The organism is Hyphomicrobium zavarzinii ATCC 27496, from assembly GCF_000383415.1.
GTDB lineage: Bacteria > Pseudomonadota > Alphaproteobacteria > Rhizobiales > Hyphomicrobiaceae > Hyphomicrobium_C > Hyphomicrobium_C zavarzinii.
Map to the genome: position 1 here is coordinate 264,802 of NZ_KB911259.1, position 55,441 is coordinate 320,242.

Genomic DNA, 55,441 nt, shown 5'->3' on the forward strand with positions numbered 1-55,441 from the left:
CCAGCATACTCGTCAGGGTCAGTCTCAACATCATCGGGAAGATCCTCTCGCTAGGAAAGCGCTTCGAGGGACGCCAACGCGCAAGCCATCCGGGAGGTTCCTGGCGGGGGCCATCACCCAGATTGCGCCCGCTGGCATCCGCCGCGCTTACCCCCTATTTCTCGACGCGGAAGATCGAAAAGGCAAGATGCTGCCACGCGGCGCTCACCCGCACCCAGCACAATCCCACAACAGAGGCGCGAGCTTAATACCGACGGAATTTTACCGATGGTGCGCCGCCTGCCGTGACACGCCGCTAGGCAATGCGGAGGTGATTACGCCGCTCAGAGACGTGTTAGCTTGTCGAGCAGACCGGCCAGAGTTTCGTAGCCCGAGCCTGCGCGATTGGCCTCACCCGTCTCTTCCATGCTGGACATGGCTTTCCGCGTCTCGCCGATGAAGTCGATGCGGTCGTCGGCGTTGAGCGCGGCAGTCGATCCATCGAGGCCGATCCGCAGCCGGCCATCGGGATGGTCGAACCGGAACAGCTCGTCCAGCGAGATTTTGCCCTGGCGGAAAAGTTCCTTGCCCGCCTCCGCGATCTCTCCCCTGGTCATGTCGGAGAAATCATAATCGCCAGCCCCGGCTAGGACGTCGGCAAAAGCGCCGGGACGGTCGTCGCCGCCGGCCGCAGCGGCGCGGCTCGAACTCGCCTGCATCAGAGGAGGGGTAATAAAACCGACTTTCATAGGCCTGCCCGCGCTCGAAATTTCTATGACCCGGGGAGTAGCGCACCAGAGACTTGCGCCAGCGTTGCGCGATCCGCGTCCGCGAGGCTCCGCCATCACCGATCTGCGGTCTCTGCCCGCCCACCGGGGGCGCAGTAGCCGCGAGCGCAGAGCAGGGCCTCCGCCTCGCGAAGAACGAGCGGCTCCGTCACCAGGGCGCGGCTCGGATGGCGTTGTCCGGAATAATCCTCGAACGACGTGTCGACGACCACGAGCTTGAAGATGCCAATGGCGGGAGCGCCGGATTTATAAGTGAGAAAGGCCGTGCACGTGGCGCTCGGGATGTAGGCAGGGGTAAAAGACGCGCGCTCGGCATCGCGCACGATCTCCCGCTCGCAATCGGGCACAGCGGCGCCCAGAACATCGTCGCGGCCGAGAATGGCCATGCGCCCATCCATGAGCCGGGCCGGGATGCCTCGGCCATCGAGCAGACCATCGAGATACGCCGACCGCGATCCGGGCGACAACGAAAGAGACTTCCAAGCCAGCGGCCACTGCCAGAAATAGAGCGCCGGCAACGCCAGCACGGTGAGGCCCGCCAATCCCGCGATCTTGAGCGCGCGCGACGGCATCCAGCCAAACAAACCCGGCGCTCGCGGAGACCACGGTACCGATGGCCGCTGGGCGTTCGGATGATTGCTGAAGGCGCGCCAACGGCTCTCGACGGCCAAGCGCAAATCACCGGGTGAAACACTCAACAGCTCGGGATGCAGTACGATCTGGATTGCATCCCCCTTCGTCACGAACAGGGAGTTCCAACTGCGCCCGCGCCGAACCCATGAGCCGACGTCGATGTTCGCAGTGTAGAACCGCTTCGAAACCACCAGAGCCGTCGCGTCGCGAAACCGCCCCGCTCCAGACCTGAGCCAGTCGATGCCTGAGATCTCGACCGCGCCAACGTCCTGAACTTCACGCCACGGGATGAGCACGTCCTTCAGGCTCGCCATTCGATAGCGCACGCCGCTGGGGGAGAGCTCGATCACGGGCCTCCCAGGATGCGAACGCCGATAGTAGGCATAGGCTATGAAGCCGAGCCCGGCGGCCAGGAGAATGCACGACGCAAGGATGCTCTCGCGGTCACGGTCGACCCAAAGAAAAAGAACAAGCCCCAGCGCGGCGATCCCCGCCGCAAAGGGAACCTGCTTCAACAGATAGCCCTCGAACCCGAAAGCGAGCGGCTTGCGAACGTCTGAGAGATCGGGATTCACGCGGCGCCTCTCCGAACCGGATCAGGTTATAAAAGGGGACCACTCTGCAGATCACCACATCGCGCCGACGGCCCGCTGTCAACGACATCCGTCATCGGAGAGTTGACGAATGCCCCGGCCCCAAAACATGGCCGGTCCCCCCAAAACGGGAGGGCTCCACGGCAAGGCCCTCTACGCCCACCCGTCCCCGGGGCTCCCATAAAAAGGTCGATACTCGCGCCGCTTCCCGATATTGAGGCGCCATGACGACCGAGACCGACTTCGAAATATTCCTCGTGGCAGCCCCAGGCCTCGAACCCACGCTCTGCGCCGAAGCCCGCGCCAGGGGCTTCAAGGGCGCGCGGGCGGCAAAAGGCGGCGTGACATTCAAGGGAGACTGGTCCGCGGTTTGGCGGGCCAACCTCGAGATCCGTGGGGCGGGCCGCGTCATCGCCCGTATCGGCGGCTTCCGGGCCATGCACCTCGCGCAACTCGACAAGCGTGCGCGCAAGCTCGCCTGGAGCCACGTGCTGCGCCCCGACGTACCCATCCGCGTCGAAGCCTCGTGCAAAAGCTCTCGCATCTATCATTCCGGAGCCGCCGCCCAGCGCATCGAGCGGGCCATCCACGAGGAGCTCGGTGCACCGGTCTCGCCCGAAGCGGAGGTCTGCATCCGCGCGCGCATCGAGGACGACTTCTGCAACATCGGCATCGACACCTCGGGCGAGCTGCTGCACAAGCGCGGACACAAGGAAGCCGTCAACAAAGCGCCCATGCGGGAAACGATGGCCTCCCTCTTCCTGCGCCAATGCGGTTATGACGGCGCCGAGCCCGTGCTGGACCCCATGTGCGGATCTGGAACGTTCGTCATCGAGGCGGCTGAGATCGCGGCCCGCCTGAAGCCCGGCCGCTCACGCCGTTTCGCCTTCGAGCAACTCGCAACCTTCGACGAAGCAGCCTGGCACAAACTCCGTGACACGGAGAACCCGGCGAAACCTGCGCTGCGCTTTTACGGAAGCGATCGCGACGCGGGCGCCATAAGCATCAGCCGCGCCAATGCGCAACGCGCGGGCGTCGCTGACATAACGGAATTCCACCAGCAGCAGATTATCGATCTCGTCGCACCCGGCGGACCTCCCGGTCTCGTCATTGTCAATCCGCCATACGGCGACAGACTTGGCGACAAGAAGCGCCTGCACGCGCTCTATCGAGCATTGGGACAAACGCTGGCGACACGCTTCTCCGGCTGGCGTGTCGGCTTGATCACCACCGACACCGCACTCGCCGCCGCGTGCGGGCTGCCGTTTGCGCCCCCCACGGCCCCCGTCTCGCACGGCGGACTGCGCGTGATGTTATTCCTGACGGCGCCGCTTCCTTGAAAGAACGCGCCTGAGCATTTCATGCGCGCCACACTGCTGCCTTTATGCAGCGAAGAGCAAAAGCCGATTTCACGTTGCGACGGCGCAAAATGAAACACGGCTTGTTGCACGCCGTAACTATGACACGCGTTTGAGACGCGCAAAGCCGCTCGAACGCTTGTGCAAGTTTTCAACGGACGCTCATATCCGCCGAGCGGGACATTCAAAAATTTCATCGCGCGGGGCGATGCGAAAATTCCAACCACTCGGATCGCGCACTCGAGCGGAGCACATTTTATGTCGGACGACTGCCAGGGCGCCCCGTCCCAGGACGATGTTGGGGCGCCCCTCACCTGTGATCAGATGCCTACGGCTGCAAGCGGAAAACCCATGCATTGGGTGTCCGCGCGTATGGCGACCCCATTCACTCCTCTCATTCCAACGCCCGCGATGGACCCGGCACCGGAGACGCCTCACGATCCGGATATCGCCGCCAAGCTCGCAGCACTTCACGAGATGCTGGCCTCCGCCATGGAGACGGCCGCGGCCGCACCGATAGCCGGAACCGATGCCGCCGATCCGCCGCGCGCGCCGCGGATACCTGCGCTGCCCGCCGCGCTGGACAGCGCAGAGCACAGTCGTGAGCCGGAAGCGGAGATGCCGAAGTTTCTGCGTGACGACGCGCCGGAACCGGAAGGCGCACGGCGGCCGCGTCCCGCCTCACGCACGCCCCTGCCGCCACCTCTGCCTCCCCTGCCTCCTCTGTCTCCGTTGCCTCCCCGCTACGGTGCCTCTCGCCTTGCGGCTTTGCGGCAGAACGAGGACGCGCCCTGGATTTTCCTCGCATCCATCTTCGGCGTCGCGGCGTTGTTCCTGGCGTTACAATCGTTTCACGCAGCCTCGCCACAGCCGAAAGAAGCGGCTGCCGAGCTTCCACCGGCCGTCGAGCCTCCGTCACCCGAGACGCGCCTGAGCTTCGTGAGGGAGCAGGCGTGCGAGAGGCCGCCGTGCGATGCGCTCTCCACGTCCATCGTGCGCACCATCGCCACCATGCCGATTGAGCCCGCCGAGGCCGCAAGTCCCGGGCTCGTCTACGCGACCAGCTCAGCGACCCTGGGCGACGACCCGAAAAACCTGGATTCACTCGACGTTGTCACCATCAAAGGTCTGCCTCCCGAGGTTCGCCTCTCGGTGGGGCACAAGACCTCCGACACCGAATGGACACTTGCGGCCGGCGATCTCACCGACATCGGCATGGTCGTGCCGAGCGAAATAGAAACCTTCAACACCACCATCGAGATCAAGAAGCGTGACGGCGAGCCGCTTGCCGTGCTGGGGCTGACGATCCAGCGCGAAACGCCCGAAGAAGAGGCCACACCGCCTGCCGCCGATCCTGCCGCGCTCGTGCCGCCACTCGCCGAAGCCGCTCCGGCCATCTCCTTACCCGAGGCGAATGACAGCGCATCGGAGAACAGACAGCCGGAGCCTCGCGAAAAGCCCGTCAAGACGACATCACCCGTCCGCACGAAACCCGCGAAGGTCATGAAGGCCCGATACCGGACCCCAAGGATGAAGACGATGCCGCCGCCCGTACAGGCGAGCATGGAGGCCCCGCCCAAGCCGCCGGCTACCCTTCTCGAAGGATTTCTGAAATCCGCAACCGAGCCTGCGGCACCGCCAGAGAAAAGCGCACCACCGGATACAGTCGCGCATGACAAGAACGTAAAGCCAGCCCCCACCACGGCGTCGGACCGGCCGCCGGGCTTCGAAACGCTGGAGAACCTGGGTGGCGGCTTTGGATTGCAGCAGATGCCCTAGCCGCTCAGTCCGGGACGCGGTGCCGCGTCCCGGAGACAGCTTGAGGCTCGCGCATCTTTCCGCGGCATCAAATGACTTCAGTGCGGCTCACCACACGGCGATAGAGATGCCACGTGGCATGGCCGAGAATCGGGAACACGACCGCGAGCCCGAAGAAGAACGGAATCGCGCCCGCAACCAGCGATGCCGCCACGACGAGGCCCCACGCCGCCATCGGCAACGGGTTTTCGATAAAAGCGCGGATGGAGGTGCGCACCGCTGTTCCCACGCCCACGTCCCGATCGACAAGCATCGGAAACGAGACCGCGCTGATCACGAGAACCAGAAGCGCAAAAAAGAACCCGACGACGTTACCCGAGATGATGAGCTGGCGGCCTTCGGCGGTGGAAAGCTGCTGCATGAAATGTGAGAGGGAGGTGGGCAGAACTCCTTCGAAGGATTGCACGTAGAGCGCGCGCGCCGTCATCATCCAAAGAACGAAAATCGCCAGCAGCACCACGCCGAGCCGGATGATCGCCCCGAGCGAAGGCGACCGGTAGACCTCGGCGATATGCCAGACGGACACGTCGAGCCCCTGCTCGCGCCGCCGGCTGAGCTCGTAGAGCCCCACCGCTGCCACCGGCCCGAGAAGCGCAAAGCCTGCCATCAACGGATAGATCATCGGCAGCAGATGATAGCCGAACGCGACCCGGAACAGGATCATGCCGACGATGGGATAGATGAGACAGAGGAACAGCGCGTGACTGGGCGCCGCCTTGAAATCCTCGATACCCTTGGCAAGCGCGTCCTCGACATCGGCAAGGCCGATCTTGCGGATCGCGGGCTCACCCGGTCTCCAAATGGCCGATGACGGCCAGCGGACATCGACGCCAGGCTGGTGAAGAGCGCCACCGGAATGAGGCAGTTCGCGTGAATGGGTCATGGCCGTAACTCCCGAGCTTGCGCCGAGGCAATTCCGACGAGGGGAACCGGGCGTCGGACAATGCGACCGGCAAATGGCCAAGGAACAGATTGGGGCGCACGCACTAGACGATGCGCCCTCGAGCGCCTGGACAGAAGCGAAGAGGCCGAGGCGCTATTGAGTGGAGATGCGGAAGGCCGCTTCCCTATTCAATAGGCGCGACACGTCAGGAACAGCGATAAATAATCGTGCTTAAGGAAACCCACCTCTAGCCTCCCTCCTCCCAGCGGAATCTGAGGGAGAAAGTGAGCCCGCCGACAAGACCAACCTTCCGGCCCGGCGAACTAAGCCCCTAATGGCGCAAACAAGCGCAATATCGGCCCGTGGGTCTTATGAAAAGCGCTCAATCGCGCTCGCCCTCGGCGAGCAAAGCGAGCTTCTTGAGGTCACGAATGAGGAGCTTCTGACGGCCGCCTTCTACGAGCCCGCGCGTTTCCCAGGCGCTCAGGATGCGGGATACCGTATGCAGCGTCGTGCCGGTCATCTGGGCGATATCCTGGCGGGAGATGGGAAAATTGATCTGGATTCCCCCCTCCTCCTTTCGCCCCGCGCGCTCGGAAAGGCGCAGCACGACGTGCGCGATCCGCCGCTCCACCTCTTCCGTCGACATTTCCCGAATGCGCGTATGCGCTTCCTCGAGTTGCTTGCCGATGGTCTGAATGGCGTTGGCGGCAAGCTGCGCGTTCTGCTCGACGAACTGCGGCCAGAGCTCGTTCGGCCAGGACAGAACCTGACTTTCGGCAACGGCCGTCGCCCTCGCGGGATAGTCGACCCGCTGAAGCGCCCTCGCAAAGCCGAACAGGTCCCCGGGATGCACCATGCGCACGATGATCTGCTGGCCGTCGTCGGTCACCTGCGTAACCTTCAAGCGTCCGCTCAGCAGCAGATAGAAGCTCGTCGCCGCCTGCCCCTGCTCGAAAACCGCTTCCCCCTGCGGCACGCGCCGCACGGCTGCGCATCCGAGGAGATTGTCCAGGTCGGCATCGCTCATCCTATGGAAGACGGGGAGCGATCTGACGGCGGTTCGATCGATTTTCACTGCCGGGCGGCCTCACCGCAGAAGGTGACAGAGACTATCAAGACGCAGGCGGTCAAGAAAGGCTCCGGCGCGCTCAAAGGAGCCCACACTCACCGCTCTGCATCGATTTCCTCCGGCCGAGCTTGATCCTGATCAGAAAGTCAGCCCTCGTGCGCGCAAATGCGCGATAAGCGGAGCATACCAGCGCGTATCCTTCACAAGCCGGAACCCGAGATTGTCCGGAGGCGTGCCCACCGCGCAACCGCCACCCTTGGGATTGCGAACGAAGAACACCATCGGCGCGCGATGCTTTCCAATGGCATGGTAGATGCCGCACGCATTGGCATCGACCGCATCCGGAACGCCGAGCCGGTCCACGTCCACGCGGCGGCTGCAGGTTGTGGTCCACTCCCAGATGTTGCCCCCGAAATCGGAAAGGCCGAACTCGTTCTCGCCGAAGCGGCCGAACGGCTGCGGGATCGGCTCGCGTGAAGCCTTGCGTTTCGCCTCGCGGTAGTAATCTGCGAGCCAGCGATCGGCTGGGTTTGCGCTGTTGGGATCCACCCCGAGGGCGTCATCCGGAAAACGCGAGCCGGCCGCGAAGGCAAGCTCCTCGTCCGTCGGCAACTGCCACACATCACCCGTGCGCTCGCTGAGCCACGCCGCATAGCCCTTTGCGTCATCGAGACTCACGCCCGTTACCGGACGATCGACGCTGGCCGCGGCCGGGTACTCCGGCTCTGCGGGCGCACACGCGCCATCCTCCACGCAGAGCGCATAGTCCGCGCTCGACACCTGATGCTTCATGATGGTGAGCGCACCCGTCATGGTAACGGTGCGCATCGGTCCATCGACCGCAAAGCCGTTCTTGTAGTAGTCGCCGGCTGCCCGGTAGCTGAAGGTGCGCGGCTCGATGACCACAGTCTCGGGCGCGGCAGGCAGCCCGACGTAGGACGGGCTTCCGGTAAAGACCTTCTTCGCTCCAATGAAGCCAACCGCCCCCATCACCGCCACCATCAGCGACGAAGCTACGACGAGAGCCCACGAGATGTCATGCCTGGTGGAAAGCGAAGCCATAAAGCCTCCTCCGCACCGCCGCCACCTAGCGACGGAGCGCGCTCATTGAAGCCGTGGAGCCTTGGTAGTGAGGCGGAAGGCGCGCGCAGCCGAGTTCCCCATCGGGCGCGCGCCTTCCGAACTGACGTCAGGTGCCGGTAGGAGCGACCACGGACGTCATGAGATCGCTGTTCCAATCTCCGGTGACGGTGAAGTGTGCCGCCGCCCCGAGTTCGAACGCTTCGATCAGGTTGTGGTTCACGTAGGCGTAGATGCCAGGCTGCTCGAAGGTATACAAAGCTGCACCCGCCGTTCCGCCGGGAATGAACCAGGTCTCCTGATCGACATCCGGCGGATTGCGGAACTTGCCGGTTGCCCAGACATAGTCACCATGTCCGCCGATGAGATGCGGACGCGTGTCGCGGTTGGCCTGCGAGTGCACGATCAACACCCGCTCGCCGACCGCCGCCTTGAGCGCATTCTCGCCCGTGAGAGCACCGACCGCGCCGTTGAACACGATGTGGCTCGGCGTGAGGGTACGCATGACCTCGAGCACATCCGGATAGGCATCGCCCGCAGTCTTGTACTTCTTGTACTCGCCGTTCTCATCCTTCGGCACGTAGAAATCCTGCTCGCCGACATAATAGACGCGGTCGTAGGTGAGCTCCTTGCCGTGGCCGTCCGTCAGGCCCTCGCGCGGAAGAACCATGATGGCGCCGTTCATGCCGGACGTGACATGCCAAGGCACCATGCCCGGAGGAGCGCAATGGTAGACGAACACGCCTGCCTTCGTGGCCTTGAAGCGGAGCACCGTCTTCTCGCCGGGGTTGACGATGGTCAAACCGCCGCCGCCCAACGCGCCCGTTGCGGAGTGGAAGTCGATGTTGTGCTGGAGCGTGTTGGTCGGAGGATTGACGAGCGTGAGTTCCACGTAGTCGTCCTGGTGAACGACAATCATGGGGCCAGGAACGGAACCGTCGAATGTCATGGCGTGGACCTCAGCGCCATTGTCGTCGACGACGATCTTCTTCTCCTGAATGGTGAGCGTCACCTCGATGATCTTCGGGCCGCCCTGGGCCTTCTGCGTATGCTTGTGAACGAACGGCGGCTTCACCAGCTCGATCTTCTCGCGCGGCAGCTTGGAAATATCGACGGGAGACGCTTTCGCATTCGCAGCCGCATTCTCAGCCAACGTGGGCGTTGCGGTGAGCATAGGCGCCAAAGCGCCGACAAACGCCGAGCTCGCCAGCATTGTGCGGCGCGTCATGTTGTATTGCTCAGACATCGTTTTCTCCCTTTTCAAAAGGATTGAGCGCACTACGCCCGATCTCCTTTTTTTGTAGGAGCATTCGCGTCATTCTCTTTGCGATGGCGCAAACAGCGATCGCGCAACGATGCGTCATTTTCGCAGGAACCAAGACGGGCTGCGGCGGCCTGCCTCAGCCTACTGACAACGAGCGCTCGAATGCTCGCGTTGCGCTACTTCTCGTTAACGTTCAGCGTGCCCGTCATGTTCGGATGAACTCGGCAGAAGTAGCCCAATACGCCCGCCTGCTTCACCACCAGCCGCCCACGGCTTCCGGCGGGAAGCGCCAAGTCCCAGGCGCCGTTGCTCGCGGTCGCCGTGTGATCGATGAAATCAACGTTCACCCACTCGATCGTGTCGCCCACGCGCGCGCTGACCTCGGCGGGAACGAACGCAAGATCCGTGATCTTCACCACGATAGTCTCGCCAGCTTTCGCGCTGGCCACATGGGCCAGCGCGACGAGAACGAATGAAAGAACGGAGAAACCGGATGCGCGCATGGTCTCGGCCTCACTTCAACGAGCCGGCAAGATGCTCGGCGTGCTTCAGGTGGCCCTGAAAGATCTTCAGGCCCGTCTCCAGCAGGCTCTTCAGCTCGCCGTTGTCGGAAGACGGGATCAGCGTCGTCTCGAGCGCCCCGTTCACCGCCTTGTGGTAGGCAACCTCGTTTTCGACATACGCCTTGTCGAACGCCGCGCCGGAAAGCGTCGCGAGATGAGCGCGCTTCTCGTCCGCGTCCTTCACCAGGCTCTTGCTGGTGTCGTTGTCCTCGGGCGAGACGTTGAGCTTCTTCACGAGCGCCAGCGCCTTGTCGTTGACGGCCTTGTGGTCGCGCACCATGTCGTCCGCGAACGCACGCACCGTCTTGCTCTGACTTTTTTCGAGCGCGAGTTCGGCCGCCTTGATGTCGAGATCGCCCGCCGTATAGGCGATATGCGCGATCTGGGCGTCCGATGGACCGGCACCCGCGGCAAACGCGAGACCGCCGGGAACCGTCAGCAAAACCGCCGCGATTGCATAAAGTGCTTTGGGATGACGCATCTGATGACCTCCATGTTGTGAGCCCTCTGGCTCCTGTTCACACGGAGATTTGGATGCACCTCGACGATGGAGGTTCCCGCTGCCCTCACGACGAGAGTTCGAGACGCGCCATCACCGCGTCGGTAATTCTCTCGCAGCGCGCCCCATCGAACGGAAACACGTCGCTCAGCATGGCGCCCAAGTGATCGGCCAGCATATCCTTGAGAAGACGCCGCGCCCGATGCAGGCGCGTCTTCACGGTCTCAGGCCGCAAGCCCAGCAGCTCCGCCGTCTCGTCCACGCTCATATCCTCGATAGCGCGCGCAACGAGCACCATCCGGAAATCATCGGGCAACGCATCGATCGCCTTTTCAAGAAGGTGGCAGAGTTCACGTTGAGCCATGGTGCGCTCCGGATCGGAAGGTTGCCCGCCGGATAACGGAAAAGGAATGACCTGAGCTTCGCGAAGCTCCGGAAGGTTCCCGTCCGGCAACGGCGTATCGGTGCGCCGGCGAAGGCGCTGGAGCGCCTCGTTGAGCACGATGCGCGTGAGCCAGGTGGCAAGCGTAGACTCGCCGCGAAAACGGTCGAGCGCCGAGAACGCGCGCAGGTACGCCTCCTGCAGCACGTCCTCCGCCTCCCCGTCGTCCCGCACGATGCTGCGCGCCGTTCGATAGAGCCGGCGATTGTGCGTCTGGATGATCTCACGCACCGCACGCGCGTCCTTCCTCAGGGCACGCTGCACAAGGTCCCACTCCGGAGAGTTGGGAGCGTCCTCGACTTGCAGATGGACCATGGCGAAACCTCCGGGGCAACGAGCCGCCTGCGTCCTTGGATGCCACGATCCGGATTCGGTTCCCGAAGCCGTCTAGCGGCCGGATAAAAATGAGCCTAGCGGCCCATGTTTTCGAGCACCGCCTTGAGAACCACGGCATTGTTGTGGTCCTCGTCGCGGGCGGCGAACAGCAGCGTCACCACCCCGAGATCGCGCCAGACCTTGAGCACGTTCAACAACTCGGCATTACCGCGAAGCTCCTCGCGATACCGGCGCTCGAACTCCTCCCAGCGCCTCGGATCATGCCCGAACCAGCGCCTCAGTTCGGCGCTCGGGGCAATGTCTTTCAGCCAGATGTCGACCTTGGCGCGCTCCTTTTGCAGGCCCCGCGGCCAGAGCCTATCCACCAGCACCCTGACCCCGTCGCTCTCCTGTGGCTCGGCATAGGCGCGCTTGAGGCGAACACGGCTGGTTTGGACCTTTGAGGCAGCATCCGGGGAAGCGGTCACGCGCATATCAAATCTCCGATAAGATGTATGCAACGGTTGTCTTTGCGGGGTGCGAGCCATAAGATGTATAAGTAATGCATCTTAATCACAGACCTGTGATCGTGCAACGCCACGTCTCGCAAGCAACGCGTCGCGGCGCGAACCGAGAGAACAAAAGACCTGGGAGGAAACTAAATGTCTCGACTAGCTACGCTGCTCATACTCGGCCTCGTGGCCGGCACGGCCTACGCAGCCGACGAGCGCATCTCGTTCCCCGCGGACTACAAGACGAGTTTCACTAACTACCTGAGCCTCGATCGGGTTCAGAACGAGGACCAGATCATTCGCCTCTTCGCGAACCCCGTTGCACTGGAAGCCGCAGCCGCCGGAAAAGAGCTGCCCAACGGCTCCGTGCTGGTGGGCGAGATCTATGCCGCCAAGAAGGACAAGGACGGCAAGGTCATGAAAAGCGCGCTCGGTCAACGCATCCGCGACAAGCTGGCCGCCGTCGCGGTCATGCAGAAAGAGGAAGGCTGGGGCAGCACTATTCCGGAGAACCTGCGCAACGGAGACTGGGATTTCGCCATCTTCAGCCCAGACGGCAAACGCCTCAACAAGGACCTGAACACGTGCCGGCAGTGCCACGCGCCACTGGCCTCCACGCAGCACCTGTTTTCGCTCGAACACCTGTCGAAATGAGGAGCGCCGCGCGGCACACCTCAATGCAATTGGGACAATGCAATGACCTACGTCGTCACCGAAAACTGCATCAAATGTAAATATACCGACTGCGTAGAGGTGTGCCCCGTGGACTGCTTCTACGAGGGCGAGAACATGCTCGTCATCCATCCCGACGAGTGCATCGATTGCGGCGTGTGCGTTCCGGAATGCCCGGCCCAGGCGATTTTCTCCGATACGGAGCCACAGGCGACCCGCTACTGGCTGGAGATCAACCACAGATATGCCGATATGTGGCCGAACATCACCGCTAGAAAACCGCCGCTTCCGGATGCGGATGCCGAGAATGGGCGAAAGGGCAAGGCCGGCGAGTTGTCTCCCAACCCGGCCACCGAGGAGGCCGGCACCTAGCCGCCTCCTCGTCTTCCGCACGTTCTGCGCGCGCTTAGCGCACCGGAACGGGGCGCTGGCTTTCCAGCCATTTGGCTATGATGGTGCGGTCGTGAAACTCGATCGCACCGCAATTCTGACAGACGATCATCAGCACATTCAGCGTCGAGCTGGAGGAGCAGTCGGCCGTTGTGCCGCGCTGGCAGCTCAGCGTGTGAACATCGAGATCGCATTGGGAGCGGAAACGCCCGCACACCGCACAGCTCGTGAGGTGCTTGCCGAACAGGAAACGATCCACGTCGGCCTTGGTGATATCGCGGGTTAGAGTATCGGCCATCTCACCCACCCTGATTTTCCTCGCTTGTTTGAAGATAATCCGGACACGTCCCGCCGACAAGGAATCGGAAGCGCATCTCGCGATGCATCATGAAACGAGATGTTGATGCGCCGAGGCTCGCCGCATCGCAGCAAGAAGAATATGACCGAAATCAACATGTGCGCAGGAACCGCGGGACCTACTCGCCGCCCACGCGCTTGATCTGCGGAACGGGCGTGTCGTCCGCACTCTTGAGCGCCACGGTCGGCGCCGCACCGTTGTCGATGACGATTTCGGCGGACTTGATGCAGATCGGCATCCGATCCGGCTTGAACGTCTGCTTGATCTCGAACACGCCGTCGTTGTCGCGCACGGTGACGTTGGCTGCCCCCTGCGCAAGCTTCTCCACCTCGGCCTTGCCGCCGAGCCGCGCCAGATCCGTCTGCTTCAGCTTGTAGCTGACAGCTCCGGCGCGAACCGTCTCGCGCACCAGGAAATACTTGCTGCCGCGTTTCGGCGTCATCGAAGCCTTGAAGAGATCGACGATCTTGTCGGCCACGTGATCGTCGATGACCTCGCCCACCATGTCCTCGACGATGATGTCCACCGTCATCGCCTTCTTGTAGTCGGCCGAACCCGAGGCCCTGAGGCCGGGAACCACCTTTTGCAGGAGATCGAACGAGAGCCCGGCATTCGCCTGCTGCGTGTCGGAGAGCACGTAGTTCGAGATCGGCACGTCGCGCTTGAAGGTACCGAGCGCCGTGATCGCGGGATCTGCGGTGAAATCCTTCACCCGGAAATAGGTGCCGTCCTTGTCGAGGCGGTAGATCGAGCCAGCCGGGTCGAACCCGTTCGGCACCAGCGGACATTGATAGCCCTTGGGCACCCCCGGGACGAACCCCTGTGTCACGGTATCGGCGGCGGGTTTGATGGAAGCGGTATCGACGCCGGGAATGGTCTCCGCGCAGCCCGATACGACGAACGCAAGCGCGCAAAGTCCCGCGCGTCCTGCAATGCGAATAGCCGCCAGCATTTGCCTGTGCCCCTGCTCCGCTCCCCACCGGCACGATCAGTATCAGCCAGTCCGCGCACCGACAATGCGAGGCGGCGAGCTATCACCAATCGCACAGCCACTTCATCGCTTTGGCGAGAGCGTGTGACGAAACGGCGTCACGCCGGCAGCCTTCACCACTGGTTAACTTGTGCCCAAAAGGAGCACAGTTTCCGTATCTTAGCGTGTTTTCGGATAGCAATCTGATATCGCAATTGATCCTTGCTTTCGCCACAGACAGCCCGCATAACGCCGGGGCCGGTGCGCTCCGAGGTGGACGTACCCTCACAAGGTCGAATGAGAGAGCGTGCCACCGGCCGTTTGCCTTATTCCTGCATTGACTGAGATCCCGAATGACGGCGCGCCGTTCGGGACTGGCTGATCTTTTGCGCGCAAAGTGAAGGAACACCACTATGGATCGCATCACGGGCACGGTGAAGTTTTTCAACACCGCCAAGGGCTTCGGCTTCATCCAGCCGGAAGACGGCTCGAAGGACGTCTTCATCCACATCTCCGCTCTCGAGCGGGCAGGCATCAACGGCGTCTATGAGGGCGACAAGCTCTCGTTCGTCCTCGAGGACGATCGCAAGGGCCGCGGCAAGCAGGCCGGCCAGGTTCAGCTCGTCTAATTCGGCGCTGCGCCAGAATTCCAGATCCGATCGGATCGAAGCCGCCGGTGAGCAACCGGCGGCTTTTCTTTTGCGCGCCGGACCATCAGCGCTTCGGATCCCATCCGTCCGAAGCGTGGATCATCGCTCTCGCTGAAGCGCTGCAGCGCGATCCTCATTCAATCAGGACCGATCGCGCTCTACACGTGGCGCGCGAGCCAAACGGTATGGCCACCGCACGACGCATCCTCGGCCACGTGATCTACGACGTGGAAGCCGTTGGCCGAGAGCAGCGCCTCGTACTCCTCGGGCGCAAGGCTGGCGTGATAGAGCGCCTCGCCTTCGAACGAGCCGATGGCTTCACCATGGTATGGCCCGCTCGTGAACAGGAGGGCTGCACCCGGCGCCGCATGCCGATCGAAGATCGGAAACATCGCCCGCTGGTCGGCGTAGGACAGATGGAAAAAGCTGTCCCACGCGATAAGCCCGCCGAAGCGGCGGCCGAGATCCAGGCTGCGCATATCTGCGACGAGCCAGGCGTGATCGGGAAAGCGCGCCTGACAAATCTCAATGAGAGAAGCGGACGAGTCGACACCCGTCACCGGATGATCCGCTTCCACGAAATAGCGGGCGATCGGCTCCCCCGCCCCGCACCCGATGTCGAGAATCGAGCGGTCCGCGGGCAAGACGGCCCGGAACTTGTCGAGCCAGGCCCTCTCGAACAGGGAGCGCCCCCGATCGCGATCCCACGCCTCGGCGTGACGCTCGTAAAGATCGACAATCCGTGATGCGGCGGGATGCATAGCTCGACCTTCCAATTGGGCGCAGGGCACTGACGCAGACGGTTAGCAGCCGGCCAGCCGCGGCGGCACTGCGACTCCGCGGAACCCGAGATTACCTTGACTTCGCACCCGCAACATGAGACAAGCCGTTCCAACGCTTGAAAAAGTCGAGCGTATTCCGGCGCTCCAGCCGCGTGAAGGGACATGTGTCGGGCCAAAAGAGGCCCAATTCGTCCCCCTGTTGAGCGCCCTGAAAAACTCCCCATCCGACAGCCCAGGCCACGCGGGGCGTCATCGAGAAACGAGCACTGCTTCGCCGGGAATCGGCGCGGCTGCTCCGCCGCACATGCGCGGCTTCAAAAGAAAGACCACCCTTTGACATCGTTTTCAGATCTTCGCCTCGCCGAGCCGATCCTCAAGGCTCTGAACGAAGAAGGCTACACCACGCCGACGCCGATCCAGGCGAAGGCCATTCCTCCGGTGATGGAGGGCCGCAACCTGCTCGGCATCGCGCAGACGGGAACCGGCAAGACCGCGGCGTTCGCGCTGCCCATCCTCAACCGCCTCGCCGCAGACCGCCGCGCAGCACCCCGCAAGGGCTGCCGGGTGCTGGTGCTCTCGCCCACGCGTGAGCTCGCAACCCAGATCGGCGAAAGCTTCCGCGCCTACGGCCGCCACCTCGGCATCACCGTCGCCGTCGTGTTTGGCGGCGTCGCGCATCGTCCGCAGATCCAGGCTCTTTCGCGCGGCGTCGACGTGCTCGTCGCGGCACCCGGCCGCCTGCTCGATCTGATGGAGCAGCGCTGCGCCGACATCTCCGGCACCGAGATCTTCGTGCTCGATGAAGCCGACCAGATGCTGGACCTCGGCTTCGTGAAGCCCATCCGCCGGATCGTGTCGCACCTCTCGCACCGCCGCCAGAACCTGTTCTTCTCGGCCACCATGCCGAAGGAGATCGCCGGTCTCGCCGACGAGCTGCTGCAGGACCCGGTCAAGGTTTCGGTGGCACCGGTCGCGACCACCGCAGAGCGTGTCCGCCAGCGCGTGATCCATATCGAGGCCGGAAAGAAGCGCGCCCTGCTTGCCGAGCTTCTCGCAGACCCTGCCATGGAGCGCACGCTCGTCTTCACCCGCACCAAGCGCGGGGCGGACCGCGTCGCCCGCCACCTCGAAGGCGGCGGCACCAAGGTTGCGGCCATCCACGGCAACAAAAGCCAGCGCCAGCGTGAGAACGCGCTCGAGGATTTCCGCACGTCCCGCATCAAGGTGCTGGTGGCGACCGACATCGCCGCGCGCGGCATCGACATCGACCTCGTGACGCACGTCATCAACTACGAGCTTCCGGAAGTGCCGGAGGCGTACGTTCATCGCATCGGCCGCACGGCGCGCGCGGGTGCTTCGGGCATCGCCATCTCGCTCTGCGACGTCGATGAGCGCGAGCAACTCCGCGCCATCGAGCGCCTCACCCGACAGCAGATCCCCCACGAGGACCGCCGCAACGACGCCTCCATCGTCGCCGACCGCACCCCGGCGCGCCGGGACGACGGCGAGCGCACGAGCGGGGGACATCGCGGACATCGCCATCAGGGCGGCGGACGCAATCATGGCGCGGGCGAACGGGGCCGCGGTCACGGCCGCTCCGAACACGCGCACGGCGGGCACGGCCACGGCGGCGGCCGCCGCGACCATGCACGCCACGCGGATGAGCCCGTGCGCAGCAACGAAGGACAACGTCCCCAGCGCCACGGCCAGGACCGGCCCCGCGCATCGGACGCGTCCGGCTCGAGCTCGCTGCACAATGTGGGCTTCCTCGCTCGTCCCTCCTCCCACGGCCATCGCGACGGCCAGCACCGCTCGCACGGAGGCGGTGATCGCCGCGGTCAGAGCGGCTTCAACCGGCCGGCGCGCCAGGGTGCGCCGCGCAACCGCGACGCGGGCTGAGTGAGAGAGCCGCCGCCGAGGCGCGGCGGCTCACCTTCGCACGTTTGACACCGAACCGGCCGAAACGGAGGAGCCCCTCCTCCGTTCTCGGCCGGCTGCTGATCTGAAAGGACCACCGATGGCACGCAAGAAACCCAACCCGAAAGCAGAGTTCGTCCTTTTCAACGTGCTTTATCAGGACGGATCCCAGACCTCGAACCGCAAGGTTCCGAGCGATATCCTGGGCGGCCTCGACGGCGACGAGCCTGCGCGTGCCGCCATCGAGGAGCAGGACCGCGAGATCGCCGAGCGCTCCGGTCGCCCGCGCGGTCCGATCAAGTCGATCGAGCGCGCCTGATCGAGAGACGACACCAACAAATGAAAACGGCCGCTCTTCCGAGCGGCCGTTTTGCGTTGAGGCAATTACGCCGGCGATCTAAGCCAGGACCGCTTCGGACAGCGGCACCAGGCGCCGCTCCTTCTCGTCCCAGAGCCTCAGCTTCACGCACTTGAAGCTCTCCCACAGCGTAATGCGGTGCACTTCCGCGAGCTCCGGAAAGTCCTTCAGCACCTTCGGCAGGTTGTAATAGGGAATGCGGCTATAGAGGTGGTGCACGTGATGCACGCCAATGTTCGCCGTCAGCCAAGGCAGGAAGCCGGGAAGATCGTAGTGCGAGCTGCCATGGAGAGCGGCCTCGTGCACGTTCCACTCGGGCTTCTCCGCCCAGATCGTGTCCTCGAACTGGTGCTGGATGTAGAACAGCCAAACGCCGATCGACGAGCCGATCGCCACGATGGGAAGCTGCACGGCAAGAAACGCCTTCCAGCCCACCAGCCAGATCACGAGCCCGCCCAGCACCAGAAGGCCGGCGTTGGTGCCGATCACGCTGGCCCAGCTCCGCCAGTCCGCGCCGCGCAACATGCTGAACGGCAAGCGATGCTGGATCATGAACAGAAGCGGCGGCCCGATGCCGAACAGGACGATCGGGTGGCGGTACGTGCGATAGAGGAACCGGCGGAACGGCGAGAGCGCCGCATACTCGCGCACCGTGAGCGTATCGATGTCGCCCGTGCCGCGATCGTCGAGGCTGCCGTGCGTCGCATGGTGGATGGCGTGGCTGCGCTTCCACGCGTCGTAGGGCGTCAGCGTCAGCACGCCCATCGCCCGGCCGACCCAGTCATTGGTCAGCTTCTTGCGGAAGAGCGCGCCGTGGCCGCAGTCATGCTGAATTAGGAACAGGCGCACGAGAAAGAACGCCGCCGGAACGGCGATGAGAAGCGTGAGCCAATAACCGATATCGAGCGCGGCCCAGGCCGCTGCCCAAAGTGCGATGAACGGAACGAGGGTGATGAAAACCTCGAACGTGCTGCGCGCCGGATCCGGATGACGATAGCGCTGCAGGATCTCGATCCAGTCGCGCGCCTTCTGCGGCTGCGCCGACGTACCGGACGCGGATGCGCCGGACGCGAGAGTATGTGCCAAGTATCCCCCCGTGGAATTCGCGGTCGAGCGCGCCCGCCGAGGCGACTCCCCACTAGTTGTCGGGGCACACTTGCAGGACGCCACGGCTTCCGCAAGTGGGGCGCGGCATATTCCACTGTGGCCGTCTAGAAAATGACATAGCCCAGCGCGGTCTGCGGCCCATTATTGATGCACCGCACGCAAACACGACAATTGAACGGCTGTATTTCGGCGCTGCGCCACACAAAACTGCAACAGTCTGCAAAGAAGACCCGGCGGCCGCGTCAAGGATAGAGACGCGTCTTGCTCCACGGTTCGGACGCGCCCGCGCGGCGGAACACGACCCTGTCGTGCAGGCGGAACGGGCGGTCGTGCCAAAGCTCGATTTGCACCGGCGTGACCCGGAAGCCCGACCAGTGAGGAGGGCGCGGGATTTCTCCGATACCGAATTGCGTCGTGTAGAGTGCCACCTTTTTCTCCAGCGCGAACCGGCTTTCGAGCGGGCGCGATTGATCGGAGGCCCATGCGCCAATGCGAGAGAGCCGTGGCCGCGACGCGAAATATTCGTCCGCCTCCTCGGCGGTAACGGGCGTTACACTGCCCCGCACCCGCACCTGCCGCCTTAGCGTCTTCCAGTGAAACAGCAGGGCGGCGCGCGGAACTTGCGCGAGCTCCTCGCCCTTCGCGCTGCCGAGGTTCGTAAAGAAGACGAACCCGCGATCCGGCCGCTCCGGACCATCTAGCCCTTTGAGCAGCACCATGCGCACGTCCGGCAAGCCGGACGCATCGACTGTGGCAAGTGCCATGGCGTTCGGATCGTTGGGCTCGGTCCGCGTCGCATCCTGAAGCCACGCCTCGAACAGCGAAAAAGGATCGTCCTCGGCGGTGAAGTCGGCCTCTCCCTTCGCGCCCTCTGCCCCCGCCTCGATCGAATTCTCAGCCACGCCGTTCCCTTCCTGTCCGTTGCCCGCCGTTGCCGGCCTTTTTCCGATACCCGCTGACGGATGCCGGCTCCACCCCAAATTTTGGGACGCAGCTTTAGCACCTTTTAACCATGACGGCACACAATGGACCGGCTGGCCCCGTAGTGGCCTGCCGTGTTTGTTGTGTTGTGGAGTTGGCCTGTCATGCGTCACGCCCCCGTGCTGGAGACTTGTGCCCTGACCGCTGCGACCGCCTTGATGCTGGCGGCCTCGGTCCTTCTCGCGGACGATTTCGCCCACGCCGGCGAGCGCCCGTCCGACGAGGCTAGATGCACCTGTCCGGACGCCCAGCAAAAAGCCACACGCCCAAAATTCGCAGACTTCAACCGCGCCCTGGACGAGGCCGACGAGATCGCGGCGCTGGAGAGCATCCAGGTCGGGCTTTCCCGCATGGATGACGGCACACCCTTCGTCTGGCGCCGCCCCAACGGACGCCTCTCCGGCATCGTTCGCCCGACCGTTTCCTTCCGCAACGCAAACGGCTCGGTCTGCCGTCACGTGGTGGTGCTTCTCACCACCGGATACAAGACCCGGACCGCCGAAGGCATCGCCTGCCGCATGCCGAACCGCCGCTGGGTGCTCGAGGGCTGAGCGCCAATGTCGCATCGGCTCGTAAAGAATTAAAACCATAAGACTCTGAAATTTAACGACATCCAGCGCTGAACTCTCAGTACGGCCCCGCTCGCGCGCGTCCAAATGGTAACGCCGTAAAGTTCGCAGGGGGCTTCGCCAAGCGGCCATCTGGACCAGCAATTCCTTTTGTGTAGGATGCGCGCAAATTTCAGAGACCAAGGGAACGCGGGCACATGACCGAGAAGGCGGCTGATGTGGAACAACTTGCCGGCACGCTAATGGCCGGTAAGCGCGGCCTCATCATGGGGGTTGCAAACAACCGCTCGATCGCCTGGGGCATAGCTAAAGCGGCCGTCGCGCAAGGCGCCGAGGTTGCCCTCACCTATCAGGGCGACGCCCTGAAGAAGCGCGTCGAGCCTTTGGCCGCCGAGCTCGGCTCGAAGGTCGTGCTTCCCTGCGATGTCTCCGATACCGCCTCCGTCGACGCGCTGTTTGCGGAGCTGAGCCGCGTGTGGGGCCGCCTGGACTTCCTCGTCCATGCCATCGCCTTCTCCGACAAGAACGAGCTCGACGGCCGTTATGTCGACACGAGCGAAGCAAACTTTACCCAGACCATGCTCGTCTCCTGCTTCTCGCTGACCGCGCTCGCCCAGCGCGCCGAGAAGCTGATGACCAACGGCGGCTCCATCATCACCCTCACCTACTACGGCGCCGAGAAGGTGATGCCGCACTATAACGTCATGGGCGTCGCCAAGGCCGCGCTCGAAGCTTCCGTGCGCTACCTCGCGGCCGATCTCGGCAAGAACGCCATCCGCGTGAACGCCATCTCCGCTGGCCCAATCAAGACGCTCGCGGCCTCCGGCATCTCGGACTTCCGCTACATTCTGCGCTGGAACGAGTACAATTCCCCGCTCCGCCGCACGGTCACGATCGAGGATGTCGGCGGCGCCGGCGTCTATCTTCTGTCCGATCTCTCGAAGGGCGTCACCGGCGAGGTTCATCACGTGGACGCCGGCTACCACGTCCAGGGCATGAAGAACGAGGATGCGCCCGACATATCGGTTGTGAAGAACGACGGCTGATGCCGACCGGCAGAGGCCGATCTCGCCGAAGCACCGGACGCCAGATCACGTCATGCCGGATCACCCGACGATTTACTTCATTCGCCACGGCGAGACCGACTGGAACCGTGACCGGCGTTACCAGGGCCAGCGCGACATTCCCTTGAACGAGACCGGACGCGCCCAGGCCCGCCGCAACGGCGAGACGCTGCGCGCGTTCCTGCCTGCGATCAGAGAGGCGGGCTTCCTCGCAAGCCCGCTCAGCCGCGCGCGAGAGACCATGGAGATCGTGCGCAGCGCGCTGGATCTGCCGCCCGAGGGATACGAAACCGACCCGCGCCTCATGGAATTGTCTTACGGCGCCTGGGAAGGCACCCTGCAGGACGATCTCCGGGCTCAAGATCCCGCAGGCTTCGCCGAGCGTACCCAGGACCCCTTCCGATGGCGGCCCGAGCAGGGAGAGAGCTATGCCGATCTGCTCGACCGCGTGAGGCTCTGGAGCGAAACTCTCACGCGCGATTGCGTGGTCGTCTCCCATGGCGGCATCTCGCGCTGCCTGCGTGCCCATCTCCTGGGACTGGATCCGGAGCTGATCCCCGGCCTTGAAAGCCCCCAGGACCGCATCCTCGTGCTCACGGGCGGAACCATGCGCTGGCTCTGAGCCACCCAAAGAAAAAGGGAGCCAGAGCAGCGGCGCTCCAGCTCCCTTCTATGCAATAGACATAGGTGCGGACATCTCGACCCGGTTGCTCAGACCGGAAGGAACCGTCCGCTGAACGCAGAAACGCACACAAGCAAACGCACAAAACAATACCCCGGCTAGGCCGGGCGCGCCTGAACACGCCTCATGCAGCCTCCTTTCGACCGGCGCACAACACTCAGGCACTCTGCCTGATTACCTGCGTCGCGGCCGAGCGCAAAATAAATACGAGTGAAAGGGATTGTTTCGAATCCATCAGGGATCGAGCCGGCACAGCGCACGATCCCGCTTGTAGATGCCATCACCGGAAAAAGAATTATATTTTCAAGTAACTATGAGCCATCGAGCGGCTTCGCGGCAGCCGCGTCAGGCCGTGCACGGCCCATCGCGCCGAAATTCTCGCCCGCTTGAGAAGAGGCCTCTTAGCAAAGCCTGACTGAGCGCGGCGCGGCGCGCTTGCTGTAGGCGCGCTCGGCACTTATGACAGGATGTCATTGACTGGTGCGCGAGTTGTGGATGCGATCTGCTGTCATCAGCATCGGTGCATCCCGCCCGTCCGCCACCTTCCAGCAGCGGCTTCCATGTCACACAACACCTTCGGCCATCTTTTCCGCATGACCACCTGGGGCGAAAGCCATGGGCCCGCCATCGGCTGCGTCGTCGATGGCTGCCCGCCGGGCATTCCGATCACAGCCGAGGAAATCCAAGTCCAACTGAACCGGCGCAAACCCGGACAGTCGCGCTTCACCACCCAGCGCCGTGAAGCCGACGCGGTGGAGATACTCTCCGGCGTCTTCCCCGATGCCAGCGGCGAGCAGGTGACGACCGGAACGCCGATCTCCCTGCTGATCCATAACACTGACCAGCGCAGCAAGGACTACGGCGAGATCAAGGATGCGTTTCGCCCCGGCCATGCCGACATCACCTACTGGTCCAAGTACGGCATCCGGGATTTCCGTGGCGGCGGGCGCTCCTCGGCGCGCGAGACGGCCATGCGCGTCGCAGCAGGCGCGATCGCGCGCAAGGTGCTGGGCGCGGGCGTCGTGATCCGTGGCGCCCTCATCCAGATCGGTGAGCACAAGGTCGACCGCTCCCGCTGGGACTGGGAAACGGTGGACACAAATCCGTTCTTCAGCCCCGACCCCGGCATGGTGCCGGAATGGACCCACTATCTCGACAGCGTGCGCAAGAACGGCTCGTCCGTCGGCGCCGTGGTGGAGGTAGTGGCGGAGGGCGTACCCGCCGGTCTCGGCGCACCCCTTTACGCCAAGCTCGACCAGGACCTCGCCTCCGCGATGATGAGCATCAACGCGGTGAAGGGCGTCGAGATCGGTGCGGGCATGGCGGCCGCGGAGCTGACAGGCGAGGCCAACGCCGACGAGATCCGTATCGGCAACGACGGCAAGCCGCGCTTCTTGTCCAACCACGCCGGCGGCATCCTGGGCGGCATCTCCACCGGCCAGCCGATCGTGTGCCGGTTCGCCGTGAAACCGACCTCCTCCATCCTGACCCCGCGTCAGACCATCGACACGCAGGGTCACGAGACGGAAATCGTCACCAAAGGCCGCCACGATCCCTGTGTCGGCATCCGCGCGGTTCCGGTTGGAGAGGCCATGATGGCGCTGGTTCTGGCCGATCACCTGCTGCGCCACCGCGCCCAATGCGGCTGAAGGCACCGCCGCCGCGCTCACATACCCCTGACTGAACATGATAAAACGGGAGTGCGTCGAAGACGCGCTCCCGCGCCCCCTTTTTAACATATGGCCGCTCCATTCAGCTTCGTGTCAGTTTGGGCAAGGAAGGATCTCCGGACAACGGGGGCGACCATGCGAATTCTCCTGATCGAAGACGAGCCGCTGCTGGGCGAAGCCGTGGCGACCCACTTGAAGAAAACTCACGCCGTCGACTGGATGCAGACGCTCGACGATGGCGCCCAAGCCATCGAGACGGTGAGCTATGACCTCATGCTGCTCGATCTGAACCTTCCGGACGGTCACGGCCTCAACTTTCTGCGCAGCATCCGCAAATCGGGGCGCCCGCTTCCCGTCATCGTCATCACGGCCCGCGATCAGATCCGCGACCGTATCGACGGTCTCAACGCCGGCGCCGACGACTATGTCGTGAAGCCGTTCGACCTCGACGAGCTGAGCGCACGCATCTTCGCGGTTCAGCGGCGCGCCTCCGCGCTGCCGAACCCGCGCCAGCGTATCGGCGCCATCGAGGTCGACCAGGCTGCGCGAAAAGTCTGGCGTGATGGCGAGGAATTGCAGCTCACCGCGCGCGAGTGGGCGCTCCTCGACTCGTTCATGCACCGCCTGGGCACCATCGTCTCCAAGAGCAAACTGGAAGAGGTCCTCTACGGCTTCGGATCCGAGATCGAGAGCAACGCCGTGGAAGTCTACGTCAGCCGCCTTCGCAAGAAGCTCGGCAGCAACTCCATCCGCACCTTGCGCGGCCTCGGCTATCGGATGGATCGATAGCCATGGCCCAATGGTCCATCAAAGGCCGTCTGATCAAGTCGCTGATCGTTCTGGTCGGTCTGTTCTGGATTTCGGGAGTTCTGATCGCCGGCCTGGTGGTGCATCACGAGATCGACGAGGTGTTCGATAGTGCACTCCGCGAAACCGCCGAGCAGATCATTCCGGTGGCGCTCGAGGACTACCGGCTGGAGCAGGCTGGGAGCACCGGGAAATCATCCGCCGGAAGGCCCATTTCCACGCGCGTCGGAAAAGGTCATGTGCACTACCGGCTGCGCGCTGCGGACGGCACCATCCTCGCGGAATCGAGCGCACCGGCCATCTCCCCGGTGCTCCCCGTCAAAAAAGGCTTCCGGAGCAGCGGAGGATTCCGCTACTACACGCGATACATCAAGGACAGGGACCTCTGGATCGAAGTCGTCCAGGATCTGTTCGAGCGCCGGGAGACGGCGATAGGCATCTGGATCAGCCTGTCCTCCCCTCTGCTTGCCCTGTTGCCGTTCGCGGCTCTTGCCGTCTATCGCACCATCGGACGCGCGACGGCGCCCATATCCCTCGTGTCGAGCGAGCTCGAAGCCCGAGGCGGCGACTATCTCGAGCCGATCCAGAACGCCGGGCTCCCGAGCGAGATCGCGCCCGTGGTCGACGCGATCAATACCCTGATGGCCCGCCTGAAGAGGGCAATCGAATCCGAGCGGGAATTCGCCGCGAACGCAGCTCACGAGCTTCGCAATCCCATCGCGTCCGCGCGCGCGCAAGTTCAGGTTCTAGCGAGCAGGCTCGTGGGATCGAGCGAGCAAGCGCGCGCCGAGAACATCGCGTCCCAATTGGGACAGCTCGGCCGCAGGATCGAGAAGCTTCTCGAGATGTCTCGGGCGGCAGCCGGACTTGGTCATTCGCGCGAGCGCAGCGACCTCAACGTGATCGCCCATCTGCTGGTGGACGAGTACAAACACCGCCCGGACGTCGACGGCCGGATCCACCTTCACCTCGCCAACGACGCCGGGTGCAGAGTAGCCATGGATCAGGACGCGCTTGCGATCGTGCTGCGGAATGCGCTGGAAAATGCCGTCGTGCATGGGGATAGAGACCAGCCGATCGATGTTCACGTGGGCACCGATCATGCCATTCGCATCGTCAACGCATGCCCGCCGGTCGCACCTGAAACGCTCGCCGAGCTCAAGAACCGGTTTCGGCGCGGACGTGCGCCTGTCAATACCGGCAGCGGATTGGGGCTCGCCATCGTCGATACCATCATGCGACAGGCGGATGGATCGGTAACGCTGCTGTCTCCGGCGCAGGGCCGCAGCGATGGCTTTGAGATCGTTCTGAAATTTCCGGCCGCCCTTTGACGCCCAAATAATCGCCGGGTTTGTAAGCTTGTAGTCAGCTTCGCGAGCCACAAACACGCCCAGCCCGCACACGTGCGGAGACCTTGGGGGTCAAGCCATGTTCGTGACCGTCGTCTTGCCCGCCTACAATGAGGCGGAGTGCATCGGCCGTCTGCTTCGCGAGATCCGCGACGAGATGGACCACCTGCCGATCCGCGAGATCGTTGTCGTCGACGACGGAAGTGACGACGCCACCGCCGAGCGCGCCATCGCGGAAGCGAGCGGCATCGAAAATCTTCGCGTGCTGAGACACGGCCGCCGGCAAGGCCAGAGCCGCGCCCTGCTTACCGGCATCCGAGCGGCAAGCAACGAGCTGATCGTCACGCTCGACGCCGACGGCCAGAACAACCCCGCGGACCTTCACACCGTTTTTCAGCGCTACATCGAAGCACAATCGCGAACGCCGCGCCTGATGATCGCAGGGCAGAGACGCAAGCGCCGCGACACGTTCGTGCGCCGCATCTCGTCTCGCATCGCCAACGGCGTGCGTTCCGCGATGCTCCATGACGAGGTGCGCGACACCGGATGCAGCCTGAAACTGTTCCGGCGCGACGACTTCCTCGAGCTTCCCTTCTTCGACCACATCCACCGCTTCATCCCCGCGATGATGAAAGCGTCGGGCGTCAAGATCGTGCTTGTCGACGTCGATCATCGCCCACGTTCCGGAGGCAAGTCGAAGTATGGCCTGTGGGATCGCCTCTGGGTCGGCATTCACGACCTGATCGGCGTGCGCTGGCTCGTGAAAAGGCAGATCGCAAAGGTCGAGATGGAGGAGATGCTATGATCGGTTATTTCTCCAATCCGGAGCACGTCTGGCTCTGCATCGGCCTCGTCGGCCAATCACTTTTCTTCATGCGATTTTTCGTTCAATGGATTGCGTCCGAGCGGCGGCGCGAATCCGTGATCCCGACCGCATTCTGGTATTTCAGCCTGTCGGGTGGCGCCGTACTTCTGGCTTACGCGATCTGGCGGCAGGATCCTATCTTCATCATCGGCCAGGCCACCGGCCTCTTCATTTACTGCCGCAACCTCTATTTCGTCACGGGCGCGTCGAGCCGCGCCGCGCCCGCCATGCAGACGGCGAGATAGGCATCCCTTGCAGTACAAGCCGTCCATCGAGCGGACCGCGCTCGCGATCCTGCTCGGCCTGCTGATCGCGCTGCTCGTCGTCGTCACGACGCTGCCTGCGTTTCCGGTGGATGAAACGCGCTACCTCACCGTCGCGTGGGAAATGCGCGCGAGCGGCAACTGGGCCCTCCCCACGCTCAACTTCGAGCCCTACTCTCACAAGCCGCCTCTCCTCTTCTGGCTCATCAATCTCCTCTGGTCTCTCCTCGGCGAGCAGGTGTGGGTCGCACGCCTCGTCGGCGTGTTGAGCTTCATCGCCGTTCTGATCCTTGCGCACCGGCTCGAGGGGGACCTCGCCGCGACGGAGACGGCAGAGGCTGAACGCCCCGCCACCAGCGTTCTCCTGCTGGCGGGATTTCCGGTGTTCATCGCCTTCGGCTTCTCGATCATGTTCGACATGCTGCTGACGGCCTGCGTCGTGGCAGCCCTGCTCGCGCTCTGGCACGCCGGACGATACGGAGACCGGCGCGCGTGGGCCGCGTTCGCCATAAGCATGGGTGCGGGCCTCCTCGCCAAGGGGCCGGTCGCGTTGCTGACCCTGCTCCTCGTTGCACTTCTCGGACCGCTCTGGATCGCACCGGAGCAACGCCCACGCTGGTACCTCAAGGTGGCAGCGGCCGTCGCTATCGGAGGCACCATGGTCCTCGGATGGGCCTTGCGCGCGGCATACCTCGGTGGACCCGAGTATGCCGAAATGATCTTCTGGAAGCAGTCCGCAGGCCGCATCTCTTCGTCTTTCGCCCATGCCCGGCCCTTCTGGTTCTACATACCCGTTCTCACCATCTTCCTGCTTCCGGTGATCCTCTGGCGGCCCCTGCGCGATGGCGTGCGCAAAGTCGCCGCCGCGAGCTCACCTGCTCGCAATTTCCTGCTCGCTTGGATCATCCCGCCGTTCATCGGGCTGAGCCTCATCAGCGGCAAGCAGCCCCACTATCTCCTGCCGCTCATTCCGGGCATCGCGATCCTGGTCGCGCTCGGGATGCAGAAAACCGAATTCCGCCCGCGCGACCGGACGGAGCTAATCGCCGTCGCCGGCGTCTCCGCCACGATGGTTGTCGTGCTGTCGATCGTTGGGACCAGCCTCCTGCCGCAAGAAGGCATCCTCGAAGCGGTTCAACACTTGAGTCTCCCATGGGCGATCTTGATCGCCGTAGATATATTTGCAGCCATCTATCTTCTCGCCCGGTCCATACGTGGCGCTCTGATCGGCATCGCTATTGCAAACGTGATCGCCATGATGAGCGCGCTCGCCATCGGCCGCAGCACGATCGCGAAGCTCTACGACCTCCAGCCGATGGCCGACGTGCTCGCCACTCACGCCGGTTCGCCGATCGCGGCGGCGCAAAAAACACGCGGCGAGTTCGGCTTCCTCGCGCGGCTCCAATCGCCCCTCATCATCGTACCGGAAGAGAATATCGCCTGTTGGCTTGCAAAAACACCCCGCAGCCTGGCAATCATGCGCACGCAGGTTGACGCCGATGTGCCGGCCTATCGCACTGTCTACCGGCAGCCTTATCGGGCCAATGATGCACTGCTGATCATCGAGAGCGACGGAAAGACCGCCTGCACCAACGGCGATGCCGTGCCGATCACAAAGGGCACGGCCGAAGAGTGAGCGGAGGGCGAACCTGCCGCCTAGATGTCGGGCTGCGAGGCGCGCTCGCGCAAGACGCGCTTGCAGGTTTCCCGCCACGCCTCTTTCGTCATATGCGTGTCTTTATCCCACGTGCTGATGCAGTGCTCGAGCTCGTCGTTCGAAACGGCGTTCGACGATGGCGGCGGCTCACGCAGTAACGGCTCGCTCATGTCATCCGGCTCGTAGTTGCGCGTACCTTTCCTCCCCGCGACAGGCACGACGGCGCGCTCGTCCGTAGCGGAGTCGTAGGTCCTCGAGAGCGCGGATAGCACAGGCGTCACGGCGAAGGGAGCTGACAGAGAGAACGCCGCGAACAGGCAGAAGCAGACTGCAGACGACCGGTGGCACCACATGATGGACCTCCAACAAGCCCGAGACGCGCGAAGTCCACCCGCTTCGCCGACACACAGCCCCCCCAGAGATCTAAAGACAGCGAAGCTTTGCGCCACAGGCTCCCGCACGCAAGGGCTCGGCTGCGGATAGAATTTATTTTTTGCTCCATCGCTCGACTACCCGCGATGGTAAACAGCGAGCAGCGCGCTGAACTTGGTAAAGAGGCGGCGCGAGCCGAGCGCGATGGGGAGCCTCACCCGGCGTCTTTAGTGACCACACGCGGCGCCTGTCCTCCGCGCAGCACCGTATTCCCCTGATAGAGGGTGCGCTGGTCGATCGGCGGCGGCGAGAGCCAGTCGTCCTCGCTCATCTGGCCGCTCTTGCCATAGACCGCCAGGGCGTTCGCATAGGTGACAAGGCGGATGGCCTCCGCGGTGAGACCTTGATCCGCCATGAGCTGCGCCGTCTTCGGCACCGAAAGCGGATCCGACACCCCCCAATCGCAAGCCGAATCCACGATGAGCCGCTCCGGCCCATAGGTCTTGACCAGCGAGACCATCCGCTCCGCGGTCATCTTCGAATGCGGATAGATGGAGAAGGCGGCCCAGAAGCCGCGATCCTTCACTTCCCCGATCGTCTCCTCGTTGACGTGGTCGATGACGACCCGCGAAGGATCGACTTTGTGCTCCAGGATGACATCCATCGAGCGCGACGCGCCACGCTTCTTGTCGCGATGCGGCGTGTGGATCATCACGGGAAGATCGAGATCGCGCGCCAGGTCCAGCTGCAGGCGGAAATATTTGTCCTCGAGCGCGGTCTGCTCGTCGTAGCCGATCTCGCCGATGGCGACGACACCCTCCTTGGTCGCGAATGAGGGCAGGATCTCCATCACGCCTTCCGCCAGCGCCTCGTTGTTCGCCTCCTTCGAATTGAGACCGATGCAGCAATAGTGGCGCACCCCGAACTGCCCGGCGCGAAAGCGCTCGAAGCCCAGAATGTGTGAGAGGTAATCCTTGTAGCTGCCGACGTTGGTGCGGGCCTGCCCGATCCAGAACGCGGGCTCGATGACGGCGACAACCCCCGCGCTCGCCATGGCTTCATAGTCGTTCGTCGTGCGCGAGATCATGTGAGCGTGGGGATCGATGTACATCGGAGGTCTCCAAACGAGTGTCGTGAGAGGTCAGGCTATCATGGTCCAGGTGAGGCGCCCGTCGCGGGCAGCGGCGGCGAGATCGGGGGCAGCTTCGAGCGCGGCCTTCGCGGACGGATGCGGCGACTCGGAAAGGGCGAGCGCCGCCCCGCCCCGCTCGGCCTCGGAGCCATCGCACAGGATGGAGGCGAGCATCGCGATCTCCGCCCCCTCCAGGAAGGGCGCAACGCAGCGCCACAGCTCCGGCGAGATGGTGCGGCCGGCCGCTCGCCGCTCGGCGGCGTAATCGATCAACATGCGCGCAAGATCAGCGTTGCGGCGCGCATCCAGCCCCTGGATGGGCCAGAGGCGGCTGCCGATGAACAGCGTCTTCACCACCATCTGGTTCCACTGCGCATCGCTGAACTGCTCGCGCGGATAGGGATTGCGATGAGCGACAGCCTCGAAAATCGGCTGCATGGCCGAGCGGACACCCTCCGCCGCATGAGAAACCAAGCGAGCGGGAGCGGGAAAGAGCGGCAGGCCCCGCAAAAGCGCGATCTGCTCGCCGATCTCCGCCGCGGCGAGTATTCGGTCGAAGGCCCCGGCAAAGGCGGCCTCCTCGCCCCGGAAGCTCGCGAGAACAAAGAGAATGCGCGCCGCCTGATCCACGCTCCAGCCCGTCGCATCGAGGTCAGGGCGGATTTCCCGTCCAGCCTCCTGCTCGGCAAACGAGAGCGCGAGATCGTCCTTGCCCACCTTGCGCGGCGCAAGCCCGATCGCGATCCCGAGTTGAAGGGGCCGCTCTCCCCCTTCGATGAGCGCGATCTGCTGATCGAGCCAGCCGAGCGCCTCCGGGGAGAGACGCGAGGCGAGCCATCCATGAAGCAGCGCTTTGGCTCTCTCGACCTGTGTCATATCCATGCCCGTGCTTCCCATCTCAGGTGCCTGGAACAACGCGCTGCAACGCCAGCGTCAAACAGAAGAAGGCGAGACAGACGAGTGCCAGCATCACGTTCCCATGCGCACTCGCGACGACGGCATCCACGAGCGCGATGGATGCGATCAGAAGACCGACAGCACGTTCCCGATCGCTCGCCAAACCCGACTTTGATCGAAACACCGCCCATCCGATTGCTCCAGTCGCAACCGCAGCCAGCAACGACGAAGCCATCGTGATCTCCCCATCGGCCAGTCCAAGCACGATCGGGGCTGCGAGAAGGGCGGCAGGCCAGAAGGTCGGCAGAGACCGGAAGGCCACGCCTTTCGCGACGAGCGTCAAACCGGCCACATAGAGCAGCAGCGCCAGCGCTGCGCCGATGATCGGCGCAGACAGCGCAGCCCCGGCCGCAAGCACGGTGCCGATATAAACAAGCGCGCGGCAGAGCCCCATGATTAGCGGCGAGATGGGGTTACCTTTGTGCCAAGCATCGTAAACGAGAATAGCGGCCGCGAGCGCGCCACCTGCGGCAGCCGCGCCGAGGCCGAACATGGAGAGTCCCGCCACGCCGCACGCGAGAAGCCCGCCGCCGATGCCCCACACCGCACCAGGGGAAATCTCACCAGACGGCAACGGGCGCTCAGGCCGGACGCGCGCATCGATCTCACGATCGAATGCATCGTTGAGGAACATGCCGCCCGTATAGAGCGCGGACATCGCGATCGCGACAAGCACGAGCTCGCTCATGCCGAGACCACCCGCCAGCACGGAGGCCGCCAGAACGTTGCTCCAAACCGTCGGCAGGTTGGAGATGCGCGCCAGCCGAAGTAGCGACAAGGTCGTGCTCACGCGCCGAGCTCCGCCCGCACCCACTGAAGCTCCCGCACGATATCGCCGACGATCTCGGACGATTTGAGCGCCTCGGGAAGAACGTTCCAGGTATAAGTCTCGACTTCGAGATGCGGCGAGATCTCCTGTGTCCTGCACAGAGCCAGAGCCTCGCGGAGGTTCTGCTGCGTGGAGCCGAGCGTCTCGAAACGGTCGACGAACACAGGCACGTGGCAGTGAACACGCCACTCTCCCCCGGCCGAACCCCGCCGCGCCGTAAGAAAGGCCTCGGGCAAATCCGTGTGGCGCGTAATCTCTCCGTTACGCCGCTGCACGGTTTGATGGAGGTAAATGCCATCGTCGAAGCGGCCGAGCAGCCGTTCGAAATGCGAGGCATCGCCCGTCGCGCTGAGCGCGGCGCTGAGTTGTAGCTTCGCAACCGCGATACCGGCCGCCCGCACCGCTGCGAGCGTCGGCGCGGTTTCCTCAAACGCCACCGCCGAATGACACACATCGAAGCAGAGGCCGATATGGCGTCTCAGGCTGGCTTCCGCTTCGGCTGCCGGCACCTCGGCCAACCGTGAAAAGAGCGCGCGCCCGGTTCCCGAAAAGATATGGTCTTGAAGAAAGCTCAGCGCCTCCGCCGTGGTTTCGAGGAAGCAGGCAGGCTCGGGCTCTATGGCAAGCGTGATCAACCGCCCCATCTCGCGAGAAATGCCGTAGAGATGAAAAGCCGCGCGTGCGAACCCCTCGGCAATGCGATCGACGTCGGCCTTGGTGGTGACGCCCGCTTTGAAAGCGCCCGGCACGGTACTGATGCTCGCTGTCATCCCGCCCGGAGCGATGTCTGAGAGGATATCGGCCACCAGATTGGTGAAGGCCAGCCTCTCGTGCGTGCGCCAGTCGGGCGCGTAGACCATCTCCTTTACGCGCGTGCCATGAAAACTTCCGTACGGAAACGCGTTGATCGTGAACACATAGAAGTCGCCGTCCGAAAGGAACTGCTTGAAGCGCGCGCGCACCGACGACTCGGATAGACCTGCGGCAGCCAACGCCGAGAGCCGCAGACCGACACCCATAGGCGCATCTGGAGAGACCTGCCGCTTCACCTCGGGAAGATAGCGCGCGAGCGCTGCCTCCACCTCCGGCCAGCTCTCTCCGGCATGAATGTTCGTGCAGTAGGTAAGATGCGGTCGTCCGGGAAGCGCAAGCTGCATCAGGCCCCGGCCTCCGCCCGCAGCCAATCCAGCGCATTTTCAACCAGCTCGGGATCCATGGTGTGAACTTCGACGCCGGTGCCGAGCTCGCTGAGAAGCGTAATGGTGAGCTCCCCGCCCAGGTGCTCGCGAAACTCCTCGAGGCCCTTGAGCAGAAGCCGGCGGCCACTGGCGTCCCGCCGGTCGGCAGCCTCATGCCAGAGCGCAAACCCGAGACGCTCGAGAAGGCGGGTCACGCGCTTCTCCTCACCTGCGGGAAGGTGACCTGCGAGCACGGAGTAGCGCGTATCGAGCGCAATTCCGATCGCGACGGCCTCGCCATGGCGAAGCTCGTAACCGGACAGCACTTCGAGCTTGTGCGCGGCCCAGTGACCGAAATCGAGCGGACGGACGCTGCCGCGCTCGAAAGGGTCACCTCCGTGCGCGATCTGGCGCATATGAAGAAGCGCACAATGACGGATGAGCTTATCGAGAGGCTCGGAAGCGAAAATCGCAAGCGCTTCCGCCTTCTCCTCGAGCCACTCGAAGAAAGACCTGTCGCGAATGAGCGCCACCTTCACCGCCTCCGCCATTCCCGCGCGCTTGTCGCGTCCTGGAAGCACGTCGATGAAAGCCGAGTCGTTGATCACGGCGTTCGGCGGAACGAATGTGCCGAGCATGTTCTTCATGCCGAAAGCGTTGATGCCGTTTTTCACGCCGACACCCGAATCGTTCTGGGCGAGCACCGTCGTCGGAATGCGAACGTGCCGTATGCCCCGGTGCGTCGTCGCGGCCGCATATCCCACGAGATCGAGCACCGCGCCGCCACCGACACAGACGACATAGGAATGGCGGTCGAGCCCGTCGCTTACGAACCGCTGCTGAAGCTCGGAGACGCGCCGCGGATCGTTCTTCACAGCTTCGCCCCCGGCGAGGCTCACGACAGGTCCGGCGAGCGAGAGGTTCGGGGTGGCATCGACGTAGGCCGCTATCCGCCGCTTGAGGTCCGGCATCTCGCGCTCGACGCCTTCGTCGACGACGAACGTCAACAGATTGGCCGCGCCCGCGCTTTTAGGGCCGATCAGATCCGCCAGCGTTCTATTCTCGACTGAAAAAACGTCCCGTGTAAAAAAAACGGGAAATTCATAAGAGACAGAGAAACGCTGCAAGAAAGTCCTTGCATTATTTTCGGCCCGCAATGGTGGAATGGCCAAAGCTAAATCTCGCGACACGACGTTTCCCCACAAAGCGCGTTTATTCTTAGTCAGAAGCCCTGAAGCGCCACGGGATCAAAGCCACATCGGAGGCCAGAATTTTTCCCGGCCATGCGACAGCTGTGTCCTTTGCGACCAGAGCGGACGGCTAAGTTCTGCTCCAATTACCGGGCGCTGGCAACACACAGACGCTCCCCAAATACAGCCCCCAGACGAGATCCAGGAGCCACCCCTTGCTTAAAATTGAGCCTCCCTGACGCCAATCGGGAATTAATCCCACAACACCGCCGGATAACTATCCATTGATTATTTTGACTACTTCCCGATTTGATATAATTTCCTGATATTCAAATTTTCTTGATTGCGCTAAATCAAGAACTAGTTGTTCTATAGGCGGCGCGCGCATTCATGCCGCACAATGCAAATGCAGTTTCGGCACTGCAGGTGCATTTCTTTGCGCAACGCAAAATAGTCCGCCGTCGCGCAAAACGCTTCGTATAGAAACAAAACTGTAAATGGGAGAACGTCCAAATGCGAATGCGGTTCTTAATGTCCGCGTCGATATTGGCGGCCGGCCTCCTCGGGACCGGGTCTGTGACCGCGGTCGCGCAGGAGGTTCCCAAGACGCCGGACCAAGTGGCTCGGCCGGGAGGGAAGCTGCCTGGAGATCCGAAGATTGCCGTCGTCAAGGTCGCCGAAGGCTTCCTTGATCCTGTAGGTGTTGCCTCTGCGCGAGACGGCACCGGACGCATCTTCGTGGTCGAACGCCAGGGCAAGATCAAAATCGTCAACAAGGATGGCAAGATCAACGAGAAGCCGTTCCTCGACCTGACGAAGAACAGCCCGCTCGGCAGCGAAGTGCAGACCGGCTTCGTGGAGCAGGGCCTCTGGGCCGTTGCCTTCCATCCGAAGTTCAAGGAGAACGGCCACTTCTTCGTGAGCTATGCGTCTCTGCCCTTCAACGGCGCGCACATCATCGCCCGTTACACGGTTGATCCGGCGAGCCCGGATGTCGTGTCGGTCGAGCATGCCAACAAGACCGTCAAGGTCATCATGAACATCCCGCAGCCGTACTACAATCACTACGGCGGCGGCATCCAGTTCGGACCCGACGGCAATCTCTACATCGGCAAGGGTGACGCAGGCTGGGAAGGCGATCCGCTCGACGCTGGCCAGCGCAAGGACGTGCTCTGGGGCAAGATGCTTCGCATCAACGTCGATACGCCCGATGACGTGGCATACACGATCCCCAAGGACAATCCCTGGGCCGGCGCCTATCAGGATCGCATGATGACGCTCTTCGGCATCACCGAGAAGGGCTTCTCCCAGATCCATATGGGCGCTCGGGGTGAATCGTGGGCCTACGGCCTGCGCAATCCCTACGCGTTCCACTTCAACGCCAAGACCGGCGACCTCTTCATCGCCGACGTCGGCCAGAACCATCTCGAGGAGATCAACTGGCAGCCCGCATCGAGCAAGGGCGGCGAGAACTATGGCTGGAAGCACAACATGGGCACCAACTGCCATCCGATGACTGGACCGGATGACAAGTGCCCGATCGTTGGCGTGCTCCCGGCTGCACAGTATCCGCACCAGGAGCCCTATCCTGGCGCCGAGAAGCTGAAGGACGGCTGGGGCTGCTCGGTTCAGGGTCTCGGCGTCGCGAACTACGGCGGCATGAACGGCGTGTTCCTGACCGGCGACTGGTGCTCGGGCCGCATCTTCGGCACCGGCTGGGATGGCAGCAAGTGGCAGCTCCAGGAGCTCGCCCAGACCGCGCTGCAGTTCACGGCCGGCAACACCGACGAGGACGGCACCGTGCTCGCAGTGAACTGCAACTGCTTCTACCTGGACGACAAGGGCGCTGCGGCCAACCCGCCGGGCGCGCTCTGGAAGATCCTGCCGGCCGACAAGGTTCCGGCTGGAGCGGAAGTCGCGAAGACGAAGAAGTAGTCAACACGTTTAGCCACGCAAAAAAGGAAGGCCCTTGCACCCCCCATGGGTGGGAGGGCCTTCCGCCTGAGAAGAGCCGAAGTTTCGATCAAACATGCGATGAGCGCCATGCTGCCTAAAACTCGGACGAAAGCACTCCTGACTGCCCTGACACTCGCTGCTGCCGCGGCGGCTGCGCCGGCTCTCGCCGACGTCGAGTTCCGCCACGCACTCGACGACTCCGCGCTCGATCTCTCCCCGATCAAAGGCGAGGAGATCACCGACGCCGTGAAGTCGTTCCGCAAGGATGGCGTCAATCCCTACAACGGCAACGCCGAGGCGCTGGCTGCCGGCAAGACAATCTACGAGGACAACTGTCAGGCCTGTCACCTCGACGACGGCCGCGGCGGCATGGGACCGAGCCTGATCGACAACGTCTTTGTGAACGCGCGCGCGAACACGGACGTCGGCATGTTCGAGATCATCCACTCCGGCGCCTCGGGCGCCATGCGATCGTTCTCCCAGCGCGGGGTGACGCAGGACCAGATCCTGAAGGTCATCGCCTATATCCATTCTCTCAAGAAGTAGGCCTAAGCCGGGAGACGATGCATCCTACCGTTGTCATTAACGTCGTTGGATTGACGCCGGCCCTTCTTGGCCCTCGCACGCCAAATCTGTCGCGTCTCGCCGCAAACGGCTGCCAGCGTCCTTTGCGGACCGTCACGCCGGCCGTCACCTGCTCGGCGCAAGCGACGTTCGTGACCGGCCTGCCGCCGAGCGAGCATGGCATCGTTGGCAACGGCTGGCTGTTCCGCGACCTGATGGAGGTCTGGCTTTGGCGCCAGTCCAACCGGCTCGTCGCGGGAGAGCGCGTGTGGGACGCCGCAAAGGCGCGAGACCCCAGCTTCACCTGCGCCAATCTCTTCTGGTGGTACGCGATGGCGGCTTCGACCGATATCGCCGTCACCCCTCGGCCGATCTATAAGGCCGATGGCCGCAAGCTCCCCGATTGCTATTCCGATCCGCCCGAGCTGCGCGACGAGCTTACGCGGAAGCTCGGCGCTTTCCCCCTTTTTCACTTCTGGGGACCGGCAACATCGATCGCGTCGAGCCGATGGATTGCGGACTCGGCAAAGTACGTGCTCGCGGCCAACGATCCGACCCTCACCCTCGTCTACCTCCCGCATCTCGATTACGGCCTGCAGCGTCTCGGACCCGACCACCCCGAAATCGCAAAGGATGTCGAGGAGATCGACACGGTCGTGGGAGACCTTATCGATACCGCGAAAGCTCAAGGCCGGCGCGTCATCGTGCTGTCCGAGTACGGCATCGTACCCGTCAACCGTCCCGTGCACATCAACCGCGCCCTTCGCGAGGCCGGTCTCCTGGCCGTGCGCGAGGAGGAAGGCGGCGAGATCCTCGATATTCCCCGCTGCCGCGCGTTTGCCCTCGCGGATCATCAGGTCGCGCATGTCTACGTGCGCGATCCGGACGATATTCCCAAGGCGCGCGAGGCGATCGAACGGCTGCCCGGCGTGGCCCATGTTCTCGACAGCCAGCAGCAGGCGAAGTGGAACCTCGACCACGAACGCTCCGGCGAGCTCGTCGCCATTTCCGCCGGCGATTCCTGGTTCACCTACTACTATTGGCTCGACGACGCCCGCGCGCCGGACTTCGCCCGGACGGTCGACATTCACAAGAAGCCGGGCTATGACCCCGCAGAGCTGTTCCTGGATCCAGGAATTCGCTGGCCGAAGCTCGCTATCGCATGGCGTCTCCTCAAGAAGGCGTTCGGATTTCGGACACTGATGGACGTCATCCCCCTTGATGCGTCCCTCGTGAAAGGCTCTCATGGACGAGCGGACGGCCCGGCGGCTCACGGACCGGTCTTCCTGTCGTCGGCGCCGCATCTCGTGCCGGAGGGCACCATCGATGCGCGTCAAGTGAAAGGGCTGATGCTCTCCCATGTCTTCGATCCATAACGAGCACTCTCTGCAGCCAACGAGCGAACATCTCATCCTCGTCGACGCGGACGACCGTGAGATCGGAACGGCCGAGAAGATCGATGCCCATCGTCGCGCGTTGCTCCACCGCGCGTTCTCGGTGATCGTTTGGGATTCGGAGGGACGCCAGCTCCTGCAGAAGCGCGCCGCGAGCAAGTATCATTCCGGCGGGCTCTGGACGAACGCCTGTTGCGGACACCCCCGGCCGGACGAGCCGGTCGCCGATGCCGCGCAACGCCGCCTCAGCGAGGAAATGGGCTTCTCCTGCCCTCTCGAATGGCTCGGCACCGTCCAATACCATGCCGCCTTCGACAACGGTTTGAGCGAGCACGAAATCGTGCATGTGTTTCGCGGCCGATATGACGGCCCCTTGCAGCCCGATCCTGCCGAGGCCGAGGATTATCGGTGGTCCTCGATCGAAGAAATCCGCAGCGACATCGCTGCCGAACCCGATCGCTTCAGCGTCTGGTACCTGCGCTACATCGCCGAGGAATGGCCCATGGCCCTGATGCCGCCTCGCTAGCCTCGGCTTCCTTGCTTCTCAAGAGGAATGCGAAACATGACGATCGAAACCGAACGAAGCGCTGCGCAGCACGCATCCTCCGCACTGGCCCGCATCGTGCGAGACTATGCGGCTGACAGCGGCACGATCCATTTTCTGGGCAATGACGGCTTGCTGCATCTCGCGGCCGCCTCTCAGGGCATGCCCGACCACGTCCTCGCGATCATAAAGACGATCCCCGTCGGCAAGGGAATGGCGGGCCTCGCCGTCGAACGCGCCAAGCCGGTCGATGCCTGCAACATTCAGACGGACACGAGCGGCGACGTGCGTCCTGGCGCTAAGGCGACAGGACTCGCCGGCTCGATCGTCGTTCCTATCTTCGATGGCGATACGGTCATTGGCGCCCTTGGCGTCGCCAATCGCTCCGAGCGCACGTTCTCCGAGAACGAGATCGCAGGCCTTGTCGACGAGGGCCGGAAGCTCGCGGCCGCGCGGCCCCGCTTATCAGGCGCCGATTGAGCAGGCCGATGCCCGGCGATGGCCTCGACATGGACCGTGAGGCCGCCGCGCGTGAACAAAACGCGCAGAAGTCTCCAGTGTCTTCATGGCCCCGTCGAGCGCGGAAGCTTGCGCTCCTTCTGCTCGTGATGATTGCGATCGTCGTAGTTCCGTTCCTGCTGTTCGGCGAGACGCTGGATCAGCTGGCTCGCGACATGATGATGAGCCCGCTTTCCCGGCCACTCGCCGCCGTCGCGGGATTTCTTCTGCTCGCCGCCGACGTCGTCCTGCCCATACCGTCGACCGTCGTGATCTCCATTCTTGGCGCTGTCTTGGGTATCGCGGGCGGAACACTCGTAGCCACCGCCGCGCTCACGCTCGGGTGCGCCTTGGGCTACTGGCTCGGACACCGCCTGGGCCACGACGTCACCGAGCGCATGATCGGACGCGAGGACTTTCAGTACCTGACACATCAGCTCGAACGCTATGGCTTGCTCATGCTCGTTCTTTGCCGTCCCGTGCCGGTTCTGGCTGAGGCCTCCGTCATCGCAGCGGGCGTAGCGGGTTTGCCTGCCGGACACGTTCTGGCTATCACGACTCTCGCTAACATCGGTGTCGCGGCGACCTATGCTTCGCTCGGATCGAGTGCGGAAACCGGCAGCGGACTTCTCGCTGCACTCGCAGCCTCCATCGGCCTGCCGCTCGTGGCCATGTTGACGGCCAAGACCGTGAGGCGCGCCACGCGCGCCCGTTGACGAAGGCTCGCGTCTTTTGGACGCGACGCATGCGCCGGTCGGCGTGCCCGCGCGAATGATCCTTCCCAGCGCGTGTCCGGAACCCGTCTGGATCTCGGACGTTATCCCGGCTGCCCAGCAGCCCAGATACACACCGACGTGCCAACTTCCCCAAAAGACCTGCGCGGCGGCGACCCGCTTTGGGCGGAGAGCCCCCGCATCACCGTTCGCCACCGGTCGCGGCTCGACAACGAGAGCTGTGACGTCGCTGTCGTCGGCGCTGGCATCAGCGGCGCCCTCATCGCGCTCAGCCTCGCCGAGAAGGGGCATGACGTGGTCGTGCTGGACCGCCGCCCGCCATGCCACGGCAGCACCTTGGCCAGCACCGCCATGATCCAGTTCGAGCTGGACACGACACTCGTGGATCTTGCCGAAAAAATTGGGGCGACCCCAGCGCGGCGAGCCTACCGGCGTTCCTACGCAGCGGTGAAGAAACTGGGAACACTCATCGAGCGGCATGGCCTGAGTTGTGCGTGGAAGGAACGCGACGCCCTCTATCTTGCAGGCGACGAACACGGGTGGCGCGCCCTCGAAACGGAGGCGAAGCGCCGCGCCAAGGCAGGGCTGCCTTCGACGTTTCTCGATCACGACACCCTTCTCGCGTCCTACGGAATCGAGCGGACAGGTGCGATCCTCTCTTCCGGTGCCGCAGAAGTGAACCCGGTGCAGCTCGCCGCCGGATGCCTGCGGATCGCTCAACGGTCCGGTGCGCGGCTCTACTCACCTTGCGAAGTCAAAAGCGTAAGAACGCGAAAGGATGGCGTCGACCTCGAGACGGCGGATGGCGCCAGTATCTCGGCCCGCCGCGTGGTGTTCGCAACGGGATACGAGGTCATACACGGGCTTCCGCGCGACCGCTTCGACATCATCTCGACATGGGCACTCGCCACCAATCCGCTCAACGCCGACGAGGTCTGGCCGGATCGCTGCCTGATCTGGGAGGCGTCCGACCCCTATCTCTACATGCGCATGACGCACGACAATCGCATCCTCGCGGGCGGCGAAGATTCGAAACTGATCGATGCTGACCGCCGCGATGCCGCCATTCCGAACAAGGCCGCACGCCTCCTCGCTAAGATCGAGAAGCTGCTGCCTGGCCGCAGGCTGAAAGTAGACTACGCATGGGCGGGCGCCTTCGCCGACAGCCCGACGGGCTTGCCCCACATCGCCCCACTCGCGAACCTGCCGCATTGCTTCGCCGTTCTCGGCTGCGGCGGCAATGGCATCACCTTCAGCGTGATCGCAGCCGATGTCGTCTCCGCCTGGGTCGAAGGACGAAAGGATCCCGATGCCGACTTGTACGTCTAAGCGCCTATGAGCTCCGCAACACGGCTGCCGGGTCCATCCGCGCGACCATCCACACCGGCACCGTCCGTGTTCACCACCGAGAACTCCGGCAGCAGCAGAACGACCGCTGTTCGATTGATCTGGCTCGGCGTATCGAAGACGCCGACGACCTTTACGATGTGTTCACCGCCGAGACGCACCCGCCGCCCCGGCAGAAGCGGACTTCCGGCCCTCAATGATCGACACCGAGTCCCAGAGGAACGAGCCGCCCTTCCAGCCCAGAACGGGAGCGGAATAGCTCTGCAGGATGGAGAGCAGACGGACCAGCATCGGCGAGGACTGGGCAACGGCCGGGTCCGGCGCGATGCGCGCCTCCACGCTCTCCGGGACGATGACCGCGGCATCCACGGAACGGCGCACGCCCAGAAATACCTCGACCTCACCGTGCTGCTCCCAATAGCGAACCGCGCCTAGTTGGCTGATCTCGCGCAACCCAATACGCACATCGAAAACACTCCGCCGCTGACATCAATCAGAGCATCCCTCACTGAACTCTGCTCCTATGGACCTCACAGGGCACAGCCGTTCGCCAGCGCGGGAGGGAAAGCGCCGGCGCCGCCGCAAGTGCCGTGCGACATCCACATAGTGCCAAACGGCACTATTGCGGTCGGTTTTTCGCCGACACGATATTGATAGAACGATGACGGGGTACGGGGCTCCACTCACATGGCCACCAGCACGATTGAAAGACCTGCGAATACGAAGCAGGATCTGCGCATGCGGCGGCTCGGCGTCGCTCTCGTTGCGGCGTCGGCGGTTTGTTGGAGCACCGCCGGTCTGTTCGTGCGCGTTGCCGATCTCGACTCCGCAACGCTCATCGTCTGGTCCGCCATCGCCGCGTGCCTCGGCCTCGGACTTGTCTGCGCGGTCCGCCTGGGGCGCAACTTTCTGCGTGAGATCGTCGGGATCGGCATATCCGGCGTACTCTACGTCACCGTCGCCGCTGTATGCAGCATCAGCTACATCATCTCGCTGCGCTACACGACTGTTGCCAACGTGATGACAATCTACGCAGCCCTTCCCTTTCTCGCCACGGCCATAGCGTTTTTCTGGCTACGCGAGCGGGTGAGCCGGCCCTTCGTGATCGCCGGTGCGTTCGCGATGGCCGGCGTCGCCATCACCGCGGGCGCGGCCGCCACCACGGACGACATCATCGGGCTCGTTGCAGGCTTCGTAATGACCGCGAGCTTTGCCGCCCAGCTCGTCTTCGCAAAGCGCTACCCCAAGATGGACATCCTTCTGGTGAGCGCGATTTCGGCAGGTGTGACAGCCATTATCGCCGCTCCGTTCATGAACACTGACGTGGTGCTCACGCCGATGCAGCTCACCGGCAGCGCGTTGTACGGGCTGATCCCCTATGGGCTCGGAACCGCGCTCGCCCTGGCCGGCGGGCGCCTCGTCAAATCGGGCGAGGCCGGATTCATAGCCATGCTCGACGTCGTGCTTGGTCCAGTCTGGGTCTGGCTCTTCTTCAGCGAGCAGCCGGCCGTCGAAGCCGTGATCGGCGGCACCATGGTGCTCTGCGCAGTCGCCTGGTATCTCTCGAAAGAAGGAAATCCTGCGAGCGAAGCGTAACGCGGGCCCTTTTCAAGGGGCGGCTGTTACGCCCAGATTGGTCTGGCGACATTGGCCGCCGAGATTTCGGAACTCGTTGCTCCGGATCCCGGCCTCCACCGGCAGGACACCCCGCGAGTCGAGTTTCAAGCCATAAAGCACGATGCGTGTGGCGCCATCCGGCGACGTGATCGTCGCCTCTCCGTCTTCGTTGAGGCCGTAGGTCCAGATCGGGCGATCATTGCCTTCGAACGCAGTCCGCGTGCCTTCCGCCGACACAAAGGCGCGTTGGAGAAAGCGGGGCGGCTCGCCCTTCGAAATCGCAGCATCGAAATAGAAGATGATAGCCGTGCTGTTATGCATAAAGGCCGTGAACGAACAATCGAGCGACGGCGACAGGATGTCTTCAGATGGCTTCTGACGCGTCTCCGCAGCCTTTGACGGAGGCGCGGAAGGCTCACCGGACGAATACACAGCAAAAAAGCCTACCAGAAGAGCGGTTGCGATCCCCGCCGCCATTAGAACCACGGATCTGCCGGATAGGCGCGCTTCCATAGAGAATGACTCCAATTGCCGTCGTCCGGCATCCTGCATACTCGCTCATAGCAGGATCCGTCCAAGGTGGGAGCCCAATTCTCGCCTCGTGTCACGGGAACAAATGGATCGCGACGAGCGCACCGGAATAATCACAACGGCATCGACGCTCATCGAAACTTGCAGAAACAAGCAGTACCAACCTCAGGATTTCTCTTCGTGCACGCTCTTCAACAGAGCGACGATCTCGCGGTAGCCTAGAGACGAAGATATCGAGACTTCCCCCGCTCGTCCGGCGCGCGTATCGAATTTCACGACATAGGCCTCAGACTGTTTGCGCGACGGAGTGATCTCCGCCTCGCCGATCTGCGCATCGTAGATTGCCTCCTTGATACGCTGGACGGCTTCTCTCATTGCGCCGCTGTTCTTGTCCATTCTCCGCCTTCCTCCTCCGATCGCCCAAAAACGCGCCTAGGCGCACCGGAGTACCTGTCCCTGCATCTCGCCGCGAACGGCGCAGCAAGGGGAACGGAGATTGCACGAACTCTTCAAAGGAGTGTGCTCCCCATTCCCCGTTGCGGGCTCCCGGCCCTCGGCTCGCTCAGCGCTGGAGCATCTGTTGGACAGATGCGATGAATTGCAGGATCGAATCCGTCGGCGATCCGTTCAACACGGAGGCCACCAGCCATGCCATTCCGCCAAACATCACGATCCCCAACAGCAGGATCGTCATCGACGGAGCCGTCTCGTGTGCTTCGCCGAACTCACGAAAGAACCTTCCCATATTCCCTCCCTTTTTTGATTGAGAATAGTGAAGAGGTAGGCATGGGGTCAGGCGCACCGTCAACACGTGGGAATTTCGGGGTAGGTACGCAATTGTCCTCACGTCGAAAAACTCCGCGATTTCACTCGCCGAGAACTCAGGCGCAGAGGGCGTTTATCCCCGCGGACAAAGCCTGCCTCTCAGCCCTCCTTCGAGGGTTCGAAAAAAATGCGGGGGCGCTGGCACAAGGCATCAGCGCCCCCGCAGGGCATCCTAAGGCAAATATCGACGACAGGATCGAAGCGACCTGCTGACCGCTGGCGCTAAGTCAGAAAAGGCACGAGAGCCCAACTGATAACCAGCGCAATGACAACCCCGTCAAGCGCTGCTCGCCGTCGCTGTGTTGCGGCTTGAAGCATGTGCTTCTCTCACTCTTACCGCTTACTTGGCCTCTGCAGCCTTGGTGGCAATGGCGTCGACCGGCTTCTCGAAGCCGATGAAGATGACGCACGCATCGGGTCCCTCGCACTTTGCGGAGTGGGGCATACCCGCCGGAATGAGCGTATAGGCGCCCTGATCGAGCGAAGCCTGACGGCCGCCGTCAAAGGTCACACTGAATTTCCCCTTCACCAGAACCACATGCTCCGGCGAATGATGCCAGTGCCCCTTCAGCTCGGTTCCAGGCGCCGCCCTGAGATAGACGTCAGCCGCTCCCTTTGCCGGATCTCCGCTCAACACCGTCACCTCGCAGCCGGACGGGAAGATATCGGGACACGGTCCCCACTTCAGGTTCTTGTCATCCGGCGAGGTGGTGATCAATTCGCCTACGACCTGCGGCGGCGCCCCGTGATTGTCAGCGCTCGCCGACTGCAGACCGACGCAGGCGCCGGCCAACCCAGCGAGCACACCCAGAGCCAAACGAGATACGCCGGTGCGGGCGCGGATCCCCTGTCGAACCATTGTGAGTTCCTCTCCTCAATATTTCTGTCTCCACCCATCATCCGTTTCGCTCGAGATGGGCAGATCGCGCTCACGCGACAGCCGAAATATCGGGCCGATTAAGCGGCCGCGAAATACGCTTGTCTGCGCGGCGGGTCGCGTAGTTCTACTTGCAGCGGCAGGAAGAAAATTCGATTGATCGCGGCCCGTCGAACGCGCTTTTTCAGTCTCGTCTGTTACGGCAAATCCCGGCGACGAAACGTTCGAGGCCCATCTAAAAAAAACTCCCGCGCGGCAAGCAGGATCACCCGCCTGCGAACCCGCATCACTCATGAACGAAGGAACCCATCCATCCCATGCCACTCACGCCTAACGAAGAATCACCCGTCGTCGAGGGCCTCGCGGTCCGCTGGACCATGTCTAACGGAGCAAAGCGCCAGGTTTGCTGGGTCCGTTCCGCCGCGCTCGAAAAGCTCGAAGGCAATCCCGATCTAGAAAGGAGCGCATTTCTCGATGCCTTCAACAGGCATCGCGCGCTGCTGGAGGCAACCGCGAGCGACATCTTCGACAAGGGCAAACTTGACGGGCCGAACGTGATCGTTCGCAAGGAGAACATCTAGACTGCCCGAGTTGGCTTCCATCGCCCCCCTCGTTAGGACGGCCGCCGACGGGGCACTAGACGCAGACACCGTCGATGCTCATTCGCGCAAAAAAAAAGGCCGAGAGCTCGCTCATTGCGGGCACTCGGCAGGAAGGACACGATGAGAGGGGAAGCACCTTGCCAGCTTTACGCTGGCCGTCTCTAGTCTTCGCGCCTCCTCAGGCGCAGCACGACCTCAATTCTGGCGATCTCCATGCCTGCAGGCAGCGGCGGGAGATGATCGATGGAAAGATAGCCTGACGGAACATCGACGATGCAGTCGTCCTCTTCCATCAGAAGGTGATGGTGCTCGGACACGTTGGTATCAAACCAGGCTTTCGCCGTGTCGGTTGCCAGCCTCCGAAGAAGTCCGGCGTTCGTGAACTGCTGAAGCGTGTTGTACACAGTCGCGAGCGAGACAGGGATCTCCACGCGCATGGCTTCTTCGTACAGCATGTCAGCCGTCGTATGGCGGTCGCCTTTTCCGAAAAGAAGCTTCGCGAGTTCCATCCGCTGACGCGTCGGCCTGAGACCGGCATCACGCAGCTTCGTTCCGAGATCCCGAGACACGCAGGGCGACGTGCAAAAGGCGCACTTCAATTTGAGGCCAGCCTCGAAGCTGTCAGCTCCACTGTTGCAGTCAGGCATGTTGGTCAGATTGTCCATCCTGAGTTCCCCCTTTTCTTGTTGCCTTTCATGGTCTGGGCGACTTAGGCCCGTCCGCCGGGCATCGAAGATGCATCAAGGAATTTGTCGAAGAAGATTCGCTGCTCGCCGATGCCGAGCGCCTTGAGGCGGCTGACCGCTGCATCCACCATGACCGGCGGGCCGCAGAGATAAGCCTGCCCATCGGACGCCTCCAGCATCCCTTCGGCTATGGCGTTGGGACAGTGCCCGGTCGCGCCATCCCATCCATCGGCGGCCGTCTCCTGAGAAAGCACCGGAAGGAAGGAAAACTGACCATTGAGCTGCTTCGAATACTCTTCGATCTCGTCGAGGCAATAGAGATCATTCCGCGTGCGCGCTCCGAAGATCAGGGTTACCTTCCCCTTACGACCTTCATCGATGAACTGTTGCATGAGAGCGCGGATCGGCGCCAGGCCGCTGCCTCCCGCGACGAGCAGGATCGATCCCGAAGGCTCCCGCAAATAGAAGGATCCATGCGGCCCCTCGAGGAGCACGCGATCGCCTCTCCGGTCACCGGTATGCAGCCATTCGGTAAGGGATCCGTTAGGCACGCGGCGAATGAAGAAGCTGACGTTGTTGGGCTTCTCATGCGAGGGCGAACGCGAGAACGAGTAGGATCGCGCCTTGTCGATGACGCCGGGAATGGTCACGTCGGCATATTGTCCGGGGAGGTAATCGGTGAGAGCCGCCTCGAGCTCGATCCCCACGTCGAGGATGTCGTGCGTCAGCTTTTCGACCCTCGAAATCCGCCCTTCGATGCGCCGCGACTTCGCGAGCTCCACCCCGTTTGCCTCGAGCGGAACCTCAACCTCGATATCGCTGCGAAGCATCGTCTGACAGGCAAGGATGTAGCCTTGGTCCAGCTCCTCGCCTGTCAGCACGTAGCTGAAATCGTTTAGCGGCTTGATTTGACCGCTCACGAGCTTGCACTTGCACGAACCACAACTTCCAACGCGACAATTGTAGGGCCAGTTTATCCCATTCTCCAACGCGACCTTGAGAAGGTTCTCCGACGACCCGCCCTTGACGGAAATCGTCTTCCCCAGGGGCGAGATCGTGGCGTTGAAAGGACCTTTGTTCTTTTTGAAGAAACCAAACATTGCGGCGTTCCAGTGCTCCGATGAGAGGGCGTTGCGGTCGGGCGTGCTCTAGAGATGAACGACCTCCGGCTTCATCGAATACAGAATGCAGAGGATCTCATCCCTCTCGCGCTTACCGACCTTGCAGCGGTCAAGCGCGTCGAGCACGTCGTCACAAACCGCAACGAACTCCGCTTCGTTGATGTTCATGCCCGTATGAGTGGTGATCATGTCCTTGCCGGTGTACGTCTCGGGCCCGCCAAACCCGGCGCAGCACATCTCCGTCACGAGGCGCTTCACCTCAGTCGGGTTGCTCCGGACGTAACGCTGTTTGACGAGGGGATTTGACGTGTGGTTCTGCCAAATGATCTCCACGATCTCCTCGATGCGAGGACGGCCTCCAAGCCGCTCGTAGAGCGTACCGGCCTGCTGGTCAGAGTTGAGAACTGGCGCTTCCGCCGCAGATGCTTCCGACATTTGCAATATTCTCCCTGAATGCGATCCGCCATTTTGGCGGATCGCGTTTTGTTGTTGTCGTAGTCTGGATAGGAGGTCAGCTCACGTAGCTGACTTCGAGGCGCTTACCTTCGACCTTGCGCGGGTCGATGTCGTAGCCGACGGCCTTGTTGATCTTGGCTGCGATCTTGCGCTCCTCGGGGGTCGCGAAGTCGCGGTCCCAGATGGCAAGCTTGCGGCGCATGATGTAGTGCCAGAGCGGCGGGAACAGAGCGATCACGAACTCGGTGTAGTAGCCGATGCGTGCGTTCGGCGCGCCCGTGGGAGGACCACCCACGCCGGTGAGCTCCCAGAAGTGGGTCTCGCCGCGATCGTGGTGATCAGCCTGACGGCCAATCTCGATGAAGGCCCAGCCGGTGAAGATCGTGTCGTTGTCCCAAGAGTGGCGATACTCGATGGGTTCGCCCTTCACGCGGATGAGACCGTAGTGCTCCATGTAGTTGAGCGCTTCGAGCTCGAAGTTCGAGATGATCCAGACGACCAGCATCGCGGCGAGACCAATGAGGACGCCCGTCGCATCGCCGCTGCCGAGGTAGCCGGCTCCGGCGAACAGAGCCACCGTCGGAATGCTCATGAGGTAGCCGCGGATCCAGCGGTTCGAGAGCGAGAAGAACGACTTGCCCATACGCTTCAGGCGCTTGCTCTCGGTAAGGATGCCGAAATACGACTGGCCGATATGCGAGACGATGAAGTGCGTGTAGATCGAGCGGCCACGCGGAGCCGTCGCCGGATCCGTGTCGTCACCCATCTTGTTGCCTTCCGGTCCGAGCCAGGCGCGGCCGAGTTCCAGGTGATGGTTGTAGACATGCGCAAAGCAGAAATGCGCAGTGCCGGAGAGTGCCATCATCCAACGCGAAACCAGGAAGCCGAAGCCCTTCGTATGAGAAAGCTCATGGCCGAAGATGATGCCGAGGCCCTGATGCATGCCCGCGCCGATGGTCGCTGCGATCAGCGTCACCGTATCGATGCCGTTCATGTACTCGAAGCCGTTCCACGTCATCGTCTCGATCGGAACGCCAGCGACGTACTGATAGACGCGCCAGGCGAGCGCAAGCTGAAGTCCGATGAAGGTGATCAGCTGAACGTACATCATCGAGTTCAGAATGGCGGGAATGCCCGATGCCGATCCATCCTTGTCGGATGCAGCGCCACGAAGATGGAACGGAGACGAAAGAGTGTCGACGATGATGTTGACGGCAAAGATGCCAATGCCGAGCCAGGCCCATTCGCCGCCCTTGAGAATGCCAAGGGTGCATGCGAGCACCCCGAGCGGGGTGTACAAGTACACCAGGTGACCAAGTATCAATTTCTTCATTTCATTCTTTCCCTTCTTGCCGAATTCCGCCACATCTGCAGCAAGTTCGCGCTGACCTTTTTTTTGCCATCAGCGGGCGAATAAACTTTTTCGCTCTCGCTGATCAGCCACTGCAATTCCACCTATACATTTTGGCTACGCTCGTTTTCCATGCGTGAGATTACGCCCTCTCGCGTAGTCTCACGTCCGATGCGGCGTCTAACCGGAATGGCGCTGCGACGGCGCATTTCGACTGCACGCTGAAACAGAGCGAGCGTGACAAACAGGGCGGCAATTGCCATTGCTGTTGTGAGCAAGCGATTACTCCGCCAGCTCGACAATCCGCAGATAGGGCTTGAGCTCCTTCCAGCCCTGCGGGAACAGGTCCTTCGCCTGCTCGTTAGAGATGCTTGGCGGGATGATTGCCGCCTCACCCGGCTTCCAGTTGACGGGCGTTGCCACTTTGTGGCGATCCGAAGTCTGCAGGCTGTCGACGACGCGAAGGATCTCGTCGAAGTTGCGCCCTGCGCTCGGCGGATAGGTCATCGTGAGACGCACCCGCTTGGACGGATCTATGATAAACACCGAACGCACGGTGATCGTCGGATCGCAATCAGGATGGATCATGCCGTAAAGCTTGCTGACCGCGCGGTCCGCATCGGCAAGCACAGGGAAATTCAGGCACTGCCCCTGCGTTTCCTCGATGTCCTTTTCCCAACCGATATGGTTTTCGCCGGTATCGACCGAGAGACCGATGACCTTGACGTTGCGCTTTTCCCATTCCGGCATCAGGCGAGCGGCCGCGGCCAGCTCTGTCGTGCACACCGGGGTGTAATCCTTGGGATGGCTGAAAAGGATACCCCACGAGTCTCCCAGCCATTTATGGAACTCGATAACGCCGCGACTGCTCTCTTGCTTGAAGTCCGGCGCGATCTGACCGAGCGATATCACTGTCTGTAACTCCTTGGATTCAAGTTTCCTGACACCCCGACAGCGAGACGGTTCACCCGTGAGCGCGCACGCGTGCGATTGCCTCCGCCGTCATTACAGGGTGCTGCGATCGATACATTTGAGATATTTGGCGGGCTACCCGTTAGATTACGGGCGTGCACGTAGTTACCCGTCCTGCCGGATACCCGCCGCCTATGGTGTTATGCGCACGCCGCGTCACACCTCCTGCACATCTCGAGCAGACGCCGGCTTTCGGACTCACGTCGCGCAAAGCGCGCTAACAACTCATCCAAGGGACGGAAATGACTCGATTGCTTTACATCCAGGCGTCACCAAGAGGAGAGCGCTCTGCCTCGGCTCACGTCGCGCAGGCCTATATCGAAGCCGTAAAAAAGAAAGGCAGTGTTGAGGTCGATACGATCGACGTCTGGAATGACGAGCTGCCTCCGTTCAACGGCCCCGCATTGGACGGCAAGTATGCCGGCCTCGCCGGAACGCCTCTCACCGACGAGCAGACCGCGGCTTGGGCAGCAATCCACAGCCTCGGCGAGCGGTTCAGGAAGGCCAATCAGATCGTCGTTGCCGTTCCCATGTGGAACTTCGGAGTTCCCTACAAGCTCAAGCAGCTGATCGACCTCGTCACGCAGAAGGACGTGACGTTCCTGTTCGGCGCGAACGGCTTCGACGGAATGCTGAAAACTCAAAAGGCCGTTCTGGTTTGCGCGCGCGGCCTCGGCTACGGCGAAGGCGGGCTCCCTGAAGCGCAGTTCGACTATCAGAATGCCTACTTGAAGTCTTGGCTCACCTTCCTCGGCATCACCGACATCCACACCATCAAGGTCGAGAAGACGCTGCTCGGCGACGCCGAGCGTGAGGCCTCTCTCGCCAAGGGCACGGCGGAAGCGGCAGCCCTCGCCGCATAGCTCAGCCCGATAGCTCTGGCCACGCAAGCGCCACCCGTGTTCATGCAGCACGGGTGGCCTTTTTATCCTGGACAGTGCGGGCTCCACACCGCCCATCCCGCCGCGGGAACCTGCGAAAATGGAGCGGCAAACCACGTAGTACTACGTGTTCCAAGTCAATTTTCACGCGATTATTCTCAAGCAACCCGCAACATTGCGTCCGAGCATACGTTTCCCGTGCGCTTTACAAAGGGGACTTGCCGTTGATTATAGACCGACCGCTCATATTGGGTGGAATACATATAATCCGACAAGACGGGAGAAAACATGCTTGAGAAAGCAATGCAGCGCGACGCGGAATCGCGCATCTTCGAGAAGGAAATAAAGAAACTCGGCGAAATTCTGATGGCAGATCCAGCACTTCTGGAAAAGCTCGATACCACACCCGACAAATCCGCGTTCATCGATATGTACATGGCAATGGCCAAGGAACGCGGCCTCAAATTCACACGCGACGACCTGTTGATCGCGGTGCAGGAGCAGAAGCAAGGCCAGGACTGGATCCTTCCGAAAAAGGTCATCCGCATGATTGCGGACCGGTTCTGAGACGCCATAGGAACTGAAGGAAACGCAAAGATGAGCAACGACATCAAAACCACTGAAGGGCGCGTGGTCGGCAGCTGGGACGGCGTGTGCGCCAAGGAATTCATGGCGGAAATCGGGCGCGTGCGAAAAGCGCTCGCCGCTGCGGGCAACGGCGAGAAATTACAGCCCAGGGACATGCCTCACAGGGACCAGCTTCCGGCTGATCTGAAGAGCTTCAACGCCTATCCCCTGTGGGGATGCGACAAGAACGGTCAGTGTGTTGTGGGCGCGGGCGCGAACCGCATCGAGCCCGTGGAGAAGGTCTTGTCGTTTTCCCTCGTTGAGCACCACTAGCCAAGGCCCTAGACTGGAGCTGCCCACGAATGAACCGGGGAGGGCCTAGGCCCTCCCCTAGTTGATAGAGAGAACCGAGAATGTCGTTTTGGGAGGCCGGCAGCGCTGCCATTCTGCGAAAGACCGAGGAGATCGCGCGAGACGTTCTCGCACCACAGGCGGAGCGTATCGATACAGACGCAGTATGGCCGGAGAAGAGCCTCCGGACGTTGCTCGCGGAAGGCTTCGGGGGGCTGCTCGTCCCGCGCCAGTACGGCGGCAAGGGCCAGGGTATGCAAACGCTGGCGCGCGTTTGCGAGGCGCTGAGCAGGGGATGTGCATCTACTGGAATTTGCTACGGCATGCACTGCGTCGGAACGTCCGTGATCTCGGTGAACGCGACGGATGCGCAACAGGAGAACTTCCTCACCCCGATTTGCCAGGGCAAGCACATCACCACGCTCTCACTGAGCGAAACGGGAACCGGCGTACACTTCTACCTACCGCAGACGCGACTGGACTCGGTTCCCCCGGAGCACTACCTGCTCAACGGCGAAAAGGTCTTCGTCACGAATGGAGGGCACGCTGATTCCTATGTCGTGTCGGCCGTGGCCGGCTCGCCAGAGGCGCCGGCAGGACGGTTTTCATGCGTCGTAGTGCCGGGCAGCACGATGGGACTGAGCTGGGGCCAGCCCTGGAACGGCGTCGGCATGCGGGGAAATTCTTCGCGCTCCATGACGCTGCGTAGCGTGAAAGTACCCCGCTACTGCCTGCTCGGGCGCGAGGGCGACCAGATCTGGTACATTTTCAACGTCATCACACCCTTCTTCCTGATCGCCATTTCCGCGACTTACCTGGGTATTGCCGCGAGCGCCCTCGAGGAGGCCCGCACCCACATCACACAGCGCCGCCACGTGCACACCGGATCTCTGTCGCAAGCACCCATCGTGCAACATCGCATTGGCGTGCTGTGGGGGATGCTGGAGCGGACGCGGCGCCTCATCTACAGCGCGGCCGCAAGTTTCGACGCGGGCGAGCCCGACGCGCTGATTCCGGTCATGGCCAGCAAAGCCGAGCTTGCAGACGCAGTCGTCACGATCGTGAACGAAGCCATGACGTTGACAGGCGGACGCGGCTATGCCGAGGGCTCCAGGCTGTCACGCCATTTGAGAGATGTGCGCGCGGTCCATCTCATGTCTCCATCAACGGATCTATTGAGAACCTGGATCGGCAGATGGGTTCTCGGCGTACCGTTTCTCGCCGACTGATTGCCTCAACGGACGCGATAGTCCTGTCTTCAGCGGCGGAGAGTGCAAAACGCGATGCCACACACGACGAAAGCCATCCAAATGCAGGCCAGAGCGACCCGCCTGGCCTCGACTGGAAGCGACTCGTGTCGGCTCCTTTTTGTCGACGTCGACCAGCAGCTCGGCTTCCATCTCGCGAACAATCTCACCCGCCTCCACCACATCGAGTTCATCCCGGGCAGCGAACAATGCCTGAGCGAGCTGAAGGCAGGCGTCGAGTTCGTAGATGCCGTTTTGCTCGGCCCGGACATCGAGGACAAGGTCGGCACCGCCCAGAGCATCAATATGCTCGACAAGCGGATCCCCATCGTCATCCTCAGCACCGATGTGAACTGCGCCAGGCTGCGGCAGAACCTGATGTTCAGCCCTTTTCTGGGCCATGAGGTTCTCGTCTGGCCAACCAGCGACATCGATGGTCTCGCCGCCGTGCTCGCAGACGCAGCCGAACGACGCCAGCAGCGCCTGCGCTACCAGAAGGCGACGCTCGCGAATGCGCATGTCCAGCTCGAGGTGCTGCCCCTTCTCCAGTCGGCCAACGCGGAGTTCATCGAGGGGCTCTTCGACAACGAGCCGATAGCCGTTCTCGTCACGGATCAACATGGGATTGTCCGGCGGCTCAATCGCCAATCCATGCAGATTCTGGGAATCAAGGAACAGCACGGCCTCGGGCGGCCGCTGCGAGAGCTATTTCCCCGCAAAGAGCATCGGCGGCTGTCCGCACTCCTCAAGCTCGCCCTGGGATCGGAAGATCCGCTTCCCCCCGAAATTTTCGAGCTTCCGATGGACGGCGGCAAGAGCGTCTACATCGAAGTGACGTTCGCCGCATTTTCCGCGAGGAATGGCAAGCGCGGCGGAGCGATGGTCGTCATCCAGGAGGTGACGCTCCGCGTGCAAGCGGAGCAGAAGCGCACGGAGGCCGTCGTCGAGCTTCGCCTGATAGCGAACACGCTGCGGGCCTTCCACGCCATCAACACCGACACCACGCTCACCTTTCCGCGGAAGATACGCCAGGTGCTCCACCTCGGCTGCGAGCAGTTCGGCTTGCCGATCGGCATCATCTCCCGGGTGGAGGGAAATACCCTCACCATTCTCGAATCCATATCCGATCTTCCCCGGTTCTCGGTAGGGCGGAGGCTCGGCCTCGACCGGACTTACTGTTCCACGACGATCGACTCAGTCGAGCCGATCGCACTCGAAGATGCCGGAAACTCGGAATGGTGCACCCATTCGACTTATCGCGAAACCGGCTTTGAAGCATACTTCGGTGCCCGCATCGTCATCGACGGCAAGCCCTTCGGAACGCTCTGCTTCATCGGCCGGACAAGACGAAAACGCCCGTTCACATCCGCCGAGCGCGAAACGCTCAAACTCATGTCGCAGTGGATTGCGAACGAGCTTCAGCGTGAGCTTGCCGAAGCCCACATGAGAAAGCTGTCGAGCGCCATCGAGCAGACCGCCGACAGCGTCGTCATCACGGATTTTCTGGGCTGCGTGGAGTACGTGAATTCATCCTTCGAGTTCCTCACCGGCTATGAGCGCGCAGAAATCGTTGGACAGGCCGCGAACTTCCTCAGCACCAATGGCAAGCTGCGCACCGATCTTTGGGAGGCTATCGGCAAACGCAGAAACTTCCAGTTCCTCCGAACGGACCGGACGAAGTCCGGCACGACGTTTCATGAACAAATGACGATCAGCCCGCTTCGGGACACGGACGGCCACATCACGCACTTC

63 protein-coding genes (2 of these 63 running past the window's edge) are annotated in these 55,441 nt (G+C 62.6%); 30 read left to right on the forward strand and 33 right to left on the reverse strand.

Features of this window, described 5'->3' with window-relative positions:
* From F812_RS0115565 to F812_RS0115575, 3 genes are all read right to left on the reverse strand, one after another.
* Nucleotides 1–34: the 5' end (the start) of a PepSY domain-containing protein gene (locus F812_RS0115565; protein ID WP_333780418.1), read on the reverse strand. It extends 242 nt beyond the left edge of the window; the window shows 34 of its 276 coding nt (coding positions 1–34); the start codon lies at nt 32–34; its stop codon lies beyond the left edge, outside the window.
* Nucleotides 35–323: 289 nt separating this feature from the next.
* Nucleotides 324–728: a hypothetical protein gene (locus tag F812_RS0115570; protein WP_156827456.1), complete on the reverse strand. Its 405-nt coding sequence runs from the start codon at nt 726–728 to the stop codon at nt 324–326.
* Between the two features lie 95 nt (nt 729–823).
* Entirely contained in the window at nt 824–1,975 is a 1,152-nt protein-coding gene (locus tag F812_RS0115575; protein ID WP_020086913.1) for a hypothetical protein, read from the reverse strand.
* Between the two features lie 242 nt (nt 1,976–2,217).
* Between F812_RS0115575 and F812_RS0115580 the strand changes: the two genes are divergently transcribed.
* Both F812_RS0115580 and F812_RS0115585 read left to right on the forward strand, forming a co-directional pair.
* Nucleotides 2,218–3,333 (forward strand): THUMP domain-containing class I SAM-dependent RNA methyltransferase, encoded by a 1,116-nt coding sequence (locus F812_RS0115580; protein ID WP_020086914.1) that lies wholly within the window; start codon nt 2,218–2,220, stop codon nt 3,331–3,333.
* 369 nt (nt 3,334–3,702) lie between these two features.
* Nucleotides 3,703–5,130 (forward strand): hypothetical protein, encoded by a 1,428-nt coding sequence (locus tag F812_RS0115585; RefSeq protein WP_156827457.1) that lies wholly within the window; start codon nt 3,703–3,705, stop codon nt 5,128–5,130.
* A gap of 67 nt (nt 5,131–5,197) precedes the next feature.
* Here the strand turns inward: F812_RS0115585 and F812_RS0115590 are convergent, their stop codons facing one another.
* The 8 genes from F812_RS0115590 to F812_RS0115625 all read right to left on the reverse strand — a co-directional run bounded on the left by F812_RS0115590 (nt 5,198) and on the right by F812_RS0115625 (nt 11,781).
* Nucleotides 5,198–6,052 carry a DUF2189 domain-containing protein gene (locus tag F812_RS0115590; protein ID WP_020086916.1) on the reverse strand — a complete coding sequence of 285 codons (855 nt, stop codon included), beginning with the start codon at nt 6,050–6,052 and terminating at the stop codon, nt 5,198–5,200.
* Between the two features lie 382 nt (nt 6,053–6,434).
* Entirely contained in the window at nt 6,435–7,130 is a 696-nt protein-coding gene (locus F812_RS0115595; RefSeq protein WP_040498530.1) for a Crp/Fnr family transcriptional regulator, read from the reverse strand.
* Between the two features lie 132 nt (nt 7,131–7,262).
* Nucleotides 7,263–8,186, reverse strand: coding sequence for an SUMF1/EgtB/PvdO family nonheme iron enzyme (locus F812_RS0115600; RefSeq protein ID WP_020086918.1), 924 nt, complete (start codon nt 8,184–8,186; stop codon nt 7,263–7,265).
* 127 nt (nt 8,187–8,313) lie between these two features.
* Nucleotides 8,314–9,450: a copper-containing nitrite reductase gene (gene nirK / locus F812_RS0115605; protein ID WP_020086919.1), complete on the reverse strand. Its 1,137-nt coding sequence runs from the start codon at nt 9,448–9,450 to the stop codon at nt 8,314–8,316.
* Nucleotides 9,451–9,644: 194 nt separating this feature from the next.
* Nucleotides 9,645–9,971 (reverse strand): cupredoxin domain-containing protein, encoded by a 327-nt coding sequence (locus F812_RS0115610; RefSeq protein WP_020086920.1) that lies wholly within the window; start codon nt 9,969–9,971, stop codon nt 9,645–9,647.
* A 10-nt stretch (nt 9,972–9,981) separates the two neighbouring features.
* Complete coding sequence (locus F812_RS0115615) at nt 9,982–10,512, reverse strand: DUF4142 domain-containing protein (RefSeq protein WP_020086921.1); 531 nt, start codon at nt 10,510–10,512, stop codon at nt 9,982–9,984.
* Nucleotides 10,513–10,597: 85 nt separating this feature from the next.
* Nucleotides 10,598–11,287, reverse strand: a complete 690-nt coding sequence (locus tag F812_RS0115620; RefSeq protein WP_020086922.1) for an RNA polymerase sigma factor — start codon at nt 11,285–11,287, stop codon at nt 10,598–10,600.
* Nucleotides 11,288–11,382: 95 nt separating this feature from the next.
* On the reverse strand, nt 11,383–11,781 hold the full coding sequence (locus tag F812_RS0115625) for a DUF488 domain-containing protein (protein ID WP_020086923.1): 399 nt from the start codon (nt 11,779–11,781) through the stop codon (nt 11,383–11,385).
* A gap of 168 nt (nt 11,782–11,949) precedes the next feature.
* Between F812_RS0115625 and F812_RS24205 the strand changes: the two genes are divergently transcribed.
* Together F812_RS24205 and fdxA are read left to right on the forward strand one after the other, a co-directional pair.
* On the forward strand, nt 11,950–12,453 hold the full coding sequence (locus F812_RS24205; protein ID WP_020086924.1) for a cytochrome P460 family protein: 504 nt from the start codon (nt 11,950–11,952) through the stop codon (nt 12,451–12,453).
* 42 nt (nt 12,454–12,495) lie between these two features.
* Nucleotides 12,496–12,843, forward strand: a complete 348-nt coding sequence (gene fdxA, locus F812_RS0115635; protein WP_020086925.1) for a ferredoxin FdxA — start codon at nt 12,496–12,498, stop codon at nt 12,841–12,843.
* A 34-nt stretch (nt 12,844–12,877) separates the two neighbouring features.
* Here fdxA and F812_RS0115640 read toward each other — a convergent pair whose 3' ends face one another.
* On the reverse strand, nt 12,878–13,159 hold the full coding sequence (locus F812_RS0115640) for a hypothetical protein (RefSeq protein WP_020086926.1): 282 nt from the start codon (nt 13,157–13,159) through the stop codon (nt 12,878–12,880).
* 178 nt (nt 13,160–13,337) lie between these two features.
* Nucleotides 13,338–14,171, reverse strand: coding sequence for a hypothetical protein (locus F812_RS0115645; RefSeq protein WP_020086927.1), 834 nt, complete (start codon nt 14,169–14,171; stop codon nt 13,338–13,340).
* Between the two features lie 431 nt (nt 14,172–14,602).
* On the opposite strand from F812_RS0115645, the gene F812_RS0115650 reads away from it, so the two are divergent.
* Nucleotides 14,603–14,818 carry a cold-shock protein gene (locus F812_RS0115650; RefSeq protein ID WP_020086928.1) on the forward strand — a complete coding sequence of 72 codons (216 nt, stop codon included), beginning with the start codon at nt 14,603–14,605 and terminating at the stop codon, nt 14,816–14,818.
* 179 nt (nt 14,819–14,997) lie between these two features.
* Here the strand turns inward: F812_RS0115650 and F812_RS0115660 are convergent, their stop codons facing one another.
* Entirely contained in the window at nt 14,998–15,600 is a 603-nt protein-coding gene (locus tag F812_RS0115660; RefSeq protein ID WP_020086930.1) for a class I SAM-dependent DNA methyltransferase, read from the reverse strand.
* A 354-nt stretch (nt 15,601–15,954) separates the two neighbouring features.
* Here F812_RS0115660 and F812_RS24210 point away from each other — a divergent pair, with 354 nt between their 5' ends.
* Together F812_RS24210 and F812_RS0115670 are read left to right on the forward strand one after the other, a co-directional pair.
* Nucleotides 15,955–17,520, forward strand: coding sequence for a DEAD/DEAH box helicase (locus F812_RS24210; RefSeq protein ID WP_020086931.1), 1,566 nt, complete (start codon nt 15,955–15,957; stop codon nt 17,518–17,520).
* A 118-nt stretch (nt 17,521–17,638) separates the two neighbouring features.
* Nucleotides 17,639–17,857 (forward strand): hypothetical protein, encoded by a 219-nt coding sequence (locus F812_RS0115670; RefSeq protein WP_020086932.1) that lies wholly within the window; start codon nt 17,639–17,641, stop codon nt 17,855–17,857.
* 78 nt (nt 17,858–17,935) lie between these two features.
* Here the strand turns inward: F812_RS0115670 and F812_RS0115675 are convergent, their stop codons facing one another.
* Together F812_RS0115675 and pdxH are read right to left on the reverse strand one after the other, a co-directional pair.
* Nucleotides 17,936–18,982, reverse strand: coding sequence for a fatty acid desaturase (locus F812_RS0115675; RefSeq protein ID WP_020086933.1), 1,047 nt, complete (start codon nt 18,980–18,982; stop codon nt 17,936–17,938).
* Between the two features lie 263 nt (nt 18,983–19,245).
* Nucleotides 19,246–19,905 (reverse strand): pyridoxamine 5'-phosphate oxidase, encoded by a 660-nt coding sequence (gene pdxH / locus F812_RS27035; protein WP_020086934.1) that lies wholly within the window; start codon nt 19,903–19,905, stop codon nt 19,246–19,248.
* 183 nt (nt 19,906–20,088) lie between these two features.
* Between pdxH and F812_RS27040 the strand changes: the two genes are divergently transcribed.
* The 9 genes from F812_RS27040 to F812_RS25620 all read left to right on the forward strand — a co-directional run bounded on the left by F812_RS27040 (nt 20,089) and on the right by F812_RS25620 (nt 28,889).
* The gene (locus F812_RS27040; RefSeq protein ID WP_245257688.1) at nt 20,089–20,535 is read left to right on the forward strand and encodes a hypothetical protein; all 447 of its coding nucleotides are present in this window, start codon (nt 20,089–20,091) and stop codon (nt 20,533–20,535) included.
* A gap of 215 nt (nt 20,536–20,750) precedes the next feature.
* The gene (gene fabI / locus F812_RS0115690) at nt 20,751–21,599 is read left to right on the forward strand and encodes an enoyl-ACP reductase FabI (protein WP_020665384.1); all 849 of its coding nucleotides are present in this window, start codon (nt 20,751–20,753) and stop codon (nt 21,597–21,599) included.
* A gap of 52 nt (nt 21,600–21,651) precedes the next feature.
* The gene (locus F812_RS0115695; RefSeq protein WP_020086937.1) at nt 21,652–22,239 is read left to right on the forward strand and encodes a histidine phosphatase family protein; all 588 of its coding nucleotides are present in this window, start codon (nt 21,652–21,654) and stop codon (nt 22,237–22,239) included.
* A 620-nt stretch (nt 22,240–22,859) separates the two neighbouring features.
* Entirely contained in the window at nt 22,860–23,948 is a 1,089-nt protein-coding gene (gene aroC / locus F812_RS0115700) for a chorismate synthase (protein WP_020086938.1), read from the forward strand.
* A 156-nt stretch (nt 23,949–24,104) separates the two neighbouring features.
* The gene (locus F812_RS0115705; protein ID WP_020086939.1) at nt 24,105–24,758 is read left to right on the forward strand and encodes a response regulator transcription factor; all 654 of its coding nucleotides are present in this window, start codon (nt 24,105–24,107) and stop codon (nt 24,756–24,758) included.
* A gap of 2 nt (nt 24,759–24,760) precedes the next feature.
* The gene (locus tag F812_RS0115710) at nt 24,761–26,107 is read left to right on the forward strand and encodes a sensor histidine kinase (protein ID WP_020086940.1); all 1,347 of its coding nucleotides are present in this window, start codon (nt 24,761–24,763) and stop codon (nt 26,105–26,107) included.
* Nucleotides 26,108–26,204: 97 nt separating this feature from the next.
* Entirely contained in the window at nt 26,205–26,930 is a 726-nt protein-coding gene (locus tag F812_RS0115715) for a glycosyltransferase family 2 protein (RefSeq protein WP_020086941.1), read from the forward strand.
* Nucleotides 26,927–27,235 (forward strand): lipid-A-disaccharide synthase N-terminal domain-containing protein, encoded by a 309-nt coding sequence (locus F812_RS24215; protein WP_020086942.1) that lies wholly within the window; start codon nt 26,927–26,929, stop codon nt 27,233–27,235. The genes F812_RS0115715 and F812_RS24215 overlap by 4 nt, the downstream gene beginning before the upstream one ends.
* 7 nt (nt 27,236–27,242) lie before the next feature.
* Nucleotides 27,243–28,889, forward strand: a complete 1,647-nt coding sequence (locus F812_RS25620) for an ArnT family glycosyltransferase (RefSeq protein WP_020086943.1) — start codon at nt 27,243–27,245, stop codon at nt 28,887–28,889.
* Nucleotides 28,890–28,909: 20 nt separating this feature from the next.
* On the opposite strand, the gene F812_RS0115730 is transcribed toward F812_RS25620, so the two are convergent.
* The 6 genes from F812_RS0115730 to F812_RS0115760 all read right to left on the reverse strand — a co-directional run bounded on the left by F812_RS0115730 (nt 28,910) and on the right by F812_RS0115760 (nt 34,568).
* Complete coding sequence (locus tag F812_RS0115730; protein ID WP_020086944.1) at nt 28,910–29,263, reverse strand: hypothetical protein; 354 nt, start codon at nt 29,261–29,263, stop codon at nt 28,910–28,912.
* A 233-nt stretch (nt 29,264–29,496) separates the two neighbouring features.
* Entirely contained in the window at nt 29,497–30,393 is an 897-nt protein-coding gene (locus F812_RS0115740) for a TatD family hydrolase (RefSeq protein ID WP_020086945.1), read from the reverse strand.
* Between the two features lie 30 nt (nt 30,394–30,423).
* A complete protein-coding gene (locus F812_RS0115745) occupies nt 30,424–31,296 on the reverse strand; it encodes an EboA domain-containing protein (RefSeq protein ID WP_020086946.1) in 873 nt (290 codons plus the stop codon).
* Nucleotides 31,297–31,312: 16 nt separating this feature from the next.
* Nucleotides 31,313–32,161 (reverse strand): UbiA family prenyltransferase, encoded by an 849-nt coding sequence (locus F812_RS0115750; protein ID WP_040498639.1) that lies wholly within the window; start codon nt 32,159–32,161, stop codon nt 31,313–31,315.
* Nucleotides 32,158–33,357, reverse strand: a complete 1,200-nt coding sequence (eboE, locus tag F812_RS0115755; RefSeq protein ID WP_026868179.1) for a metabolite traffic protein EboE — start codon at nt 33,355–33,357, stop codon at nt 32,158–32,160. Before eboE ends, F812_RS0115750 begins: the two co-directional genes overlap by 4 nt.
* The gene (locus F812_RS0115760; protein ID WP_245257689.1) at nt 33,357–34,568 is read right to left on the reverse strand and encodes a 3-dehydroquinate synthase; all 1,212 of its coding nucleotides are present in this window, start codon (nt 34,566–34,568) and stop codon (nt 33,357–33,359) included. Before F812_RS0115760 ends, eboE begins: the two co-directional genes overlap by 1 nt.
* Before the next feature lie 576 nt (nt 34,569–35,144).
* Between F812_RS0115760 and F812_RS0115765 the strand changes: the two genes are divergently transcribed.
* The 7 genes from F812_RS0115765 to F812_RS0115795 all read left to right on the forward strand — a co-directional run bounded on the left by F812_RS0115765 (nt 35,145) and on the right by F812_RS0115795 (nt 41,587).
* Nucleotides 35,145–36,503, forward strand: a complete 1,359-nt coding sequence (locus tag F812_RS0115765) for a PQQ-dependent sugar dehydrogenase (protein WP_245257690.1) — start codon at nt 35,145–35,147, stop codon at nt 36,501–36,503.
* Nucleotides 36,504–36,611: 108 nt separating this feature from the next.
* Entirely contained in the window at nt 36,612–37,070 is a 459-nt protein-coding gene (locus F812_RS0115770) for a c-type cytochrome (RefSeq protein WP_198011210.1), read from the forward strand.
* Nucleotides 37,071–37,087: 17 nt separating this feature from the next.
* Complete coding sequence (locus F812_RS0115775) at nt 37,088–38,464, forward strand: alkaline phosphatase family protein (RefSeq protein ID WP_026868183.1); 1,377 nt, start codon at nt 37,088–37,090, stop codon at nt 38,462–38,464.
* On the forward strand, nt 38,448–39,008 hold the full coding sequence (gene idi, locus F812_RS0115780; RefSeq protein WP_020086953.1) for an isopentenyl-diphosphate Delta-isomerase: 561 nt from the start codon (nt 38,448–38,450) through the stop codon (nt 39,006–39,008). Before F812_RS0115775 ends, idi begins: the two co-directional genes overlap by 17 nt.
* Before the next feature lie 36 nt (nt 39,009–39,044).
* The gene (locus F812_RS24225) at nt 39,045–39,506 is read left to right on the forward strand and encodes a GAF domain-containing protein (protein ID WP_020086954.1); all 462 of its coding nucleotides are present in this window, start codon (nt 39,045–39,047) and stop codon (nt 39,504–39,506) included.
* A gap of 8 nt (nt 39,507–39,514) precedes the next feature.
* Nucleotides 39,515–40,240 carry a TVP38/TMEM64 family protein gene (locus F812_RS24230; RefSeq protein ID WP_020086955.1) on the forward strand — a complete coding sequence of 242 codons (726 nt, stop codon included), beginning with the start codon at nt 39,515–39,517 and terminating at the stop codon, nt 40,238–40,240.
* Between the two features lie 138 nt (nt 40,241–40,378).
* Nucleotides 40,379–41,587 (forward strand): NAD(P)/FAD-dependent oxidoreductase, encoded by a 1,209-nt coding sequence (locus F812_RS0115795; RefSeq protein WP_198011211.1) that lies wholly within the window; start codon nt 40,379–40,381, stop codon nt 41,585–41,587.
* Here the strand turns inward: F812_RS0115795 and F812_RS0115800 are convergent.
* Both F812_RS0115800 and F812_RS0115805 read right to left on the reverse strand, forming a co-directional pair.
* On the reverse strand, nt 41,584–41,766 hold the full coding sequence (locus F812_RS0115800; RefSeq protein WP_020086957.1) for a hypothetical protein: 183 nt from the start codon (nt 41,764–41,766) through the stop codon (nt 41,584–41,586). The genes F812_RS0115795 and F812_RS0115800 overlap by 4 nt on opposite strands.
* Nucleotides 41,750–42,070: a hypothetical protein gene (locus F812_RS0115805; RefSeq protein WP_156827458.1), complete on the reverse strand. Its 321-nt coding sequence runs from the start codon at nt 42,068–42,070 to the stop codon at nt 41,750–41,752. The genes F812_RS0115800 and F812_RS0115805 overlap by 17 nt, the downstream gene beginning before the upstream one ends.
* A 222-nt stretch (nt 42,071–42,292) precedes the next feature.
* Here F812_RS0115805 and F812_RS0115810 point away from each other — a divergent pair, with 222 nt between their 5' ends.
* Nucleotides 42,293–43,201, forward strand: coding sequence for a DMT family transporter (locus tag F812_RS0115810; RefSeq protein WP_020086959.1), 909 nt, complete (start codon nt 42,293–42,295; stop codon nt 43,199–43,201).
* A gap of 12 nt (nt 43,202–43,213) precedes the next feature.
* Here the strand turns inward: F812_RS0115810 and F812_RS24235 are convergent, their stop codons facing one another.
* The 4 genes from F812_RS24235 to F812_RS24240 form a co-directional block, all read right to left on the reverse strand.
* Entirely contained in the window at nt 43,214–43,735 is a 522-nt protein-coding gene (locus F812_RS24235; protein WP_198011212.1) for a hypothetical protein, read from the reverse strand.
* Nucleotides 43,736–43,918: 183 nt separating this feature from the next.
* Entirely contained in the window at nt 43,919–44,149 is a 231-nt protein-coding gene (locus F812_RS0115820) for a hypothetical protein (RefSeq protein WP_020086961.1), read from the reverse strand.
* Between the two features lie 166 nt (nt 44,150–44,315).
* A complete protein-coding gene (locus tag F812_RS27150) occupies nt 44,316–44,447 on the reverse strand; it encodes a hypothetical protein (protein WP_271030286.1) in 132 nt (43 codons plus the stop codon).
* A gap of 471 nt (nt 44,448–44,918) precedes the next feature.
* Nucleotides 44,919–45,437, reverse strand: a complete 519-nt coding sequence (locus F812_RS24240; protein WP_020086963.1) for a cupin domain-containing protein — start codon at nt 45,435–45,437, stop codon at nt 44,919–44,921.
* 335 nt (nt 45,438–45,772) lie between these two features.
* Between F812_RS24240 and F812_RS0115835 the strand changes: the two genes are divergently transcribed.
* Complete coding sequence (locus tag F812_RS0115835) at nt 45,773–46,036, forward strand: DUF1488 family protein (RefSeq protein ID WP_020086964.1); 264 nt, start codon at nt 45,773–45,775, stop codon at nt 46,034–46,036.
* 182 nt (nt 46,037–46,218) lie between these two features.
* On the opposite strand, the gene irrA is transcribed toward F812_RS0115835, so the two are convergent.
* The 5 genes from irrA to F812_RS0115865 form a co-directional block, all read right to left on the reverse strand.
* The gene (irrA, locus tag F812_RS0115840; RefSeq protein WP_020086965.1) at nt 46,219–46,722 is read right to left on the reverse strand and encodes an iron response transcriptional regulator IrrA; all 504 of its coding nucleotides are present in this window, start codon (nt 46,720–46,722) and stop codon (nt 46,219–46,221) included.
* A gap of 44 nt (nt 46,723–46,766) precedes the next feature.
* Nucleotides 46,767–47,843 (reverse strand): NADH:ubiquinone reductase (Na(+)-transporting) subunit F, encoded by a 1,077-nt coding sequence (locus F812_RS0115845; protein WP_020086966.1) that lies wholly within the window; start codon nt 47,841–47,843, stop codon nt 46,767–46,769.
* A 48-nt stretch (nt 47,844–47,891) separates the two neighbouring features.
* The gene (locus F812_RS0115850) at nt 47,892–48,299 is read right to left on the reverse strand and encodes a group I truncated hemoglobin (RefSeq protein WP_020086967.1); all 408 of its coding nucleotides are present in this window, start codon (nt 48,297–48,299) and stop codon (nt 47,892–47,894) included.
* Nucleotides 48,300–48,375: 76 nt separating this feature from the next.
* Complete coding sequence (locus F812_RS0115855) at nt 48,376–49,653, reverse strand: fatty acid desaturase (protein WP_198011213.1); 1,278 nt, start codon at nt 49,651–49,653, stop codon at nt 48,376–48,378.
* A gap of 300 nt (nt 49,654–49,953) precedes the next feature.
* A complete protein-coding gene (locus tag F812_RS0115865; RefSeq protein ID WP_020086970.1) occupies nt 49,954–50,583 on the reverse strand; it encodes a peroxiredoxin in 630 nt (209 codons plus the stop codon).
* A gap of 302 nt (nt 50,584–50,885) precedes the next feature.
* Here F812_RS0115865 and F812_RS0115870 point away from each other — a divergent pair, with 302 nt between their 5' ends.
* The 5 genes from F812_RS0115870 to F812_RS0115890 all read left to right on the forward strand — a co-directional run.
* On the forward strand, nt 50,886–51,506 hold the full coding sequence (locus F812_RS0115870; RefSeq protein ID WP_026868187.1) for an FMN-dependent NADH-azoreductase: 621 nt from the start codon (nt 50,886–50,888) through the stop codon (nt 51,504–51,506).
* A 306-nt stretch (nt 51,507–51,812) separates the two neighbouring features.
* Complete coding sequence (locus F812_RS0115875) at nt 51,813–52,091, forward strand: Nif11-like leader peptide family natural product precursor (protein ID WP_020086972.1); 279 nt, start codon at nt 51,813–51,815, stop codon at nt 52,089–52,091.
* 30 nt (nt 52,092–52,121) lie between these two features.
* The gene (locus tag F812_RS0115880; protein WP_020086973.1) at nt 52,122–52,424 is read left to right on the forward strand and encodes a hypothetical protein; all 303 of its coding nucleotides are present in this window, start codon (nt 52,122–52,124) and stop codon (nt 52,422–52,424) included.
* Nucleotides 52,425–52,504: 80 nt separating this feature from the next.
* On the forward strand, nt 52,505–53,671 hold the full coding sequence (locus F812_RS0115885) for an acyl-CoA dehydrogenase family protein (protein WP_020086974.1): 1,167 nt from the start codon (nt 52,505–52,507) through the stop codon (nt 53,669–53,671).
* A gap of 81 nt (nt 53,672–53,752) precedes the next feature.
* A protein-coding gene (locus F812_RS0115890; protein WP_020086975.1) for a PAS domain S-box protein crosses the window boundary here: on the forward strand, nt 53,753–55,441 show its 5' portion. 774 nt of this gene lie beyond the right edge of the window; only the first 1,689 of its 2,463 coding nucleotides appear in the window; the start codon lies at nt 53,753–53,755; its stop codon lies off the right edge, out of view.

Bases quoted from the DNA above. Each gene is read 5' to 3' on its own strand.
- F812_RS0115820 (WP_020086961.1), bottom strand. From the start codon at position 44,149: ATGGACAAGAACAGCGGCGCAATGAGAGAAGCCGTCCAGCGTATCAAG.
- F812_RS0115745 (WP_020086946.1), bottom strand. From the start codon at position 31,296: ATGGATATGACACAGGTCGAGAGAGCCAAAGCGCTGCTTCATGGATGG.
- F812_RS24235 (WP_198011212.1), bottom strand. From the start codon at position 43,735: ATGGAAGCGCGCCTATCCGGCAGATCCGTGGTTCTAATGGCGGCGGGG.
- F812_RS0115875 (WP_020086972.1), top strand. From the start codon at position 51,813: ATGCTTGAGAAAGCAATGCAGCGCGACGCGGAATCGCGCATCTTCGAG.
- F812_RS24225 (WP_020086954.1), top strand. From the start codon at position 39,045: ATGACGATCGAAACCGAACGAAGCGCTGCGCAGCACGCATCCTCCGCA.
- F812_RS0115650 (WP_020086928.1), top strand. From the start codon at position 14,603: ATGGATCGCATCACGGGCACGGTGAAGTTTTTCAACACCGCCAAGGGC.
- F812_RS0115590 (WP_020086916.1), bottom strand. From the start codon at position 6,052: ATGACCCATTCACGCGAACTGCCTCATTCCGGTGGCGCTCTTCACCAG.
- F812_RS0115645 (WP_020086927.1), bottom strand. From the start codon at position 14,171: ATGCTGGCGGCTATTCGCATTGCAGGACGCGCGGGACTTTGCGCGCTT.
- F812_RS0115585 (WP_156827457.1), top strand. From the start codon at position 3,703: ATGCATTGGGTGTCCGCGCGTATGGCGACCCCATTCACTCCTCTCATT.
- F812_RS0115660 (WP_020086930.1), bottom strand. From the start codon at position 15,600: ATGCATCCCGCCGCATCACGGATTGTCGATCTTTACGAGCGTCACGCC.
- F812_RS0115640 (WP_020086926.1), bottom strand. From the start codon at position 13,159: ATGGCCGATACTCTAACCCGCGATATCACCAAGGCCGACGTGGATCGT.
- F812_RS0115610 (WP_020086920.1), bottom strand. From the start codon at position 9,971: ATGCGCGCATCCGGTTTCTCCGTTCTTTCATTCGTTCTCGTCGCGCTG.
- aroC (WP_020086938.1), top strand. From the start codon at position 22,860: ATGTCACACAACACCTTCGGCCATCTTTTCCGCATGACCACCTGGGGC.
- F812_RS0115570 (WP_156827456.1), bottom strand. From the start codon at position 728: ATGAAAGTCGGTTTTATTACCCCTCCTCTGATGCAGGCGAGTTCGAGC.
- idi (WP_020086953.1), top strand. From the start codon at position 38,448: ATGTCTTCGATCCATAACGAGCACTCTCTGCAGCCAACGAGCGAACAT.
- F812_RS24240 (WP_020086963.1), bottom strand. From the start codon at position 45,437: ATGGTTCGACAGGGGATCCGCGCCCGCACCGGCGTATCTCGTTTGGCT.
- F812_RS0115740 (WP_020086945.1), bottom strand. From the start codon at position 30,393: ATGTACATCGATCCCCACGCTCACATGATCTCGCGCACGACGAACGAC.
- F812_RS0115855 (WP_198011213.1), bottom strand. From the start codon at position 49,653: ATGAAGAAATTGATACTTGGTCACCTGGTGTACTTGTACACCCCGCTC.
- F812_RS0115715 (WP_020086941.1), top strand. From the start codon at position 26,205: ATGTTCGTGACCGTCGTCTTGCCCGCCTACAATGAGGCGGAGTGCATC.
- F812_RS0115730 (WP_020086944.1), bottom strand. From the start codon at position 29,263: ATGTGGTGCCACCGGTCGTCTGCAGTCTGCTTCTGCCTGTTCGCGGCG.
- F812_RS24230 (WP_020086955.1), top strand. From the start codon at position 39,515: ATGCCCGGCGATGGCCTCGACATGGACCGTGAGGCCGCCGCGCGTGAA.
- F812_RS0115705 (WP_020086939.1), top strand. From the start codon at position 24,105: ATGCGAATTCTCCTGATCGAAGACGAGCCGCTGCTGGGCGAAGCCGTG.
- F812_RS0115775 (WP_026868183.1), top strand. From the start codon at position 37,088: ATGCATCCTACCGTTGTCATTAACGTCGTTGGATTGACGCCGGCCCTT.
- F812_RS27040 (WP_245257688.1), top strand. From the start codon at position 20,089: ATGCGTCACGCCCCCGTGCTGGAGACTTGTGCCCTGACCGCTGCGACC.
- F812_RS0115620 (WP_020086922.1), bottom strand. From the start codon at position 11,287: ATGGTCCATCTGCAAGTCGAGGACGCTCCCAACTCTCCGGAGTGGGAC.
- F812_RS0115880 (WP_020086973.1), top strand. From the start codon at position 52,122: ATGAGCAACGACATCAAAACCACTGAAGGGCGCGTGGTCGGCAGCTGG.
- fabI (WP_020665384.1), top strand. From the start codon at position 20,751: ATGACCGAGAAGGCGGCTGATGTGGAACAACTTGCCGGCACGCTAATG.
- F812_RS0115810 (WP_020086959.1), top strand. From the start codon at position 42,293: ATGGCCACCAGCACGATTGAAAGACCTGCGAATACGAAGCAGGATCTG.
- eboE (WP_026868179.1), bottom strand. From the start codon at position 33,357: ATGCAGCTTGCGCTTCCCGGACGACCGCATCTTACCTACTGCACGAAC.
- F812_RS24215 (WP_020086942.1), top strand. From the start codon at position 26,927: ATGATCGGTTATTTCTCCAATCCGGAGCACGTCTGGCTCTGCATCGGC.
- F812_RS0115835 (WP_020086964.1), top strand. From the start codon at position 45,773: ATGCCACTCACGCCTAACGAAGAATCACCCGTCGTCGAGGGCCTCGCG.
- F812_RS0115850 (WP_020086967.1), bottom strand. From the start codon at position 48,299: ATGTCGGAAGCATCTGCGGCGGAAGCGCCAGTTCTCAACTCTGACCAG.
- F812_RS0115870 (WP_026868187.1), top strand. From the start codon at position 50,886: ATGACTCGATTGCTTTACATCCAGGCGTCACCAAGAGGAGAGCGCTCT.
- F812_RS0115670 (WP_020086932.1), top strand. From the start codon at position 17,639: ATGGCACGCAAGAAACCCAACCCGAAAGCAGAGTTCGTCCTTTTCAAC.
- F812_RS0115845 (WP_020086966.1), bottom strand. From the start codon at position 47,843: ATGTTTGGTTTCTTCAAAAAGAACAAAGGTCCTTTCAACGCCACGATC.
- F812_RS0115885 (WP_020086974.1), top strand. From the start codon at position 52,505: ATGTCGTTTTGGGAGGCCGGCAGCGCTGCCATTCTGCGAAAGACCGAG.
- F812_RS27150 (WP_271030286.1), bottom strand. From the start codon at position 44,447: ATGACGATCCTGCTGTTGGGGATCGTGATGTTTGGCGGAATGGCATGG.
- F812_RS0115710 (WP_020086940.1), top strand. From the start codon at position 24,761: ATGGCCCAATGGTCCATCAAAGGCCGTCTGATCAAGTCGCTGATCGTT.
- F812_RS0115695 (WP_020086937.1), top strand. From the start codon at position 21,652: ATGCCGGATCACCCGACGATTTACTTCATTCGCCACGGCGAGACCGAC.
- F812_RS0115580 (WP_020086914.1), top strand. From the start codon at position 2,218: ATGACGACCGAGACCGACTTCGAAATATTCCTCGTGGCAGCCCCAGGC.
- F812_RS0115615 (WP_020086921.1), bottom strand. From the start codon at position 10,512: ATGCGTCATCCCAAAGCACTTTATGCAATCGCGGCGGTTTTGCTGACG.
- F812_RS0115770 (WP_198011210.1), top strand. From the start codon at position 36,612: ATGCTGCCTAAAACTCGGACGAAAGCACTCCTGACTGCCCTGACACTC.
- F812_RS0115625 (WP_020086923.1), bottom strand. From the start codon at position 11,781: ATGCGCGTGACCGCTTCCCCGGATGCTGCCTCAAAGGTCCAAACCAGC.
- fdxA (WP_020086925.1), top strand. From the start codon at position 12,496: ATGACCTACGTCGTCACCGAAAACTGCATCAAATGTAAATATACCGAC.
- F812_RS24205 (WP_020086924.1), top strand. From the start codon at position 11,950: ATGTCTCGACTAGCTACGCTGCTCATACTCGGCCTCGTGGCCGGCACG.
- irrA (WP_020086965.1), bottom strand. From the start codon at position 46,722: ATGGACAATCTGACCAACATGCCTGACTGCAACAGTGGAGCTGACAGC.
- nirK (WP_020086919.1), bottom strand. From the start codon at position 9,450: ATGTCTGAGCAATACAACATGACGCGCCGCACAATGCTGGCGAGCTCG.
- F812_RS0115600 (WP_020086918.1), bottom strand. From the start codon at position 8,186: ATGGCTTCGCTTTCCACCAGGCATGACATCTCGTGGGCTCTCGTCGTA.